The sequence below is a fragment of the Paraburkholderia ginsengiterrae genome, assembly GCF_001645125.1.
Taxonomy (GTDB): domain Bacteria; phylum Pseudomonadota; class Gammaproteobacteria; order Burkholderiales; family Burkholderiaceae; genus Paraburkholderia; species Paraburkholderia ginsengiterrae.
Window position 1 is genome coordinate 1 of the sequence record NZ_LXKA01000044.1, and the last position, 57,671, is coordinate 57,671.

The window sequence follows — 57,671 nt, forward strand, 5'->3', positions numbered from 1 at the left end:
GCGCACGTCACCCGCAGCCTGCCTCATCGCCGGTTCGACCCCGACACCACGTCGATCCACACAGCCAGCACGAGGATGCTGCCCTTCACGATCATCTGCCAATAAGCGTCGACATCGAGCATCGACATGCCGTTATCGAGGCTCGCCATCACCAGCGCGCCGATCAGCGCGCCGTACACCGTGCCGGAGCCGCCGCGCATCGACGTCCCGCCAATGAAGCACGCGGCGATCGCGTCAAGCTCGCCCATCGAGCCTGCCGACGGCGACCCCGCGGCCAGCCGCGCCGTGTTCACGATCCCGCCGAACGCGCACATCAACCCCATCAGCGCGAAGATCGCCAGCTTCACGCGGTTCGTGTTGACGCCCGAGAGCCGCGTCGCTTCGAGATTGGAGCCCACCGCATAGATGCGCCGCCCGAACACCGTCTGCGTCGCGATCCACGTGAAGATGCCGAGCAGCGCGAGCAGCAACAGAACCGGCACCGGAATACCACCATAACGATCGAGTGTGGCAACAAAACCGGCCAGTATCACACCGGCACCGACCACTTTCACGACATCCTGCCAGACTGGCACGACACGCAACTGATAGCGCTCACGGTTGCGCCGCTGCCGTATCGTCAGGAACGCCAGCAGCAGGAATATCACGACCGCCAGCGTATCACCCGCGACTCGCGGCAGATACCCCTGTCCGACGAACACAAAACCGTCAGACACCGGCGCAATCGTCGAGCCGCCGGTCACGCCGAGCAGAATGCCGCGATAGGCGAGCATGCCGCCCAGCCCGACAATGAACGACGGCACGCGCCGGTACGTCGACCACCATCCGTTGAACAGTCCGACGAGCACGCCAAGCAGCATCACGGCAGGCAGCGTGACGCCGATCGGCCAATGCCGGTTGACATCGAGTATTGCCGCGACGCCGCCGAGCAAACCAAGCAGCGACCCGACCGACAAATCGATCTCACCCGCGATGATCACGAACACCATGCCGCATGCAAGCATGCCGGTAATCGACATTTGCCGCAGCAGATTCGACAGATTGCGCGGCGTGACGAACGCGCCGTGCGTGAGGGCGGAAAAGAAAAACCAGATGGCGGCCACCGCAATCAGCAACGCCAGAATCTTGTAACGCGCGAATAGTTGCTGAATGCGCTGCGGGCCGCCGAATCCGCCTCGCGGCACCGCATCGTCAGCGCGTTGGGAAGTCACGTCGGGCGTCATGCGGCACTCGCTTCGGTTGGGTTCGGGGATCGCTGCACGGGACGAATCGCGGCGCTGAGAATGTCCTCCTGCGTGAGGCCGTCGTTGACGAAATCGCCCCGCAATTCACCCTCGCCGATCACCAGCACGCGATCGCTGATGCCGAGCACTTCGGGCAGTTCCGAGGACACCATCACGATCGACATGCCGCGCTGCGCCAACTGAAAAATCAACTTGTAGATTTCGCATTTCGCGCCCACATCGACACCTCGTGTGGGTTCGTCGAGGATCAACACCTTCGGATCGGTCAGCAGCATGCGTGTCAGCACCGCTTTCTGCTGATTGCCGCCCGACAGGCTGGCAATCGGCAACATAGGGTGCGCGGCGCGTACCGAGAGCCGCTTCATCTCGGTATGGATCGTGTCGAGTTCGGCTGCGGAGTCGATCCGCCCGGCCGACGCGAAGCGTTGCAGCACCGCCAGCGTGATGTTGTGACCGACGCTCAGGCCCGGCACAATGCCGTGGCGCTTGCGATCTTCCGGGACCATGCCGATGCCCGCACGAATCGCGTCGACCGGCTCGCGTATCCTAAGCGGCTTGCCTTCCATCACCACCGTTGCTTCGCTGACACCGGGATACGCACCGAAGATCGCCTGCATCAACTCCGTGCGGCCCGCGCCCACCAAGCCGGCCACCCCGAGAATCTCGCCGCGCCGCAGCGCGAACGACACGTCGTTGACCCGCTTGCGACGCGGATTGGTCACGTCGAAGCAGGTCACGTGGCGTGCCTCGAAGATCACGTCGCCGATCGGATGCGGCTCGCGCGGAAACAGGTTCTTAATCTCGCGGCCGACCATCAGCGCGATGATCCGGTCAGTGGTCAGCGCGTGCATCGGCTCCGTCGCCACATGACGGCCGTCTCGAATCACGCTGATCGTGTCGCACACCGCCGCGACTTCGTCGAGCTTGTGCGAGATGTACACGCAGGCCACGCCACGCCGCTTCAGATCGCGCACAATGTCCAGCAGAATCCGGATTTCCGCCGCCGTCAGCGACGATGACGGTTCATCCAGAATCAACAGCTTGGCGCGCTTGTTCAGCGCCTTCGCAATCTCGATCAACTGCTGATGGCCGCCGCCATAGTTCATCACCGGCTGCGCGGCATGGATTCCGCTAATGCCGAGTTCGCGCAGCAGTTCGTCGGCGCGCTGGTACATGGCGGCATAGTTCATACGGCCGCCGGGCAGCGTGATCTCATTGCCGAGAAAAATGTTCTCCGCCACTGACAGTTCCGGCACCAGCATCAGTTCCTGGTGAATGATGATGATGCCGGCACGTTCGGTATCGCGCACGCCGGCGGCCTTGAGCGGCTCGCCCTCCCAGATTATTTCGCCCTCCCAGGTGCCGTGCGGATACACACCCGAGAGCACTTTCATCAGCGTCGATTTGCCCGCGCCGTTCTCACCGCACAGGCCCACGCACTCGCCCGGCGCGACCGTCAGATCAATGCCGTCGAGCGCCTTCACACCGGAAAACGCCTTGACGATGCCGCGCATCGTCATGAGAGGTTGCGTCATTCGCTATGCCTCGCTGCAAGGCGCGCGACAGCGCCGGCTCGCGCGCTATGCACCACGCGAACCGGCGCCCGCCGCGCACTCGTTACGCTCATTGGCTCGCGAGCTGGGCCTGGGTATAGAAGCCGTCCTTGACGACCACATCGACATTGCTCTTGGTGAGCAGCGTGGGTTGCAGGAGCACCGTGTCGACCTTCTTCTTGCCGTTGTCGTATTGCGCGTTATAGGCGGGCTTCTCGCCCTTGGCAAGCGCCACGGAGAGCTTGGCCGCTTCGCCGGCAATCAGCTTCAGCGGTTTGTAGACGGTCATGGTCTGCGTACCGGCAATCACCCGCTTCACGGCCGCGAGGTCCGCGTCCTGGCCCGACACCGGCACCTTGCCCGCCATATGCTGCGCCGCGAGCGCCTGGATCGCGCCGCCTGCCGTGCCGTCGTTCGAGGCGACGATCGCGTCGATCTTGTTGTTGTTCGCCGTAAGCGCATCTTCGACAATGCGCAGCGCCGTGGAAGCGCTCCATTCCGGCACCCACTGCTGACCGACCACCTTGATGTCGCCCTTATCAATGGCGGGCTTCAGGACCTTGAGCTGGCCTTCTCGCAGCATCTTGGCGTTGTTGTCGGTCGGCGCGCCGCCAAGCAGGAAGTAGTTGCCCTTCGGCTGCGCGTTATAGACGCCCTGCGCCTGCAATTCGCCCACTTTCTCGTTATCGAACGAGATATAGGCGTCCACGTCGGCATCGAGAATCAGGCGGTCATACGAGACGACCTTGATGCCGGCTTTCTTCGCTTCGGCAACCACGTTGCCCAGCGTCTTCGAATTGAACGGCACGATCACGATGACATCGACGCCGCGCGAAATCAGGTTTTCGATCTGCGAAATCTGCCGCTCTTCGCTCGCGTCGGCGGATTGCACGGACACTTTCGCGCCGAGTTTCTCCGCGGCAGCGACGAAATAGTCGCGATCACGCGACCAGCGTTCGACACGCAGGTCGTCAATGCAGAACCCAATTTCCGGATGGTCCTTGCTGGCGTGCGCGAGCGGCGCGACGAGCGACAGGCTGGCGAGCACCGCTCCACACACGAGCGAACTCAATACGGTACGACGTGTAGCGAATTTCATGTCTCACTCCTTGTTCTGATAGCCGGAATACCGGATTGGACTTCTTGACGCAGCTCTTAACGACCGCTGTAAATCGCCTGATTTACGATGTTCTCCATCAACTCCTGATGCCCGCTTGCATGCTGCGGATTCAAGCCGCGCGCCATTGCATCTGTTGCCAGCGTTGCAAGCGAATAATCGCCGGACAGAATCTTGCGGCCGAACTCCGCCTGCCAGCCCGCATAGCGCTGGCGTTTGAATTGATCAAGCCGGTCATTTTCGATCAGCACCGCCGCACGCTCGACCGCGAGCGCGAGATTGTCGATCGCGCCGATATGGCCGTAGAACAGATCTTCCGGGTCGACACTTTGACGCCGCACTTTCGCGTCGAAGTTCATGCCGCCCGTCGTGAAGCCGCCGTGTTTGAGAATCTCGTAGAACGCGAGCGTCAGTTCTTCCACACTATTTGGGAACTGATCGGTATCCCAGCCGTTTTGCGGATCGCCCCGATTCGCGTCGACGCTGCCGAAAATCCCAAGCGCAAAAGCCGTGGCGATCTCGTGATGGAATGAATGCCCCGCGAGTGTCGCATGATTGGCCTCGATGTTCACGCGAATCGCCTTGTCGAGCCCGTATTGCAGCAAGAAGCCGTGCACCGTCGCGACATCGTAATCGTATTGATGTTTGGTCGGCTCCTGGGGTTTGGGTTCAATCAGCAACGAGCCTTTAAAGCCGATCTTGTGCGCATGGTCGACCACCATATGCAGGAAGCGCGCAAGTTGATCGCGTTCGCGCCCGAGATCGGTATTGAGCAGCGTGTCGTAACCTTCGCGACCGCCCCACAGCACGTAGTTTTCGCCGCCGAGCCGCTGCGTCGCATCGAGCGCATGGCGCACCTGGGTGGCCGCGAACGCGAAAACCTCGGGGTCGGGACTGGTCGCCGCGCCGGCCGCATAGCGCGGATGCGAGAACAGATTGGCCGTGCCCCACAGCAGCTTGATGCCGGTATCCGACTGCTTGCGCGCCAAATAGTCGGCCATGCGCGAGAAGTTCTCGCTGTACTCCTTCAGGTTCGAACCTTCGGGCGCTACGTCGGTATCGTGGAACGTGTAGTACGGGGTGCCGAGCTTCGAGAAGAACTCGAATGCGGCGTCCGCTTTCTGCTGCGCGCGTTCCATTGCGTCGCCGGCTTGCTGCCATGGCCGCCGGAATGTGCCCTGGCCGAAGATATCCACGCCGGGCCAGACGAACGTATGCCAGTAGCACACGGCGATCCGCAGATGTTCTTCGAGCGTCTTGCCGAGCACCGTTTTGCTTCTATCGTAGTGACGGTACGCAAGCGGGTTATCCGACTGCGGGCCTTCGTAACGGATTTCGGGAATGTGTTCGAAGTAAGACATCAGCGTCTCCAGTTTATGTTGCACCGCAACTCGCGCGACTTCGCCACGCAAGCCGACAAGGTGACGCCATGCTGCCGCTTGCCAGTGGCATCGGCAATTGCGAAATTGCGCAGCGTGCTTGATGTTTCTTACCGCCCGCGAATTTGTTTCGCACCGGCGCGCGATTCGCGGCCTAGAATAACCAGACACTTAATACCGGTGCCCCTTGAATTGCGCACTCAACCGGAGACGAAGGCCTGGCGGGTCCGATGACCCGCGTGCCGCTCACCGCCATGACCCGCCCGCAAACACCACAAACGACCCATCGGATCGCGCTGCTGTTCAACGCGAACAAGGTCTATGACCGCGAGATCATTACCGGCATCGGCAATTACCTGCTGTCGACGCGCGTGGCATGGGACCTGTTTCTCGAAGAAGATTTTCGTTGCCGCCTGACGGGCATTGAACGCTTCGACGGCGACGGCATCATCGCGGATTTCGACGACCCTGCCGTGGGCGAAGCACTGAGCGATTGCCCGTTGCCGGTGGTGGCGGTGGGTTCGTCGTTTGAAGATCCGGCCCACTACCCCCCGGATTTACCCTATATCGCGACCGACAACAGCAAACTCGTTTCGCTCGCCTATACGCACCTGATTGGCGCGGGCCTCGAGCATTTCGCGTTGTATAGCTTGCCGCAGGCGCAGGTCAACCGCTGGGCGCAACAGCGTGAACTTGCATTCGCCCATCTGCGCCGCGCGGACGGCCACAGCACCGGGCAGATCGACAGTGAAATCTATCGCGGCTTGTCGACCAGCGCGCCCGCGTGGAACCAGGCTATCGAGCAACTCACAGCCTGGCTGCGGGATTTGCCGAAACCGGTCGGCATCATTGCCGTGACCGACGCGCGTGCGCGGCACCTGCTGCAAGCCTGTCTGATTGCCGGCATTCCTGTGCCGGAAGAAGTGGCGATCATCGGTATCGACAACGATCCGCTCACGCGAACGCTAACACGTATCCCGCTTTCTTCCGTGATTCAGGGTACTGAGGAAATGGGCCGCACCGCCGCGCACCTGTTGCATCAGATGCTGCACGGCGCGCGTTTTCCTGGACGGCGCATTCTCGTGCCGCCGGTCGGCATCAACGTGCTCGAATCGACCCGGCATCAACCGCTTGCCAGTCCGTATGTGATGCGCGCGCGCCACTTCATCCGCCAGTACGCCTGCCAGGGTATTCGCACCGAGCAGGTGGCCGATTATGTCGGCGTGTCGCGCTCGTCGCTCGAAGAATACTTCCGGCGCGAACGGCAGTGCACCGTGCATCAGGAGATCCTGCGCCACAAACTCGACGTCGCCAAATCACTGCTGGCGAAGCGCGATGCGTCGAGTGCGGAAGTGGCGATCCGCTGCGGTTTCACGTCGCTGCAATACATGTACGCGGTGTTTCGCCGTGAACTTGGTTGTACGCCGCGCGAATACCAGGAGCGGGCGAACTCGACATCAATGCCTGGCTGATCGAGCCTCTTCTCTTCTATTCCCACCGACCACATGATCAGCATCGCACAACTTTCTTCCGAGCCGTGGGGCACCTTGCGCAGCGGCGATCCCGTTCGGCTCTTCACGCTGCGCAACGCGCACGGCATGAAAGTCGTCATCAGCGATCTGGGTGCGACGCTTATCTCGTGGCTCGCGCCGGATCGTGCCGGGGTACTCGGCGACATTCTGCTCGGTCACGACACGCCCGCCGAGTATGTCGCGGCCACGACTTACATGGGCGGACTAATCGGCCGCTGGGCGAACCGAATCGCCGATGCGCGCTTCACGCTCGACGGTATCGAGTACACGCTCGACCGTAACGAAGGGGCGAACCTTCTGCATGGCGGCACAGCGGGCTTTCATCGCGCGTTGTGGGACGTGAGCGAGGACAATGGCACGCTGCTCATGCGGATGGAATCGCCCGAAGGCGACGCCGGTTTTCCGGGCAACGTGACCACGCAAGTGCGCTATTCGCTCGATGACGACGGCACGCTCACCATCGCGTATGAAGCCATCACCGATGCCGCGACGCCACTCAATCTGACGAGTCATCCGTACTTCAACCTCACGGGCCGGCCCGGTGCGGACGTTCGCGGCCATGTGCTGTCGATCGACGCCGACCTGTTCTTCGAAGTTGACGCCGCCCTGATTCCCTGCAAGCTGTCCAACGTGGCCGGCAATGCGTTCGACTTCAGGCAGAGCGCGCCAATCGGCGCGCGGCTGGACTGGCCGCACGCGCAATTGGCAAGAGCAGGCGGATTCGATCATTGCTACGTGCTGCGCAATGCGCCCGATGCCGGCATGAACGGAGTCACGCAGCCGTTGCGTCAGGTGGCTTGCGCTTACGACCCCGGCAGCGGGCGCGAATTGACCGTGTTCACCGACCAGCGAGGCTTGCAGTTCTATAGCGGTAACGCATTGAACGGCGACACCGGCCGCGGCGGCATCGCCTATCAGGCGCACGCCGGTTTGTGCCTGGAAGCCGGTGGCTTTCCGAATCAGGTCAATATGCCCGAGCAGGAAGAGGTCATCGTGCGAACCGGCAACACATACCGGCAAGTGACGGCCTATCGGGTCGGCGTACGCACGGGCGTATGACGAGATTGTTCATTTCTTGCGAACGACATTACATCGCCCCGACTGGTTGTTTGCTGCAAGACTGAATTACTGGATCAGTGGTTACCCCAACAACATTCCCTTCCTAGAATCCGTGCATTGGCGCTGAAGATCGCTGCGCCCAATACAACTATTTCCGGAGGGAAGCATCATGAAATCGCTCGTTCAAGCCGTGGCGCTTGTCGTTGTGCTGGCCGGCCCGGTGGCATCGTTCGCGCAAACCGAGCAACCGCTCACGCGCGCGGAGGTCAAGGCGCAGTTGAAGCAAATCGAACAGGCCGGCTACAACCCGGCGGCATCAAGCGACTCCACCTATCCCGCGGACATCCAGGCCGCGGAAGCCCGGGTCGCCGCGCAGAACTCCACGACTGGCTATGGTCCCGCCACTGCCGGCACGTCGGAAACCGGCTCCAACGTGCCGGCCGGGAACCCCTACCTGCAACCTCCGACGGGTGGTCAATAGCACGCGAACATCCTGCAGTTCGAGGCGAGCCACATGTCGCGCATGTGGCTCGCCATCGCGTATTCGACGATACGTCACGCATATTCGGCACACGCCTATGACAGCGCAGTGTCAGAAAGTCCTTTGACGAAAATAATGTCTCAGCTATCCTAGTGCGGCAATTCGGTGGTTCTCGCAGCGTTCAACTTAATCAGCGAGGACTTCTACTCAACGTCGCTTCGGGTTCAATCGTGAAAGTCCGTGGTCCATTGGTGAGATACCAGCGCGGTCGGGAAAGAACGATCCTGTTCGGCTGTCCGATCGCTCATCAGGGGAGCAATACCACTTCGCCATCCCGTCCCCTGTCCGTCGATACCGTGCTGTCGCGGCGCTCCGTCCGCCGGCATAACGTCATTGCAGCGCCCTCCGCCATTCCGGTGCGCACTGACGAAATCGCGTCGCTTCTGCCTTAGCCCCCCTCTCTATTCGCGAGCCCGCACTGCAGGCGCGAGACCGTTTATTTAGCGGTCGCGTGCCGGTATGCATTCGCCTGATCGTGCTTTGCAAGTCCGCCTGCTAGCGCGGGACGGCCTATAGCCCTCGCGTATCTACCTTCGTTATTGCTCTGCTGTGCGCTTGCGCCACCGCAGGCGGCGTCACGTCTCTCTCTGCTCTCGGCTTTCTCTTTGAATCGCACGAGACGAAGGAGACGGTATGTACGCACGCCTGTGCCGTGCAAAAAATGAGGATCGAAATCAAGGAGATTGCAGAATGAAGACTCGTCACGCCACGCTTCTTTCACTCGCCGGCACGATGCTGTGCTCGCTGAGCGCATTGACCGCGATGAATGCCGCGCGCGCCGCGGACACATCGCTTAATGTCTATAACTGGTCCGACTACATCGCCAAAGACACGATTGCCAACTTCGAAAAACAATCCGGCATAACCGTGAAGTACGACAGTTACGACAGCGACGACACCTTGCAGGCCAAACTACTCGCGGGCAGTTCCGGCTACGACATCGTGGTGCCGACTTCGAGCTACATGGCGCGGCAGATCGAAGCCGGCGTCTATCAGAAGATCGACAAATCGAAGATGCCGAACCTCGCGAATCTCGATCCCGGCTTGATGAAACTGATTGCCGACGCGGACCCCGGCAATCAATACGGCGTGCCCTGGGCGTGGGGCACGGATGGCATCGGCTACAACGTGCAAGCGGTCAAAAAAGCACTCGGCGGCGACGCGCCCGTGGATAGCTGGGCGCTGGTGTTCGACCCGGCCAATCTCTCGAAGATGAAAAGCTGCGGCGTGTCGTTTCTCGACTCGGCTGCCGATGTTTTCCCCGCCGTGCTGCAGTACATGCATAAGGATCCCAACAGTGCCAATCCAGGTGATTACCAGGCCGCATACGAAGTGCTGAAGAAAGTCCGGCCATATATCACGCAGTTCAACTCGTCCGGCTATATCAACGATCTGGCAAACAACGACATATGCGTGGCAGTAGGCTATTCGGGCGACGTGGGGATTGCACGGCGTCGCGCTTCGGAAGCCAAGCGTTCGTACGAGGTGCGATTCTCGAATATCAAGGACGCGGGCCTGCTCTGGATGGACATGATGGTGATTCCGAAAGACGCGCCGCATCCGGAAGCGGCGATGAAGTGGATGAACTACATCGAAGACCCGAAGGTAAGCGCCGAGATCACGAATGAGGTGTTTTATCCCACGGCGAATCGCGCAGCGCGGCAGTACGTGACACCAGCAATCGAACAGGATGCCAATGTGTATCCGCCTGAAGCAGTGCTCAGCAAGATGACGTTGATGCGGCCGCAACCGACGCCGATCATGCGGCTCGAGAACCGGCTTTGGGCACAGTTGAAGTCGGGGAGTTGAGGTTTTAGCGTTTGAGTTGTTCCTCGTTGTGGTGGTATCAGGTGAGCTTCCGGGCGTGGTGCGGGCAGTGGGTGCAAGTGCCACGCTCCTTTTTGTTTTGCCGTTTTTCTAATCTTTGAGTCGAGACGTTATGAGCATTGTGAACATTGTGGATTTTGCGGCGCCTGCGAAGGAAAGTGTCGGGTACATGCCCAAAGCGGAAGCGGTACTGTCCGGCAATCCGGTACAGACCGTTCATACGCACTTCACCAGTCCTTGTGGCCAGCTTGCGGCCGGCGTGTGGGAAGGTGCTTGCGGTCAGTGGTCCGTCAACTTTACCGAGAGTGAGTACTGCGAAATTCTGGATGGCGTGTCGGTGATTCGCGGCACGGACGGCACGGCGAAAACCGTGCGCGCTGGAGACCGGTTTCTAATTCCGGCGGGGTTCAAGGGAACCTGGGAGGTCGTCGAGCCCTGCAAGAAGATCTTTGTTTCGGTGGAATTCAAAGGGTAAGTTTTCCCGGTGACCCGCGGTAAGCCGTTCCTTTCAGCCAACACTGAAAGGTCCTCGTTAGCCGCGTCACATGAATCACGCGACGTGGACATTTTTCTAACCCGTATTGGACACACGGCAAGCCTAACTTTCTCTCCGTTGTAACGCGAGGTAATACAACGAAACGCCCGATCAGCAAAGCATCGCGAGTGCCAACGACCGGCGTCCCTGTGTCAAACCCGTTTGGAGAGATCCATGAAGCGTGTCGATAACGTCCCACGGAAACCCCTCTTGCAAGCCTTGCTGGCTTGCGGCGCAGCCGCGCTGGCCACCGGCATGGCGCTGTACCCCTCCATATCCGCCAGCCAGCAGGCCGATGCAGCCTCGTCCGCGACGACCTCGCCGATCAAGCATGTCATCGTGATCGTGGGCGAGAACCGTACTTTCGACCATGTGTTCGGCGCCTATACGCCGCGCCACGGGCAATCGGTTTCGAATCTGCTCTCCAAAGGCATCATCACGCAGGACGGCCAGCCTGGTCCCAACTTCTCGGTAGCCGCGCAGTACACCGCCGACGCGGACAACCCCAAGCGCTTCGAGATGAGCCCATCGGGCAAGAAGCGCTATACGGTATTGCCGGCACCCAACACGGGCTTTGTAGCGACTGCCCCGAGCGACACCAGCCCCCCGCCCTTCGCGACCCTTGCGGCTGCCCAAACCGCTGAAAGCGCGGCCCTGTTCCCCCAGGACATCGTGCATTTGACGACCGGCGCGTCGGGCTTGCCGCAGCAGGTGCCCGATACACGCTTCGGCGCGAACACGTTCAATCTGCCAAATGGCCCCTACCAGATCTCGCGCGTGGGGCCGGATTACGATCAGTACATGAATAGCCCTGTGCACCGCTTCTATCAGAACTGGCAGCAGTCTGACTGTAACGTCTCACAAGCGACGTACGACAATCCTAGCGGCTGCAGAATGGATCTGTTCGCGTGGGTCGAGACGTCAGTCGGCGCCGGCACGAACGGCAAGACGAAACCCGCAAACTTCACCGATCAGACGACCGGAGAAGGATCGACAGCGCTCGGCTATTACAACGTGAATAGCGGCGACATGCCCTATTTCACCGAGCTCGCACGTAAGTACACGATCAGCGACAACTATCACCAGCCGGTGATGGGCGGTACCGGTGCGAACAGCATCATGATCGGTACAGCCGACGCGCTCTACTACACCGACGGCAACGGTAACGCCACGACGCCGCCTAGCGATCAGATCGAAAATCCGCGTCCACAGGCGGGCACCAATAACTGGTACACCCAGGACGGTTACTCGGGCGGAACCTACAGTAACTGCTCGGACCCGAAGCAACCCGGCGTAGGCGCGATCCGCCATTACCTCGGCACGTTGCCGTATCACCCGGACCCGAACTGCGCGGCCAATACCTACTATCTGCTCAACAACTACAACCCTGGCTATAACGGCGACGGCACGGTGAATACGAGCAGCGCCTTCACGATTCCGCCTTCGCCGGTGCGCACCATCGCGGATTCGCTGCTGGCGAAAAACATTTCGTGGAAGTACTACGGCGAGGGCTGGAAGACCTTCGTCAGCACGCCGTCTACCAGCGTGTACTGCAATATCTGCAACCCGTTCCTCTACGAAACGGCGATCATGACCAACCCTGCGATCGTATCCGCGCACTTGCAGGACACAACCGACCTCTATTCGGATATCGCCGCAGGTACCTTGCCGGCTGTGTCGTTCGTGAAGCCGGGCGGTCTGCTGGACGGGCATCCGGAATCGTCGAAGTTCGGCTTGTATGAGGCGTTCGTGCACAAGATCATCAGTGCGGTCCAATCCAAGCCGGCGCTGTGGGCGTCGACGGCGATCCTGATCACCACCGACGAAGGCGGCGGCTACTACGATTCGGGATACATCCAGCCGGTGGACTTCTTCGGTGACGGCCCGCGGATTCCGATGATCGTGGTGTCGCAGTACTCGCGCGGTGGCCGCGTGGTGCATCAATATTCGGATCACGCGTCGATCGTCAAGTTCATCGATCGCAACTGGTCGCTGTCGCCGATCACATCGCGCAGCCGCGACAATCTGCCGAATCCGGTACAACTCGCGGGCAACCCGTACGTACCGGTCAATTCGCCGGCAATCGGCGATCTCTTCGACTCGTTCCAGTTCGACCGGGATCGTGACGATCATCGCAAAGACGATGACCACGGCAAGGACGGCGGGTTCGGCTGGTCGCCATTCTGAGGGATCTTGAATCAGGCGGTCAGGCAACACATTCCGCGGCATGGTGAGCAGCCATGTCGCGGAAGCAGGTGGGTTCACGTATGAGTCTCTCCGCAATTCGCGGTTTGCACCTTAGCCACTGCAATGATTCCTTCATGAAGCGTTGCTACGGTTAGCTGTTTTTTGCGTGCTGTGCCGTCTGCGATGAAATCCCCCGTCTGTCCGGAGACTAACGATGAAAACGACTTCCGTTCCCACGATGATTCACCGCCCTGCATTTGTTCCGCGAGCTATGACAGTCGCGCTGGCGCTCTGCGCCGCAAGCTTGAACACGTATGCCGATGAGCCCGAATTTCACGGCGGTGGCCGCTTCGAACCAGGTTTGCTGGTCATCAGCCGAAGCGTGTATGACAATCTGTCGAGCAACGTTCAGCCTGGCACCGTGTTACCGCCGAATTGCGCCAATACGAAGGCGGGTTGCAGCACGGGCAATGGCGCGCCGAACGATGGTACCTACCCCTATGTATGGAACAACGACGGCTACGACGGCAGCTTCGGTATCACTGCGAGAATTTTTCTGGACCAGATTACCCCGTCTGGCGAGCGCGTGAATTCGCTCGAGGTGCCCAATAACTTGCAGAAGCAGTTTGCACGTGATCAGCTCGTTACGAGCTTCAGCTCCAAGTCGGAACTCGGCCTGCATCTCTCGCTGGACGGCCAGTACCTGACCTTCATGGGCTACGTTGCACCTGTCAACACGTTAGACGTCTCCAACTCGAACACGTTCGGCGCCGTCGACCAGACCAATCCGGTAGGACAGAATTTTTATCGCGCGGTGGCTCGCGTCGATCGCGATGGACACTTCCGCTTTACCGAAACCAACGCGTACAGCGGCAACAATGGGCGCTCCGCAATCCTGAACAACCTCAACGGCCAGGACATCTACTACACGGCAGGCAATGCGGGTAACGGCTCCAATCCGCAGCCCGACGGTGTCATCCTCGGCGCCGGCGCGCAACTCATCGCCGCGACGAAACAGCATGAAGCAGAGCAGAGTCCGGGAACGCCGACACCCGTCGCCAGCTTTTCCGTGACGGAACTCAAGGCGCCGGCCGACAAGATTGGCAAGGACGACAATTTCCGCGGCATGGCCGTGTACAACAACGTTCTGTATTTTACGAAGGGCAGCGGCGGCAACGGTGTGAACACGGTGTATTTCGTGGATACAACGGGCAACGCCTGTCCGACTGGCGTGGGCGTGCCGGCAGCTAACGCGGCGCTGCCTACCCAACCGCTTGCTTACGATCCGTCTACACTGCAAACCACCGGCTTGCCGAGCAATATGTGTGTGCTGGCCGGTTTCCCGTCGACGCCGAACAAGACAGCCACCACTCTCTCTTATCCTTTTGGTCTCTGGTTCGCCGACGCCAACACGCTTTATGTCGCTGACGAGGGTGACGGCTATACCGGCGGTGCCGACCTGTTCACGCATGCCGCGGCGCAGACCGGCGCAGGGCTGCAGAAGTGGGTGTACAACGCCAGTGCCAAGAAGTGGACGCTCGCGTACACGCTGCAAGCGGGTCTGAACCTCGGCCAGCAATACGTCGTGAAGGGATATCCGACTGGCTCCAACTCCGCGACCGGACTGCCGTGGGCACCCGCGACCGATGGACTGCGTAACCTGACTGGCCGCGTCGAAAGAGACGGCACGGTCACGATCTGGGCAATTACCTCCACCGTCAGCGGTAACGGCGACGTGGGTGCGGATCCGAACCAGCTGGTCGTCGTGCGCGATATCCTCAAGAATACGACCGCTTCGGGCGCTGCCCGCGAGAAGTTCGTGACGTTGCGCAGCGCGCGGTTCGCAGAGGTCTTGCGCGGCGTTTCGTTCGCGCCGGGTACGGATCGGGACCACGACCGTTTCTGATTAGCCGACGCGCCTGAGATTCCACGGCGCGAACACTCGCCCGGCCATCGATGCGCTCGCAACGATGGCCGGGCGCGGTCTTTCTCCCCTACCCGCCGTGCGACAGACTGAACTCAATCCGCTTGCTTCAGCTCGCCAGCGGATAAGACGGTGCGTCGTGCCGCCGCAAGGTCCGGTAGAGCATCCACGTAGCGGCCGAACCCATGCCGACTGTGATCGACCACGCGATACCCGTAACGCCCCAATAGTGTGTAGCGGGCGGCACGATCCCGACGAGGATGACCATCTGTATCAGCGAGGCGTGCGTCGTCGCCTTGGCATCGCCGACCGCGCGCAGGTAAGCGACGAGCACCGCGATCAACGCGCCGATCGCCATGTTGATGACAAAGATTTTGAACAAGGGGACGGCCGACATCCACGCGGGACCGAGAATCAGCGCGAAGAGCGGTTCCGCGGTCATCCGCAGCAGCACGACGAACATTGCGAGACCGGCAGCGACGATCGCGAGGTAGAGCTTGACGCGCCGCGCCGCCACGCGCGCATCGTGCCGGTGTTGTGCGGAGAACGTCGGAAAAAGGTATTGCCCCATGGCGAACGCCGCGTCCGTCAGCAGCATTTGCGCGAGTTTCGACGACATCTGGTAGGCGCCCAGTTGGGCCGGCCCGAGCAGTTTTCCGACCACCACCTTGTCGAACTGGTTGAGCAGTAGATTCACCACGCTGCCCGCCCAGATCCAGCGGCTAAAGCCAATGTAATGACCGATTCCCGTCCATGCGAGCCGGATCGGCGGCCGCGGCTTCATCGTCGTCCACGTAAGCGTGCTCTTCAGCATATCGCCGACGACCATGCCGATCAGCAGTGAGTAGGCTCCCGCTCCGCTGAGCGCAAACGCGAGCCCAATGCAGCAATCGACAAACGCCGCCGCCATTTCGATTCCGGCGATATGCTGGAAGCCGCGATTGCGTTGCACAACGAAGTAAGCGGGTGACGCGAGGCCACGAATCAGCGGCAGTGCGGCCGCGAGTTGCAGCAGTGCAAGCGCATTGCCGAGGTGAAACTGGCTGTTCATCACCGGCGCGAGTGCAATCAGCACCAGCGCGACCAAAGTGCCGCGCGCGGTGAGCGTCGTCCATACGGCGGAGAGTTCCGAACGCGTCGGCGCTTCACGCCCCTGGATGACCGCCTGGGGGAGACCTGTGTCGGACAGAGATTCCGCGATGGCGACCGCGAGTAGCGCAATACTGACGCTGCCGATCGCCGACGGCCCGAGAATGCGCCCGAGCGCGAGAAACTTGACTGCCACGAGACCGCGCACGACGACCTGCTGCAGCAGCACCCAAGTGGGCGCACTCGGCCCGAGGCCCACTCGCATCGAGAATGATGCCCCCCTGATCGATCTCACTCTGTCCCCTCCGCGACCGCTTACGCCCCTGAATGGATTATCTTCTTGGTGACCAGGGCGACACGGCGTCGAACGAATGTGACTGTTCTGCGAAAGACATTATGTGCGGCACCGAACGCCGCGTGGCAGATTTGTTTCGCAATGCAGCGAGGGGATTTCTTCTGAGGAAATGAAGGGAAGAATATCCGTTTGAAATCAAGACGGTGGCGACCATAGACACGCGCGGCAAGCGCATCAGGCCGCCACCAGCAGCACAGCCCACAACCTTAATCAGCAATCTTGATCACAACCTTCCCGAACGCACCACGTGCCAGATGCTCATACGCTTGCACGGCTTGCGCGAAGGAATACACATGATCGATGACCGGCTCGATCCGATGTTTGTCGAGGAACGGATTCATGCGTTCAAACGAGGCGCGCGGGGCCACGGCAATTCCCCGGACTGTTGTCTGACGGAAGATTAGCGGCATGAGGTTGAGCGCCGACGTCTGCCCCGTCAGGAAACCCACCTGAGCGACGAGGCCGGCCACCTTGGTGGCGGCGATCGATTGGTTCAGACCTTGGCCGCCGGCGACATCGATCGTAATGTCCACACCCTTGCCCTCGGTCAACTCGAGAACCTTCTGCTCCCAGTTCGGGCAGGCCTTGTAGTTGATGCCGTCGCTCACGCCAAGCGCCTTGATCTTCGCCAGGTTCGCGTCGCTGCTCGAAGTCGCGATGACACGCGCGCCATGCGCGGTTGCAATCTGCGCGGCAAAAATCGAAACGCCGCCGGTGCCTTGCACCAACACGGTCTGACCCGGCTCCAGATGCCCCAGATCCATCAATGAATGCCAGGCGGTCAGCGCCGCGATTGGCAGCGTCGCGGCCTGCTCATCGCTCATCATGTCGGGCGCTTTCACCGCGCTTTCTTCATGGATGATCATGTATTGGGCCAGACCGCCAGGCAGCGGCATACCGAGGCAATGAGCGGGTTCGTCGGGTCCCGGCGGCCCGTCGATCCAACGCGAGTACAGCGTCGAGTTCACTCGATCGCCCACCTTGAAGCGGCTGACACCTTCGCCGACTGCCACCACGGTCCCCGCTGCGTCCGACACGGGAATCAGCGGCTTCGGCACACGGTGCGGCTCGTAAATGCCATCGACGATAGCCTTGTCGCGAAAGTTCAGCGACACAGCGCCGACCTTCACCAACAGTTCGCCCGGCCGTGGCACGGGCGTAGGCACCTCTTCAAGATGCAAATTGCTCAGACCAAAGTCTTTCAACAACCATGCTTTCATCGCGCTCTCCAGTGTGCGAATACGTTGATCGTCGTCGGCAGCTAGTGCCGTCAACCCGCCGTCAACCTGGAGGCAGTCTAATTAGATACCCTGCGTCAAGTTAGCACCTATAATTCCAGAGATTCATTCCTCACATTCCAGAATCACACCATGGAAGACCGTTTCGCCGGTATCCGGGAATTTGTGGCGGCCATAGACGGAGGCAGCTTTACGGCTGCGGCGGAGACGCTCGCCGTGACCGGTTCTGCTGTGGGCAAGAGCATTTCAAGGCTGGAAGCGCGCCTTGGCGTCCAGCTTCTGCACCGGACCACGCGTCGCATCAGCCTGACTACCGAGGGTGAGGCGTACCTTGGCAGCTGCAGGCGCATCCTTGAAGAACTCGATCAGACGGAAGCGTTTCTTTCTACCGGACATCAGCTGCCCATAGGCAGAGTCCGCGTCGAGCTGCCCACCACATTCGGCCGCCGCCATATCATGCCGACGCTGCTGAACCTTAGCCTGCGTTATGAGCAACTGGATCTGTCCATCACGCTGCAAGACCGCGCTGTCGACATGGTTGGTGAAGGAATTGATTTAGCTATCCGAATCGGTGCGCTGGGAGATTACCCGGATCTCGTCGCGCGCCAACTGGGAGAGCAGCGTCTCGTGATTTGCGCGTCGCCGGCGTACATCAAGCGTCGAGGCGTCCCCAAAGATCGCGCAGAGCTTGCGAAGCACGATTGTCTGATTGGCTGGCGTCGAAGCGCGCGGCCCAACTGGCTCATCAATAACGGCAAGGGTCACGGCGAATGGTTCGAGGTTCCGGTCCGTCATGAGCTCACCGACGGCGACGCGTTACTGGAAGCATGCCTGTCAGGCTGCGGCCTGGCACAGTTGCCCAATTGGCTGGCTAGCAAAGGCCTCGCCACGGGCCGCCTGCTGCCTGTACTGCCCGAGCTTTCAGGTGTGGTCATGCCCATTCATGTTGTCTGGCAAAAGACCCGCCATCTGCAACCGAAAGTGAAAATCATCGTCGACGAACTGGTCCGGATGGCATCAGAAAACCCAGCTGCGTTCAATGCTACGTGACTAAGGAAGGCGTCAGTGGACCCGTCAGTTTCATTACACGTATAGCGTCCACTCAATGCAGACCATAAATAAGTTTTACTTTCCGATTTTCCTGCGCGCCGCCATTGTGTGAACCTTATAGCCGGTCTATAGCCACCGCATCCCCGAGAAACACGGCTATCGCCTCCAATCACAATTTCTTAAGATTCCTTAAGAAATTGATTGATGAATGTCGTCGATCGAGAGCGGAGGTTTGTTGTACTCAGGCCGATCCATGGACCGACGGTCAGGCCAATAACGGAAAGGAAAGGAGACAAATCGATGGAAAAGCGCGTGATGATCCTGATGTTGCTCGCCGCGGCCGCATTGACCGCCTGCGGAGGCGGAGATAACGTCAGCGGACCGACGCCACCCACGCTACTGACGAACATTGCCGTTCCGAATGCTTCGAGCCCGCCATTCAGTTTCGACATTGGCTACGTCGAGGCGGGAAAGTACTATCTGACCGACCGCAACAACAAAGCGGTTGATGTCGTGGATACCCAATCGAACACCTTGCTCGCACAGATTCCAGGGCCATTCATCGGCGCCGGCGCCACGACGAACGAGTCCGGTCCCGACGGAATCGTCGGTATCACCGGCACCAACACAATCTACGTAGGCGACGTGGACTCGGTCAAGGTCATCGATACGGTTGCGAAGAAAACAGTCAACACGATCGCCATCAGCAACTCCGGATCGCGCGTGGATGAAGGCTGCTACGATCCTGACGATCATCTCGTGATGTATGCGAGCCCGGGAGATTCGCCGCCGTTCGTCACGTTCATTTCCACGCTGACGCAAACGGCCGTGGTGAAGCTTCCTTTTAACGGCTCGTCCGGGCTCGAAGCGTGTACTTATGATCATGCCTCGAAGAGCTTCCTGATCAACAACGACGGGACCGCTGCCAACCCCGATGGCGAACTCGACGTCATCACCGCCAGCTCCGCGGTAGCGGGAACTCCTTCGGTAAGCAAATCATTTCCCCTAGGGAAATGCGGACCGGCGGGAATCGTGCTTGGACCCAATAACGACGTGCTAGTTGGATGCGATCCGCCCGCCGGCGACCCGCTCATCACGCTAATCCTCGATCGGACCACCGGCGCAATTCAAGCCAGCTTGCCATTTGGCGGAGTGGACCAGGTCAACTACGACCCGGTTTCCAACCGCTATTTCCTGCCGGCCCGGCACTACGTCACAACGGGTATTGCCGCGGCGTCAGGATTCAGCCCGCAGATGGGCGTAGTCGACGGCGCGTCACGTCAGTTGCTCTTCAAGATTCCGGTGGGCACAGGCGCGCATTCCGTCGCCATCGACAGCTCGCTTGGGCAAGTGTATGTGCCGTTCCAGCCCGGCGCGTCGGGATTCCCCAACGGCGGCATCTCCGTGTTCTCGACTCACTAATAGCGCGCGTCAGCAGGCCTGCCGCCTTTGGGCCAATCTTTGACTTTGGCTGCATAGTCGGGCCGGGGCTGCTGTGTCACGTAGGCGGCGACGTCAACGGCGTCCTGGTCACTTAGCGTGGCATTGCCAAGCGGCATATTGTTCTTGATGAAGCCCGCCGCCGGCCCGAGCCGCGCCATGCTCGCGCCGATGTTGTACGACGCGTCGCCCCACAGCGGCGGTATGGCATAACTGCCGCCGCTGTGCACCCCTTCGCCGTTCGCGCCATGACACGACGCGCATTTGTCTGCGTAGATCGCACGGCCATGGACGGGATCGGGCACGAGTGCCGCGTCGGCGATCTTGCCCATGCCGCGCCCCGGGCCGAACTGCCCGCCCGGAATGCCGCGCGAGAGGTACGTCATGTAGGCCAGCAAGGCATTCATCTCACGCGAATCGAACGCAAGCGGTATGCCGTTTTCCGAGCGCTGAAAACAGTTGTTGATGCGCTGGGCAAGCGACTCCACCGTCGCGCTGCGCGCGCTATAGGCAGGCGACACGCCGGTCATGCCGATCCACGGCGAGCTGAGCGGCGTGGTGCCGCCACCAATATGGCAGCTCGCACATGACATGGCGCCGCCCGGCACGTGGCCGGCGGCAAATTGCGGCGTTTCCATCGTGATCTTGCGGCCGAGTTTGATCGCTTCCGTATCCGGCCCTGGCGGGAGCGCTGCAATGCGCGCATCCACGTCATCGGCGGCGGGTGCCGCGGTTCCCTGAGCGGCACATGTCCCGAGCCCGCTCATTGACAGCGCGAACGCCAGCGCGCAAGCGGAAAAACCGGTTCTTTGCATGATCGATTCCCGTCCTGAAAGTGTGGTCCCAACGCCGTCGGCCCCCGCGATTCCAGAGCATTGTCGGCGATTCGGACGGTGGCGTCGAACGGTATAGCGCGCTCGGTGACAACCCGGGTTCACCGGCCGTTTCAATGACTCCCCGCTTGTGTGCGCTCGCCGCTGTAAACTCTGCCCAATCGCGCGCTCAACCCTAACCCAGACCACAGGCAACATGGATCGAATCGACGCAATGAAGGTGTTCGTCGCCACCCTGGACGAAGGGAGCCTCGCCGGCGCGAGCCGCCGGCTGGGCCGCTCCCCTGCCGCGGTGAGCCGGGCCATTGCGTTTCTCGAGGAACATGTCGGCACGGCCCTGCTGCACCGCACGACGCGGACCATCAAACTGAGCGAAGCCGGCGAGCGATATGCCGCCGCCTGCCGGCGCATTCTCACCGACCTCGAGGAAGCCGATTTGCTGATCGCCGGCGAGCGCTCCGCGCCGCGTGGGCTGCTCACGATTACGGCGCCCGTCGCGGCTGGCCAGGACATGCTGCGGCCGATCATCGACGATTTCGTCGACCAGTATCCGGCCGTCTCGGTGCGCCTCAATATGCTCGACCGCCCTGTCAGCCTTATCGACGAAGGGATGGACGTCGCGCTGCGCATCGCTCATTTGCCTGACTCGACGCTCGTGGCGATCCCTGTCGGTGAAGTGCGGCGGGTCGTGGCCGCGTCGCCGCGCTACCTGGCCGAGCATCCCCATATCAGCGACCCGGCCGATCTGGGCCAGCACCAGATCATCTCCATGACCCACTTTGGTCTGGATTCGTGGAGCTTTCCGCCCGCCAACGGCGCGACGATTCCGCAAGTCGTGCAGTTCTCCCCGCGCTTCATCGTCAACAGCATTCAGGCCGCGGTCGCTTCGGCCGTCGCGGGGCATGGCGTCACCCGCATGTTCTCTTATCACATCGCCGAACAGGTCAAGGACGGCTCGCTCAAGATCGTCCTGAGCGATCACGAACCGGCTCCGCTGCCGGTCCATCTGCTGACGCCTCACGGGCGTCTCGCGGTGCCCAAGGTGCGCGCGTTCGTCGACTTTGCCGCGCCACGCCTGCGCCGGTATTTCACGCAATCCCAGCGGGTCACGAAAAACAATTGAATCGCCTGGCGGAAGAATGTCTGCCGTACAGCGTGGATTCTCTCTGCAAATGGTTCAATCTAGACTTGCTCCATCGAGATCGGGCGCACATCGCAGCCCGTCGATCCTCAGGAGCAGACCATGGGTGCAGAACAGAAAGTCGTTATCGTCACGGGCGCGTCGCAGGGCATTGGCGCAGGCGTGGTTAAAGCCTACCGGGACCGCAATTACCGCGTCGTAGCCACCTCGCGCACGATCGGCGCAAGCACGGATCCCGACGTGCTGACGGTGCAAGGCGACATTGCCGATCCCGCTACCGCGCAACGCGTGATCGACACGGCGCTCGAGCGTTTCGGCCGCATCGACACGCTGGTCAACAATGCCGGTATTTTCGTTGCCAAGCCCTTCACCGAATACTCGCCAGCTGATTACACCGCCGTTATGGCGACCAACGTGACCGGCTTCTTCCATATCACGCAGCGTGCGCTCGAAGTCATGAGCAATCAGCGCAGCGGCCATATCGTCAACATCACCGCCAGCATCGTCGATCGGCCGCTGGCAGCCTTGCCGGCCGCCATGGCGGCGCTGACCAAGGGCGGCCTGAACTCGGTCACGCGTTCACTCGCCATCGAATACGCGTCGCGCGGCATCCGCGTCAATGCAGTCGCACCGGGCGTCGTGCGGACACCGATGCATGCTCCCGAGACGCACGCGGCACTCGCGAAGATGCACCCGGTGGGCCGCATCGGCGAAATCGACGACATTGCCGACGCCGTGCTGTACCTCGAATCGGCAACCTTCGTCACGGGCGAAATTCTGCGCGTCGACGGCGGCAGCAACGTCGGCGCTTAAGTGTTCGCGTCCGGCACGGAAAACCCTTTGATATTTAATTTGCAATCCGTAGGAGAAGCATTGTGATCTACGAACTTCGCACCTATCGCGCCGTGCCTGGACGCTTGCCGGATGTCACCGCGCGTTTGCGCGAGCGGATCTTGCCGATCTGGGCGCGCCTCGGCATCAGACAAAGCGGTTTCTGGACGACGCTGATCGGCGAATCCGACGCCCACCTGATTTTCATGCTGGCGTGGGATTCGCTCGCGGAACGGGAAGTGAAGTGGCAAGCGTTTCTCGACGACCCCGAATGGCATCAGGTGCGCATCGACACGGAAAGCAACGGACCGATCATCGCGAACATCACCAACGAGTTGCTCGTTCCAACCGACTTTTCTGCGTTGAAGTAAGCGTGGCGCGGCTCGCGCCGCGCGCTCGCCACCTGAATCGTTCAACCACTTGAGCTGGGAGAACAGCATGATCCGCAAGACACACCTTCTGCATGCGCTCGGCGTGCAGCACCCCATCATTCAGGCACCGATGGCCGGCGTCTCCACGCCCGCACTCGCTGCCGCGGTGTCCAACGCCGGCGCGCTGGGCTCCATCGCCGTGGGCGCAAGCACCGCGCAGCAGGCGCGCGAACTGATCGCCGCAACGCGTGCGCTCACCAGCAAGCCGTTCAACGTGAACGTGTTCTGCCATCTCCCGGCCCATAGTGATCCGCTTCGCGAAGCCACATGGCTCGCGCATCTGCAGCCGTTGTTTGCCGAGTTCGGTGCCAAGCCGCCCGCGGCGCTCAGCGAGATTTACCAGAGCTTCATGGTCGATGAGGCGCTGCTGCAAGTCCTGATCGACGAACGCCCGGCTGTCGTCAGCTTCCATTTCGGACTGCCTCCTCGCGAATGGATCGAAGCGCTGCATGACGCCGGCATCCTGCTGCTCGGCTGCGCAACCACGCCGCGTGAAGCGATGCTGATCGAACAGGCCGGGCTCGACGCCATCGTCGCGCAAGGCGCGGAAGCCGGCGGCCACCGGGGCGTGTTCGACCCGGAGGATGACTTGATGATCGGCACCCTGGCGCTGGTCCGGCTGATCGCGAAACAAACGACGCTGCCGGTCATCGCGGCGGGCGGCATCATGGACGGCGAGGGTATTGCCGCTGCCATGCTGCTCGGTGCGAGTGCGGTGCAGATGGGCACCGCGTTCGTGGTCGCTCCGGAATCCGGTGCCGATCCCGCTTACCGGAGCGCCTTGACCAGCCAACGCACGTACCGCACGGCCGTGACCGCCGCGATCTCGGGCCGGCCGGCGCGTGGACTCATCAACCGGATGCATACCGACGTCGGCTCGACGGACGCGCCGCGCCTGCCCGACTATCCGATTGCGTACGACGCCGCCAAGGCACTGAACGCCGCGGCCAGGGCGCGCGGCAACACCGACTTCGCCGTGCAGTGGGCCGGCCAAGGCGCGCCGATGGCAAGAGCATTGCCCGCGGCCGAGCTGGTTGCCACGCTGGTGAGCGAGCTTGCGGAAGCACAGGCTCAGATGCGCTCACCGGCGTTCGCGGAGCAGACAGCATGAACGCGCGCGCCAAGCTTGCTTTGCGAGCCAATCTGGTCACGGACAATCTCGATTACGCGGCGCGACATGAACACTACTGGCGCCGCAATCTGGCAGTGTGCGTGTTCGGCTCGTTCACCACGCTCGTCAGCCTGAGCATGCTGCTGCCGTTTTTACCCCTGTACGTCCAGCAACTCGGCGTGCAGTCGCAATCGGCCGTGATCCAGTGGTCCGGGATCGCGTTCGGTGCAACGTTTCTTGGAACGGCCGTCACCGCGCCGCTGTGGGGGCGTCTCGCCGATCGCTACGGCCGCAAGCCGATGCTGGTCCGCGCGGCGGTCGGCATGGCGGTGGTGATGTCGTTGATCGGCATGGCTCACAACGTGCATCAACTTGTCGGGCTGCGTCTGCTGGCGGGGCTGGTGGGCGGCTATGCATCGGCTTCGACCGTGATGGTCGGCACGCAGGTACCGCGGGAGCGCGCGGGCTGGGCGTTGGGCGTGCTGTCGACCGGCGCGCTGGCAGGCAATCTGATCGGACCGCTCGTAGGTGGATTTCTGCCGGGATGGTTCGGCATTCGCGGCACCTTCTTTGCCGGCGGCGCCATGATCGCGGCAGCCGCGTTGCTCACCATCTTCGTCGTCAAGGAAGACTTCGATCCGGCCACCCATGCCACTCGCCGCCCCGCACGCCAGACGCCGACGGCTGGGCCGCGCAACAACTATCCGGTCATCGGCGCGCTGCTGGTCACGGCGATGATGGTACTGCTCGCCAATATGTCGATCGAGCCGGTCATCACGGTTTATGTCGGCAGCCTCGGCGTGCCCTCGGCTCATCTCGCCCGCATTGCGGGCGTCGTGATGGCCTGCTCCGCTTTCGGCAGCATGCTGACGGCCGCGCGTCTTGGTGCGCTGGCCGACCGGATCGGGAGCTGGAATGTGATCGTCGGCTGCCTGGTGCTGACCGGACTCGTGATGGTCCCGCAGGCGTTCGTTCACGCGTGGTGGCAACTGGCCGCCTTGCGCGCACTGATGGGTATGACGCTGGCCGGCCTCCTGCCTTCGATTGCGAAGCTCGCGCGCAATGCCGTGGAAGAACACAGGACCGGCCAGATGCTCGGTTATCTGCAGTCGGCGCAATTCAGCGGGCAGGTGGCCGGTCCGGTTATCGGCGGTGTGATCGCCGTCCATCTCGGCCTGCATTCGGTATTTTTCGTCACCGGATCATTGCTGGTGGCGTGCGCCGCGCTCGCCCAATGGGCACGGACGAGCGTCAAGTCGCAACCTTCGACATAACCGCGGTGGCCGGATCATACCGGTAGCCTTTTTGCGCAAGCTGGTGGGCCATTGTCGTGCCAATCAGCTTTTGCTGGGTTTCCCGGGATATCAGCTCGTGATCCGGTTTCAGCCGCTCCAGTTCGGATGCGAGCCTGCGCACCAGCGCCACTTCTCCAGTGCTACGCGCGTCGATGAACAATATCCGCTCGCTCGCCACACCGAGCCGCTGCTTCAGGTCTTTGGCATGCGCCACCCACTGTTCGGCGGTGGAGCGAAGCTCGTCCAGCGCCTTCGTATGGGCTTTGGTCTGCGCCAATATCTGGCGTTGCAACGCGGCGATTTCTTCCGCGCTATCAGTCTCCGCGGCGCGAGCGCCTGGTTTCTGGGCGGCTTGACGTTCTTTGGCAAGAGCATCAGTTTGCGCGGCGAGGCGCTGCGTCAACTGGGCTGCATGCTGGTCGGCGGCATCTGCTTGCGCCTTCGCGGTGGCTACGTCTTGCGCAAGCCGGGCCAGATCGGCGCTCGCGGCGGCTTTCGCTTCGGTCAGCGTCCCGACATGCCGCCGGGTCTCGTCGAGTTCACGGGTCACGCGCTGCAGCTCTTCACGCTGAGCGGCCGCTTCTTCAGTCCGTGCCGCGACGGCCCGGCGCTCGCTTGTCAGCACGGCGCGAGCGTCGCTGAGTTCAGACTCGAGCGCGGCGAGGCGCGCGAGGCTCTCGTTCGTTTGCGTGCCGGCGCCTTCCAGGCGTAATGACGCTGCGTTGAGCTGCTCCGACAAACGAGCCACTTCCTGCGACTTCGCCTGACTCACGTCGCCCAGCGCGACGAGATCTTGCCGTGTCTGGTCGAGTTCTTGAGTGACCCGCGCTATTTCATCCTGCTTGCTTGCGACAGCCGCATCCGCGGTTTCGCGCGCACGGCGTTCCTCGTAGAGCGACGCCTTCGCGGCTTCCAGCGCTGCGTCATGGGTCGACGCTTGCTGCACGAGTTCTTGTATCCGCGACTCGGCTGACTCAGCGCGCAACGAAGCCGCGCTTAAGTCTTCCATCAGCCGCACCGCCTCTTGCGACTTCGCCTGGCTGGCATCGCCCAGCGCGGCGAGGTCCAGGCGTGTCTGACCGAGTTCCTGAGTGACTCGCGCTATTTCATCCTGCTTGCTTGCGACAGCCGCATCCGCGGCTTCGCGCTCACGGCGTTCCTCGTCGAGCAACGCCTTCGCGGCTTCCAGCGCAGCGTCATGGGCCGACGCTTGCTGCACGAGTTCTTGGATCCGCGACTCGGCCGACTCAGCGCGCAACGAAGCCGCGCTTAGGTCATCCATCAGCCGCGCCACCTCTTGCGACTTCGCCTGGCTGGCATCACCCAACGCAACGAGGTCGTGACGCGTCTGATCGAGCTCCCGGGTGACTCGCGCAATTTCGTCGCTCTTGCTGGCGACAGCCGCGTCCGACGCTTCGCGCGCCCGGCGCTCCGCGTCGAGCGACGCCTTCGCGGCTTCCAGCGCAGCGTCATGTGCCGATGCTTGCCGCACGAGTTCTTGTATCCGCGACTCGGCCGACTCAGCCCGCAACGAAGCCGCGCTCAAGTCCTCCGACAGTCGTGCCACTTCCTGAGACTTCGCCTGGCTGATATCGCCCAACGCAACGAGGTCCTGACGTGTCTGATCAAGCTCCTGAGTGACTCGCGCAATTTCGTCGCTCTTGCTGGCGACAGCCGCGTCCGACGCTTCACGCGCCCGGCGTTCCTCGTCGAGCGACGCTTTCGTGGTTTCCAGTTTGCTGTTTTCTTCCGACGCGCGTTGCACGAGTTCGTCGATACGCGACTCGGCGGCCCCCGCGCGCAACGAAGCCGCGCTTAGCTCGTCCGACAATCGCGCCACTTCCTGCGACTTCGCCTGGCTGACATCGCCCAACGCCACCAGGTCCTGCCGCGTCTGTTCGAGCTCCTGTGTGACTCGCGCGATTTCATCGTTCCTGCTTGCAACTGCCGCGTCCGACGCTTCGCGGGCCCGGCGTTCCTCATCAAGCGACGCCTTCGTGGCTTCCAGTCTGGCGTCTTCTTCCGCCGCGCGTTGCACGAGTTCCTCGATACGTGCGCCAGCGGCATCCACGCGCGACGACGCCGCGCTCAACTCTTCGGACAATCGCGCCACTTCCTGCGACTTCACCTGAAGGTCGTCGCCCAACGTGGTGGCCTCATGCCGCGCCTGATCGAGTTCCTGCGCGACCCGTGCGATCTCATCATTCCTGCTCGCGACAGCCGCAGCCAGCAAATCGCGAGCCTTGCGCTCCTCCTCGAGCGACGCCTTCGTGGCCTCCAGAACCGCATCCTGCTCCGCGGCACAATGCACGAGCTCGCCGATGCGAGTTTCGGCCACTTCGGCCCGGCCCGCCGCCGCCGCGAGCTCCTCGCCAAGCTGGGTGGCGCCGCTTTCCGCGGCGCTCAGCGCGTTCGTCAGGCTCTGGATACGCTCGCGGCCCGATTCGACTTCTTCCACCGTCTTCTGGTACTCGGCAAGCGCCTCGTCCCGTTCCGCGAACGCCGCATCAAGATTCTGGTTCACCGCGGCCATGCGATGATTGAAGGCCCGCTCCGCGTCGTCCTGGGAGGCCGCCCAGATTCGCCCCGCCGCGCTCATCACGGTGTCGGCGAGGGTCTCCGGCAACGCGGCCTGGACCTTCATTTCCGGCATCTCAGCCTGGCGCGCTTCGCGCCAGCGTTGCAAGGCCGCGACGACCTCGACCAGCGAGCCGCCCCGAACCTCCTTCCAGATTGTTACTGGCGAAACCCGTATGCCTTCCTCGACCATGCGATCTGCGATTGCAGCGATCCGTTCGTCGGTGATGATGTCTGTGTCCGTGGACATAAGCGCCTCAAAAATCGATGTAACCCGGCGAAAGCTAAAACTTCCAATACGTTACTACGTCTTGCGATGCCCGCACTATACGGTAACCGGCCGCGCATTTCGCACGCCGGCTAGTTCACTGAGCGGTGGGTTGCGGCAAGCGCGTCAAGCCCGGCGAACACAAAGCGGACGTAGTCGTCCACCAGCGCGGTCTTGTCTTTTGCCAGGGCGGGCAGCATGGCGGTTTGGACCTGTTTTGGCGCGATCATCATCAGGATGCAAGGCAGCACGGAGAACATCAGCGCGCGCTGCACGGCCGGCTCCTGTGGATCCAGCCGTAGCACCTCGCCGATCAGATGCAGCAGCACGGCGGCTTTCGGCCGGATTGCCTGCTCGATCAGCGCCGGAATCGCGGGGGACGGCGACAGTACCTCGCGCAACATCAGCATGAATCCCCAAGGCGCGCGGGAGCCGGTCGAGACACCGATGAAACGGGACAGCACCGCCCGCAATCGCTCCCTAGGGTCACCCGGCACTGCGGTGAGCGCCGTTAGTTCGTCCAGACCGACCACCTGCCGGTGCGCCTCGACGAGCACCGCTTCGTAAAGTGCCTCGCGGCTGCCGAAGTGATAATTCACCGAGGCCATAGGCGTACCGGCCCGCTCGCAAATTTCCTTGCTGGTTGCGTCCGCGAAACCGCGCTCGGCGAACACCTGCACTGCGGTATCGAGCAAATGCTGACGGGTCGCCGCGCCGTCAGGCCGGCTCGCCCGTTTTGGCTGCGCTGGCTGTTTCACCGCGGTCTTGGCTGGTTTGGTCGGCATGGGCGAACTTGCGGCCTCACAAATAGTTTGAATTCAAATTCAAATTCACATATCATCAATTTTACTTCATCTGCGTGAGCGCTGTGGAACGCGGCATGATGTAAACAAGTATGGATTGCTTACTGAGTATGTGCCCATCATCAGGCATGTTCGAGTGGGACGAAACCGATGCTGACTTCAACCATGAGCCGAGTCGCCGTCGCCTTGCTGCTGGTCGCCGCCAGCCTCGGCGCGGGCTGCTCCCGTCACGACGACAATGCCTATCAGGGCTACGTTGAAGGCGAGTACGTCTATCTCGGTTCATCGCAGGCGGGCAAGCTGACGCAGTTGCCGGTCATGCGCGGACAAACGGTGAAGGCGGATACGCCCCTTTTCGCGCTCGACGCGGTCGACGAAACCGCCGCACTGCAGCAGGCGCAACAACAACTTGCCGCGGCCCGGTCGCAACTCGCCGACATCGAAACGGGCAAGCGCGCGCCCGAGGTCGCCGTCAATCGTGCGCAGCTCGCCCAAGCCGTCGCCAACGCGCACAAGGCTTCGCTGCAATTGACGCGCGACGAGGCGCAGTTCAGCGCGGGCGGCATTTCCAAGGGGCAACTCGACGATTCGCGCGCGAACGCGGACGCCACCGCGGCACAAGTGCGCGAACTCACCAGCCAGGTCGACGTGGCGCACCTGCCCGGCCGTTCGCAGCAGATTGCCGCCCAACAGGCCCAGGTCGCGGCCGCCGAAGCCGTCGTCACCCAGGCGCAGTGGAAAGTGGACCAGAAGCGCGTGAATGCGCCTGCCGACGGACTCGTCTACGACACGCTCTACCGCATCGGCGAATGGGTGTCGGCAGGCAGTCCGGTTGTGCAGATGCTGCCGCCGCAGAACATCAAGGTGCGCTTCTTCGCGCCGGAGGCGATTGTCGGCGGGCTCGCGCCGGGGCGCGACGTCACGATCCACTGCGACGGCTGCGCCGCCGACGTGCTGGCGAAAATCACGTACGTGTCGAAAGAGGCCGAATACACTCCGCCCGTTATTTACAGCAACGAAAACCGGGCCAAGCTGGTTTTCATGATTGAAGCGCACCCGGCCGTGGCGGATGCAACGAAGCTTCACCCCGGACAGCCGGTTGCCGTGGTGCTGAAATGAGCAACGGCGCGCTCGAATACGCCATCGACGTGCGTAACCTGAACAAGCATTTTGGCGACAAGCATGTCGTCAACGACGTATCGCTGCAGGTCGCGCCCGGCGAGATCTTTGGTTTTCTCGGGCCGAACGGCAGCGGCAAAACCACCTCGATCCGCCTGATGTGCGGACTGCTTACGCCGGATTCCGGCACCGGCACTTGCCTCGGTTACGACATCCTGCGCGAGAGCGGCCAGATCAAGCGCCACGTCGGCTATATGACGCAGCGGTTCTCGTATTGGGACGACCTGACCATCCGCGAAAATCTCGACTTCGTCGCGCGCGTCTATCAGATGCGCAACCGGCGCGAAGCCGTGGACCGGTCGCTCGAATCGCTAGGCCTGCAAAGCCGCGCGAATCAGTTGACCGGCTCGCTGTCCGGCGGCTGGAAGCAACGCCTCGCGCTCGCCGCGTGCATGCTGCACGAACCCCAACTGCTGCTACTCGACGAACCCACGGCGGGCGTCGATCCCACCGCGCGGCGTGACTTCTGGGAGGAACTCCACCGGCTCGCCGCGCGCGGCATCTCTGTGCTCGTCAGCACGCATTACATGGATGAAGCCGAGCGCTGCCACAAGCTCGCCTATATCGCGTACGGCAAGCTGCTGGCGAAAGGCACGGCCGCCGACGTGATTGCGTCGCAGGACCTCGCTACATGGTCGATCTACGGCGACCGTCTGAGCGATCTGTCCGAACGGCTCCGCGCGATGCCCGGCGTCGACCAGACGGTCGTTTTCGGCTCCGCGCTGCATGCGAGCGGGCGCGATCACGCCGCGCTGGAGCAGGCGATCAGGCAGGCGACCGCGGGCACCGCGCTACGAACCGAGCGGATTGGCACCGGACTGGAAGATGTGTTCATCTATCTGATGAACCAGTCGAAAGACAATTTCGGGGCGCCGTCGTGAGCACGCGCACGGTCTTTTCGCTGACGCGCTGGTGGAGCATCGTGCTCAAGGAGTTCCTTCAGCTACGGCGCGATCGCGTGACGTTCGCGATGATCGTCGGCATACCGATCATCCAGCTTGCGCTGTTCGGCTTTGCGATCAACACCGACCCCAAGCATCTTCCGACCGCCGTTATCGTGCACGACCAGAGCGAGTTCTCGCGCAGCTTCATTGCGGCGATGACCAATTCGGCGTACTTCGACATTGTCGAAACCCTGCCCGACGAGGAAGCGGGACGCCGGGCACTGGCGCAGGGCCGCGTGCAATTCGTGCTGAGCGTGCCGGTGGATTTCTCGCGCAAGCTGCTGCGCGGCGAACATCCATCATTACTGGTTGAAGCCGACGCAACCGACCCGACCGCGACGAACATCGCCGTTGCGGCACTGCCGAATCTGGTTCAGCCAGTAGCGGACAAAGACATCACCGGGCCGCTCGCGCATCTGAACGGCACGCCAGGCGCGTTCGGCGTGCAGGTCCACAATCTGTACAACCCGGAAGGCATCACGCAATACAACGTCGTGCCCGGTCTGATGGGTGTGATCCTGACCATGACGCTGGTCATGATGACGGGTCTCGCCATGACACGCGAACGTGAACGCGGCACCATGGAGAACCTGCTTTCGACGCCGGCCTTACCTGTGGAAGTCGTGACCGGCAAGATCGTGCCTTATGTCGCGATTGGCCTGATTCAGGCAACCATCATTCTGGCCGCGACGCGTTTTGTGTTTCATGTGCCTTTCGTCGGCAGTCCGGTGGCGATCTATTTCGCGGCGCTGCTCTTCATTGCCGCGAACCTGACGGTGGGCATCACCTTGTCCTCACTCGCGCAAAACCAGTTGCAGGCCGTGCAGCTCACCATGTTCTACTTCCTGCCGAATATCCTGCTCTCCGGTTTCATGTTTCCATTCGCGGGCATGCCGCAATGGGCGCAGTTCATCGGCAACCTGTTGCCGCTGACCTATTTCAACCGGCTGATACGCGGCATCTTGCTAAAAGGCGATGGCTGGGCGGATCTGTGGCCGTCGGTGTGGCCCATGGTGCTCTTCACTGCCGTGGTAATGGCGATTGCACTGCGCTTCTACCGGCGCACGCTCGATTAGGAGATCACGTCAATGAGAGTCCTCCTCACTTCGTGCGCTTTGGTACTGTGTGGCTGCGCAGTCGGCCCGGATTTTCAATCGCCCGCCGCGCCCGACACGCAAACGTATACGCATGACGCATTGCCTGAACGTACCGCTTCGGCCGGCGGCGTGGCCGGGTCGGCGCAGGCATTCAGCGTTGCGCCCAACGCGGTCCCCGCGTGGTGGCGGCAGTTCCAGTCCGATGCGCTCGATCGTCTGGTGGATCAGGCGTTGCGTCAAAGCCCGACACTCGACGAAGCACGGGCGAAGCTGCTCGAAGCGCGCGAGAACACCACCGCGCTGGCAGGCTCGACGCAATTTCCCCGCGTCGATGCCACCCTTTCCGGCACGCGAGAGAAGGTCGATCCCGCTGCATTCGGCGTTCCGCTCGTCCAGAATCCGGGGCCGTTTTCGTTGTTCAACGCGTCGGTGAGCGTGTCGTATGTGTTCGACATCTTCGGCGGCAACCGTCGCGCGATTGAAGCGAGCCTGGCGCAGGTCGATTACGCATCGTACGAACTCGATGCGGCGCGCCTGTCCATCGCGGGCAATGTGGTGTCCACGGCTGTGCGGCGCGCGTCGTTGCAACAGCAGATCACGTTGACGCAACGCCTTGCCGATGCGCAGGCACGTCAGCTCTCCATCACCGAAGCCCGCTTCACCGCCGGTGGCGTATCGCAACTCGACGTGCGCAGCCAGCGCACGCTGCTGGCGCAGACGCGCGCCGCGTTGCCGCCGCTCGCGCAGCAACTGGCCGCAGCCGATCATCAACTTGCGATTCTGCTCGGTATCGCGCCATCGAAAGCGGACTTCAGCGATCTCACGTTCGACGCCCTCCATTTGCCCGAAGACCTTCCCGTCACACTGCCCTCCACGCTCGCCCACGCGCGCCCGGACATCCGTGCCTCGGAAGCCTTGCTGCATCAGGCCAGCGCGAACGTCGGCGTAGCGACGGCGAACCTGTATCCGCAGTTCACCTTGTCGGCGGGGATCGGCTCCGAGCGCACCAATGTCAATGACATCGTGAACGGGTTGAACATCTGGAACATTGGTCTCAACCTGACGCAACCCATATTTCACGGCGGAGAATTGCACGCGAAAAAGCGCGCGGCTCAAGCGGCCTACGACGCGGCGTTCGCGAGTTACCGGCAAACGGTGCTTCAGGCATTGCAACAGGTCGCCGATTCGCTGACTGCCCTGCAGAGCGACGCGCTGGCACTCCAGGCTCGTGATGTGGCCGCGCAGGAGGCGCAAGCCAGCCTCGATATCGCCCGCCGGCAATATACGGCGGGTGGCATCAGCCAGATCAACCTCATTGATGCCGAACGCCAGGCGTTGCAGACCTCACTTGACCGGACGCGTGCGCAAGCTGATCGCTTCACCGATACGGCCGCGTTGTTCCAGGCGCTGGGCGGCGAGATGACGGATACGACGCTGGGCGGCACGCCGTGATCGTGCCGTTCGGGTTGTGCAGGTCGGGGCGCTGCATTGAGCCCCTACTCGCGTAAATATGAGGGCTGCGTTTTATCCCCTCACCAAGGCGAGCGTTTGTCGCTCCGTCCGAAATGCACCACTCGCGATTCAGCTTCGTCGACCGCGAATACCGGGGCGCTTTGCAACTGCTGTTCGTGCAGATCGAGTAAGCGGGTAATCGCCGCGCAATCGGCGGGCGCGATATGCCAGATATTCTGGCTTGCGCCCCGGGCGGCGGCGTCCAGAATACGCTCGGCATCGAGATAATGCTCACGCTCGAGCGCGCCGAAACCCGCATCCTGAAGATACCAGGCGAGATAGAGCGCTTTCACCAGTTTGGCCAGCAAATCGCCGTTGCCCTTGCCCGCCTGAAACGCCGCCAAGGAAAGATGCCAGCGCAACGACTGTTCCCGTACATAAGCCGCCGAATGCGGTAAAAGCCGGGTTTTGCCAAGCGGTTTTCTGCGCGACTGATTCCCCGTTGGCCTTTTCTTGCGATTCTGCGGCATGGATCGTTTATCTGCTTGATGCTATTTTTAATTCCAGCATCGTAATGCATATAACAGACAAAAATCCATCGTCGAGCCGATTTGACATGATTTATTAATATGCCTTACGCATATCAATACTGCATCGAAAATATTTTAATTAATCAGACTCAATTAACTTGTTGTGTTAATTAGATTTTCACAATACACGAGAATACTCGTCGACCGACGAGTTCGGCGCCCCTCCTTTCTGATTTCGACCGCTACCCGAATATGTCGCGATATGCGCCGTACCTCGACAGTACAATCAGCGAGCTGACCAGCGGCATCGCCACCAATCCACGCACGAGCAACGCTGCCGGATCGGCCAGCAAGGCATTACCCACAACGACCGCTGCAATCACAATCCCATACAAAGACGCAATTCGCCAGTTGCGTACGACAGCACGCAAACTTGCTGCCACCGCGGCCAGCGGCGAAACGTTGTTCAGTACAACCAGCGTCGGCGCAAACCAGACAAGCGACGCCGCGAGCGCATAGCCGGCAACATCGAATAGCGGCTCCAGCGCATTGCCCCCGCCATTGTGCGCGCCGTAAACGATTGTCAGATCGTGCATGCCATTGGGCATAACGGATGTCTTCATCGACACATGGAACACCGCGAATGCGATCAGTTGTCCCAAGCAAGCCGCGCAAGCGCCGCACACCCCAACTGCGACTAATGCATTGCGATGCACGTTGACGGCCTCGAGCGTCTCGAGAATCGTCCATGGCCGCGCATTGTTCGACCGTTCCTGCATCAGCACAAGAGCCGCCGCAAAAAACGGCCCGACGAGCACGGCGAGCATGCGTAACGGCGGCACCAGTTCGAACAACGTCGCCATATCGGCGCAGGCCAGAATCGCCGCCAGCCACATCACCGGATTCATGCGCGCGATATGGAACCCTTGCGCGAGCCAGCCTGCCACACTCAGTATGCCGACCACGCGGCTGTCCGGACAGTGCGATCCGGACACGCGTTGCGGGTGCATCGGGACTGCCGTACCGCCTGAATAGTGCATATTCATGACCGCTTCCCTGTTGTCGAATTGAGCGCAAGACGTCAATACATCGGCGCCGTGATTCAGGCGGCGTGCCCTTCGTCGAGCCGGGCAGTAATCAGATCGAGTTGACGCTGAACGTAACGGACCAGGCCGCGCCAGGTGATGCGCGTCAGCCACAAACACAGCCACAAACCGACGATACCGGCGACCAGCATTGCGAATCCATAGATCATCGCGCCGATACCCGAACCATGCGACCCGACGATCACGGCACTATCCGAACCGTCCCGGATCGCCACGTGGTCGCGATCGATCACGACCGATTCCGACCCGCTCCGGACCGTCAGACTCTTGCCGCTGCCATCCGGACCTTGTACGAAGGACACATGGTAGCCGTGGTGCCTGATATCCCACGCCATCGACTTCGCACCGGTTCCAATGCGCGCGACCGACACTTTGTCCCCTTCGTCATCCTTAAGATCGAGCGCAATAACGTCGGCGGATGCGATAGACCATGTACCATCCGGATCGACTTTGAACAGATCGCGCGCACCGCCGACGGAACTGATCTTCAGTTTGCCATCGTCATTCCTGATGTCGATCGGACCGGCAAGCGTCACGATGGAAATCCGCGTGGCTGCATCCGGCCGCAGCACGAAGCGCTCGCCGTCCACCCGGAATGCCTTCATGTCGGCGGTTGCCTGGCGTGCGTCGCCCTGTGCGGGAGCGTGATCCGTGTCGATATCGTCTTTCGACGCGTTGTCGTTGCCGCTCGCCTTCTGATCCGTTCTCGCGCTGCTGTGCTCGAAGGAGAACGGCACCGCCTTGAACGGCGGCCATCCAAACACGTGGTGACTCCCGAGTGCGACCACCGTTACGAGCCCCGCCACCGTCAGCGCACCCGAAACCGCATAGCCGATCGTCAGCATCAGCAGATAGAACATGAACGGGATCAACAGCAGCAATTGCAACAAGCCAAGCCCCGCGATCGACACGATCACTCGCATCAGGTTGCCGAACGAGCGCCGCGTCTCCCACTGGCGGAAGGTCGCCTGCGCCTTCAGTTCGCGTGCGAGCTTGACCGGGTCGCCAAGGGCTGCGACCACTTCCGCCTCACTGCGCCCCGCTGCAAGCGCGTCGCCGAAGTACTCCCGATAGTCGGCGACAATCTCGTCGACCACCTGCTTCGGCAAACTCCGCAGTTCGTGGCGCAATTGCTGGATAAATGCGTCCTGCGTCATCACTGTTCCCCTGTTCCTGAGGGCGCACGGGACAAGGCCAGCACGCCATTGACTTCATCGACAAAACTGCGCCATTCGCTTTGCATTTCCACCAGACTGTCGCGGCCTGCCGCCGTCAGCGAGTAATACTTGCGCGGCGGCCCCGAGCTGGATTCCACGAAATATGTCGACACCCAAGCCTCGGCCTGCAAGCGGCGCATCAACGGGTAGATCGTGCCCTCGCTGATCTCCATGGTTTCCGACAGCGTGGAGACGAGCTCATACGCATAGCTGTCGCCGCCGGCGAGGACAGCTAACACGCACATGTCGAGGGTTCCCTTCTTGAGCTGCGTTTTCATTCAGTTCCATTACATTAGCGTGCATAACACAGTACCTTGCTATGCACTGGTGTCGAACGTACCTATCCCTGTGACGATGGACGAACTCTAGCATTCAGTATTGTTTAATGCAAGGTACTGTTTTATGCACAGGACAGATTCGTGATGTCATCACCGCCCGGTGATACGCCGACGCTGTGTCCTCTCGACAAGCCCCGTTTCCGATCCGAAAAAGGCACCCGGGTACCCCACTTGCCCCGATCGCGCCTTCCCATGATAGCGCTTAAGCCTCGCACGACCGAGCAACGCGCCGCCCGTCGTTTCCGCTTCTACCCGCGATCAGCCATTGCCAGACTTGCGCGCCGCCCCAAATGTTATTATCGGAAACACAACCACCGCCCAAAAAGCGAGCATTCGAAGCATCAAGCCCCATGGACACTCACCTGACCAAGCCCGCCGACCCGTCCATCACCGATCTCGGCCGGCGCGTACGCGCCGCCCGCCAGGCGCAGGACCTTACGCTGGAAACCGCTAGCCGCCTGTGCGGCGTGTCCCGCTCGACGCTCTCTAAAGTCGAAAACGGCCTGATGTCCCCCACGTTCGACGTCCTGCAGAAGATTGTCCTCGGCCTGAAGATTGAAATCGGCGAGTTGTTCGGCTCCACGCCGAAAGTGAGCGCCAGCGGCCGCCGCGCGCTGACCCGCAAAAATGAAGGGCAGCGCCACGCGTATCGCGGCTACCAGATGGAGCTGCTCGCCACCGATCTCGCGCACAAAGCGATGCTGCCGTTTCGCATCCGCATTTCCGCGCACACGCTCGACGCGTTCGACGACTGGGGCCGCCACGAAGGCGAGGAATTCCTGTACGTGATCAGCGGCAGCGTGTGCCTCTACTCGGAGCTGTACGCGCCCACTCATCTGAACGCCGGCGACAGTCTCTACTTCGACAGCCGCACCGGCCACGCCGCCGTCTCCACCAGCGAAGAAGACGCCGAAGTATTGTGGATGGCCACCAGCGCCGACATTCCGCAAGCGCCGGTCACCGTCGATTCGAACAAGAAATAACGCAGGCCCTAAAGCGCGCGCTGGTGTACCTTGGCGCGACCTAGCGCGCCGCCAGCGCCCGCTGCGCGAGTTGCGCGATATGCATGGCGTGACGCCCCGTGCCTTGCTCGATCTGTTCACGGCAACTGAAGCCGTTGGTCAATACGATCGTCTCGGCATTCGCGGCACACGCCGCCCGCACCGCGGGAAACAGCGTGTCCTCGCCAATCTTCTCGGACAATTCGTGGTGCGCCGAGTTAAAGCCGAACGATCCCGCCATCCCGCAGCACCCCGTATCGAGCATCTTCCACTGCACGCCGAGCTTGCTCAACAGCGCGGTGTCGCCCTGCATGCCGAATAGCGCTTTCTGATGGCAATGTCCGTGCACGATCACGTTAGCGTCAAGCCTCGGCCAGTCGAACGGCTGACGCGCGACGAAATCGGAGAACAGGAACGTCTGCGCCGACAGCTTCTTCGCCAATGCGTGATCGGGTAGCTGCTTCAGCAGTTCGTCCTTGAACACGGACAAACAGCCGGGTTCGAGACCGACCAGCGGCACGCCGGCGGCGATATCGTCCGCGAGGTCGTCGAGAATATGCGTCAGCAGTTCGCGCGCCCGTTCGAGCAGGCCGAAGTCATACAGCGGGCGCCCGCAGCACAAACGGTTCTTCGGCAGCACGACGTGCCAGCCCAGTTGCTTCAACACGTCGGCAGCGGCCTCGGCGATCTCGGGCGTGAAGTGATCGTTGAAGGTATCGACCCACAGAATGACTTTCTTCACGTCGCCGCGCGCATCGCGCGCCGTGTGCGGCGAGCGCCGCGCAATCTGGCGGTATGTGGCGCCCGCGAACCGGGGTAATTCACGCGCTTGCGCGACACCAGCCACCCATTTTCCGAACGACGAAAGGCCCGGCGCGGACATCATGAAGTTCGTCAAACGCGGAAAGCGCGCCGCCCACGGCGCCCATTCGCCGATTCGCCCCATGAACATGGCCTGGCGCGGGCGGCGATTCGTTTCATAGTAGTGCGACAGAAACTCCGCCTTGTATGAAGCCATATCGGTGTGCGTCGGGCAATCGGATTTGCAGCCCTTGCACGCGAGACAGGTATCGAGCGCTTCCTTGACCTCCCGGCTTTGCCAGCCATCGGCGATCACGTCGCCTTGCAGCATCTCCCAGAACAGATGCGCGCGGCCACGCGTTGAATATTTCTCTTCACGTGTGGCGCGATAGCTCGGGCACATCGTGCCGCCTTCGAGCGAGCGGCACTTGCCCATGCCGATGCATCGCTCGACCTCGCGCTGGAAACCCTCGCCTTCCTGGCTGGCGAACGTGAGCCGCGTTTGCAGCGTGACCGGCTTGTAGGCCGGTCCCATGCGCAGGTTTTCATCGGCGCGATACGCGTGGACGACCTTGCCCGGATTCAGCCGGTTCGCCGGATCCCAGATCGCCTTGAACTGCTCCATGGCCTGCATCAATTCCGGGCCGTACATGATCGGCAGAAACTCGGCTTTCGCCTGGCCGTCGCCGTGCTCCCCCGAGAGCGAACCGCCGAATTCGACCACCAGTTCCGCCGCTTCGCGCAGAAACCGGCGCCACGTGGCGACACCTTCCGCACTGCGCAGATCGAAGGTGATGCGCGCATGCACGCTGCCGTCGCCGAAATGGCCGTACAGGCTCGTCTCGTAGCCGTAGCGGTCCACGAGCGCCTGAAACGCGCGCAGATAGTCGCCGAGGCGCATGGGATCGACCGCCGCGTCCTCCCATCCGACCACGGGATCAGGCACGCCGGAATCGACCGACAAGGCCACCGCCGACGCCCCCGTCTCGCGAATCGACCAGACTTTCGCCTGCAACGCGCGATCTTCGACGAGCATCGCCGTGACGTTCGGACCGCCTTCACCTGATGAAAAGTACGCCGCAGCCGCTTGCGCCTTCTGCATCACGGCATCTTGCGTATCCGCGCCGAATTCGAGCACGACCCAGGCGTCACCTGGCGGCAGCAGCGCGATCTCATCCTTTTTCAGACCTCGCGCCTGCAAACCGCGAATGATGGCGCGGTCCAGCCCTTCGACGGCAATCGGCCCGCAGCGCATGAAATGCGGCACGGCATCCGCCGCCGTGTAGATATCCGTGAATCCGACCACGACGATCACGCGCTTCGCCGGACTCTTCACGAGGCGCACCTTCGCCTGCAAGGTGAGCGCGCAGGTGCCCTCGGTGCCGACCAAAGCACGCGCGACGTTAAACCCGTTCTCGGGCAACAGCTGATCGAGATTGAAGCCCGACACACGGCGTTTGATCTGCGGGAATTTCGCGCGAATCTGCTCGGCGTAGGTGTCGCGCAACTGCCTGAGCGCGGCATAGATTTCGCCCTGGCGGCCACCCGCGGCGATGATGCGTTCGAGTTCTTCGTCTGAGGTCGGGCCGACCCAGAAACGCGCGCCGTCGAAGGTCGCGATTTCCAGTGCCTCGACGTTTTCGACCGTCTTGCCGGCCATCACCGAATGCGCGCCGCACGAGTTGTTGGCGATCATGCCGCCCAGCGTGCAGCGGCTATGCGTGGCCGGATCGGGCGCGAACGTGAGACCGTGCTGCTCGGCGGCATCGCGCAAGGTATCGCAGACCACGCCCGGCTCGACGATCGCCACGCGCGCAGCCGGATCGACCGACACCACGCGGTTCACATACTTGCTCGCGTCGGCCACGACCGCGACGTTGACGCATTGGCCGTTCTGCGACGTGCCGCCGCCGCGCGGCAGGAACGGCACGTCGTTGCGGCGGCAGACGGCGAGCGTAGCCAGCAGATCGTCGACATCCGACGGCACGACGACGGCGAGCGGCACCTGCCGATAGTTCGACGCATCCGCCGCATACAGCGCCTTCGAGCCCTGATCGAAACGCACTTCGCCGCGCACGTGGCGGCGCAAATCCGCTTCGAGCGCCTGCATCACCGCGGTGCTGGCCGCAAAAGGCACGGCCACGCGCGGGGCGTTCATCGGGCGAGGCCCGGCCTCGTCCCTCGCTTTCACGCCCACACCTTGCTGTTCATCCAGCGACGTTCCCACTATTGCGCCCTCATGTCGTACGCCCTGCAGTCGGGCGCTGTTGCTCGATACGCTCAGGCGGCCTGGCTCGCGGTCATCTTGAAGATGCCCTGTGCGTTGCCCGCGTCGAAACGCAGGTCCGTTTCCCAGCGGCGCGCGTCCTGATCGAACGTCCGCTTGCGCGTGATGAATTCATAGAACGAGCCCGGCACGTCGCGCGTCACGATGCCGCCATCGGCCGCGCGGAACTCGCGCCGCACGACGTCCGCGCGATACGCGGTCTGGAACACGCGGCCCGAGCGCGATCGCTCGACTTCCGGTTTCATCGGCCGGCCCTTGGCCTTTTCGTCATCGGACAGTTTGAAGACGTCCGCGACGCGGTCGGTGGCGTGATTGAAGGCGTTGCCTTCGGTGGCGATCCACGCCATTTCCGCCGACTCCTTCAACAATACTTCGTAATCGGCTTCGTGCGGCATTTCGTGCTGACGTGCAAACGCACCGACGATGACCGGCAGCAATTCATGCGCCACCTCGAGCGGCAGCACACCGTCGCGCTCGAGCTCCCACAACTGGCCGACAGCGCGCGGAGTCAGTGGATCGCGCGACGCGCCAATCACGTTCGTCACCGCGTGCTGAAACTCGGCCGAAAAACGCTCGGGGTGCAATTCGCTGACGAAGAACTGCGCGATTTCATCGGCCGCGTCCTCATGAGCCCACGCGCGGCCGGTCATGCCGAGCCGGTCGAGCGGATAGCGCCCGTTGATGCGAAAGCCCAGCGGACGCAGGATGCGCGCGAAAGCGGCTTCGCCCGTGGGCAGCGCGCCGCTGTGCGGCCAGCGCACCGCGCGCAAGGCCCCGTGGTCGAAGTACACGCTGCCGCCCGCCGCGACCGTCTCCTCCGTGTACTGGCGGCCATTCGGCGAGCGCGTCAGCAGGTCTTCGAACAGCGCCATATTCATGGCCTGAGCGAGTTCCGCGCGCGTGACGATGCCGTCTTCCCACTCGTTCAGAATCCGCGGATGGTTCAGCGTCGCGAAAAGCCGGGCGGTTTTGTCCGCGCCGAGCAGTTTCAGCAGCAGTTGTTCGAGATTCGCATTCTTGATGTTTCGCATATCGGTTCTCTACGAGGCGCCATGTCGTGCTTCAAGCGCTCGTTCGTGCGCTCAAGGGGCCCAGCCGGCAATGATGCGGGGCATGGCAAGGCAATGTTGAAAGCGTGATTATTCAAATTCGCCGGGTTGCCGTAAAGCGAGATAAAATCGCCACTTGATGCGTTTTTGGAATTAACGTGCGTAAATTCAAGATCCCCAACATGGGCGCGCTGCTCGCTTTCGAAGCTGCCGCGCGGCACGAGAGCTTCACGCATGCGGCGCGCGAGCTGTTTCTCACCGAAAGCGCGGTCTCGCGGCAGATCAACACGCTGGAGAGCAATCTCGGCGTGCGCCTGTTCGTGCGCGTCAAGCAACGCGTGGTGCTGACTAAAGCGGGCAAGGTGTACGGCGCGCAGGTGCGGCGCTCGCTGGAACAGCTCGACCGCGACACGCTGTCCATCATTGCGCATGGCAGCGGCGGCGGTTATCTGGAACTGGCTGTCCTGCCGACATTTGCATCGCAATGGCTGATTCCGCGGCTTGCGGCATTCAATGAACGGTATCCGGACGTGCGTGTGAACATGGGTGTGCGAACCGGCACGTTCCCGTTCGCGGAGACGCACTTCGAAGCGGCGATCCATTACGGCAAGCCCACGTGGCCGGGCACTTCAGCGGATTTTCTGTTCAGCGAGGAGGTCGTGCCGGTGTGCGCGGCGAGCCTGCTGAAGCAGCCCGTGCGAAGCGCCGCCGATCTTCTGGACTACCCGCTGCTGCACTCCACCACGCGGCCGGACGGCTGGGCAACGTGGTTCGCCAACCTGGGGATCGACGACAACCGGACCATGCAGGGCGTACGCTACGAACTGCACACCATGCTGATTAGCGCGGCGGCGGCCGGACTCGGCATCGCGCTGGTGCCGCGCTTTTTCGTCGATGCGCAACTGGAGCAGCTCGGACTCGCGATCCCGCTCGACGCCCCGGCTGTCGCTGACTCCGCGTATTACCTCGTCTATCCGACCGAATTGAGTCACGGCAAGCCGCTGACCTGTTTCCGCGAGTGGTTGTTGCAGGAGGCTGCGGCCTATAGCGCGGTCAATCCGGAACTGGCCGGCATTCCTGATCCCGATTGATTCCGATTGATCGCGAAGAGAGGCGAGCATCGAGCGCAGCCCCGGCGAGTCCCGGCTTCAGCCGCCGGATTGCTCCCGCGCCTGCGCCAGTGCGCTCAGATTGCCTTCGCCGAAACCGTGATGTCCCTTGCGTTGCACGATCTCGAAGAAAATCTCGCCGGTCCGGCGCCGCACGAAGGTCTGGAAAAACAGTTGCGGCACGCCGTCCGCGCCGATTTCGCCATCCACCAGTACGTGCGTGCGCTTGAGCCGCTCGACATCCAGCCCGTGGCCCGGCAAACGCGCGTCGAGTTGCTCGTAGTAACGCGGCGGCGGCTCGACGAACTCGACGCCATTGGCGAGCAGCTGTTCGACGCACGCGAAAATGTCGTCGGTCGCGAGGGCGATATGTTGCACGCCCTCGCCCGGATGGTCCGGCAAATACTCGTGCATCAGATTGGTCCGGCGCGTGCCCTCCTCGTATAACGGCACGCGGATCGCGCCGCACGGCGACACCATCACACGCGATTCGGCCGACACATGCCAGTTCGCGTGCAGCTCGTGAATCTCACGGAAGTTGAGCAGGTCGCGATAAAAGTCGAGCCATTCCTGCATCCGGCCTTCACCGACCGTTTGCGTCAAATGGTCGACGGCCACGAGGCCCGTGCCCGCGTGAGTCAGATCGGCATGGGCCGTGTCGATCTCGATCGGCCGGAAGTCGATGTCGAAGATCGAAATATCGCCGAGGCCGCCACGCTGGCCGCCGCGTCCGCGCCAACGGTCGACAAAATAGATGTGCGAGTCGCCAATGCCCTGGATCGCGGGAATCAACAGTTCACCCACGCCGATCTTCTCGCCTTCGAACGCCCAGGCGCCGAGTTCGATCGCGCGGTCGAAGGCGCGCTGTGCGTCCGCCACGCGAATGCCAATCGCGCAGATGCCCACGCCGTATTCCTCCGCATATCGCGCAGCGAACGAATCCGGCTCGGCGTTGACGAGGAACTGCATCTCGCCCTGGCGGTACAGCGTGACGTCTTTGCTGATATGGCGCGCAACTGCCTTGAAGCCGAGTTTGACGAAGGTCTCGCCGAGCGCCTGCGGATCGCGTGCGGCGAACTCCACGAATTCGAGGCCGGCGGTGCCGAGCGGATTGTGCTCCGGCGCCGACACGCCGCGCAGCGCGGCGTCTGGTGTGGGCAAGTCGCTGGGCATGGCAATCTCCTTTACCGTCTTTCGACGCGGTTTCCGGTAGTTCTGGTGTTCGGTCCAAGCCGCCGATCACCCGCAGGGCGGTATCGGATGCGTGATGTGCAGCAGCATGGCTGACCGCGACGGCTTTCGCTAGTTCTTCACAATAAAGTTGAAAACTGTGAGTTCCGCTGAGCACCGTTCGGGGACATTCCGGGTGTGGTTTCAAGTGTTCGTAACGTTGCGAATCAATGCCGTCGACTGCCATGTATTGCTGCATGCATGTCAATTAAGTGGAGAATCGGCCATCCTGCATGCAGCCGATCGGGCCATGTCGAGGCGACATGGCGGGAAAACATCCACGAGAATTCCGCGCTGATCCGACCGACCTGCATTTCAAGGAGGCTTAGTTCCCCAGCAAACTTGACGGTGCAGAGCGCGCTGAACCGGTCCCAATGGCCGTATCACCCAGCACTGACATGGCGCTGTCGTCGAGCGTTGATGTCTGAACATTATGCCTGGCTTTGTAGGCTGCGTCTGGTCCAGTATTTGCCGTCCACGAATCATGTCAGACATTCGGCACAGGAATGCCACATCTTCTGCCACCTCATCCATACATCTCACGGCTATTGCGAGAAGTAGACCTCCACCGATTGGAGGATAACCTGGAGAAATTCAATGCCATGGTGGCTAACGCTTCCGACATGAGTGACAAGGCACGATCCCTGGCGTCTGAACTCCCGCGCGTCGAAGCGCGTTACCGTCCGGTGGCCCAGGAAATTTACCGGCTTGCCCTGAATAATCAGCGTGACACAGCCATTGCAGAAATTGGCATCAAATGCAGGCCGTTGCTTTCGGCCTTGATTAAGGCGCCCAACGACTATGTGGACTTTACTCATGAACGTGCGGAGCAAATGCTCAAGCAGTCGGCGGATCAATTCCAGACCAATATCCTCGCGCTGAATGCGGCCGTCGAGGCGGCCCGGGCGGGTGAACAGGGACGCGGCTTCGCCGTCGTCGCGAGCGAGGTGCGTAGCCTCGCCCAGCGTTCGTCCAGCGCGGCGAAGGAAATCAAGGATCTGATTAACGCATCGGTGCAGATGATCCGGGACGGCTCGTCGCTCGCGAACGCGGTCATGGGGGGCCGTGGGTCAGAGACCCGGCAACGCCGGGCGCCATTACAGCCACGGAGTGTCGCAACGCGTTGTAATCGACTGCTAAGTCGCGGACCGCAGCCCGGTGGCGAAACATAACGTCCGTGTCTTCGATGAGCGTTCAGACCTCTCGACTGACGCTTCGACGACCTGTGCGCGTTAGAACGTATAGGCGACGTTCACAAAGACGGTAACCGGATTGAGACGGAGCGTCGATCTGGAAACGATCTGCGTTCCAGCCGCGGTCTGTCCGTATAGCGTCAGTTTGGTCTTCACCGGCATATAGTTGACAGAGGCTCCGACAGACCAGTGTTTTGCAATCGCGTAATTTACCCCGATCTCGAATACCGGATTCCACGATGAACTGAGTGTCGCGTGTGTCGAACCACCGGGACCCAAGCTATCGGTGACAAACTGGCTATTGGTCTCGCGAACCTGGGTGAACCACGTATAGTTCACGCCAAGTCCGACGAACGGACGGAATTTCGATTCGGCTGAAAACAGGTGGTATCGAAGTTCGATAGCGGGCGGCATCGGCCTTGTCGTGCCGAGCTTGCCATACTTCTGTAGCGTCCCGTCGCCAATCAGATTCACCTTCATTGGTAGACCAAAAAGCGTGGCGACACCAATGTTGTCTGTGACATAGTACTCCGTGGTAATTCCCGCCGTGTCCGTTGAACTGGCATGCGCCCCGGTACCGGCTAGCTGCTGATTCACCGCTACGCCGCCAATGCTTTCCACAGTTAGTGGCGTTGCGTTGCCCTGCGGCGCAATGTGAAGCCATCCTGTCGACAGCGTTATGCTGCCGGCCGACTGCGCATTGGCATTGTCGATAAGCCCAGCCGAGCAGATGCAAGCCGCCATACCGACCGAACCGAACGCGCGTTTGTAATTCCTCATGTCTCTTCTCCTGCCTCTTTGTTTGGAAATTTTTATGAATCAGTGGTGTTTCTTTTCGAACTGCTCAATTGGTTGTTGTCCACCTTTCGTATAGCTACGTCGCCTACTCCGACAGCCCCGGACTCGAGTAAGCGTGCATTGCCAGGCGTTCTGTCTCGGGCGGGAACACGCACCGGCGTCGAAGAAGTCGGTCCGAGCCGTTTTTCAACCTGCGAACGCAAAGACCTTTCTGATGCACTGCTCATCCTCTCGCCCTCCAAACCATTAGGTGTTCTAATCTATAGACACCGGCAGGCATTTGAATCACGGCATCCCTGCACGTATGTCTGATTAACCTTTAATGCGGGCGCATGACCGAACGCGTCACTTTGGTATCGTGGCTCCTCTCACGTTGGCCTGCTGGGCACACCAATTGCTGCCGGGTCCGTCCCCGTCGGTTGCTCCGCCCGTGCTGGCCTTGCGGCGGCCGAGATCGAAAATGCGAATGGAAAGCACCCGAGCGCGGAAGTCGCCAACGCTTCGAACGCGGGGTCGGCAAGTTTCACGTAGAGTGAAATCCCGCGCGAGGTGTCATCAATGAGGATAACGGTTGCATCCTCGACGCCAGCCTCTACAAGGGCCGACTTTAGGGCGTCTTCCGTTTCGCTCCGTTTGAGCGCCGGCTTGAAGATTTTGCCGACGCCCGTCAGCGGCATCGCGTCCACAATCCGTATCCCCTTTGGCAACGCTGCGCGTTCGTGGATCTCGTGACGCAGAAACTCGACCAATTCCGCTTCGGTGGTGGTTGTGCCTGGCTTTAGCTGGACATAGGCGACCGGCAACTCGCCCGCATGCATATCGGGGCGCCCTACAGCTGCGGCGATCTGGACTGCGGGATGGCGATGCAGTGCTTCCTCGATTGCCGCAGGGTCGATGTTGTGTCCGCCCCGGATAATCAGTTCCTTCTGCCGGCCGGTGAGCCAGAAGTAACCTTCGGGGTCGCAGCGTCCGAGATCGCCAGTATTGAGCCAGAGTTCGCCCTCACCACCTTCCATCCAGATGCCACTGTTCTGCTCCGGCCGGGTATAGCCAACGAACACGTTTGGACCGGAGATAATCAGTTGACCGACCTCATCCGCAACGCAATCCCGCACATACCGGCCGGTTTCATCGACCACCACTGCTTTCATCGCCTGACCGGGCAGACGAAGACCAATCGAACCGACCCTGCGCTCGCCAAGCGGAGGGTTCACGCTGCTAACGCAGGTACCTTCCGTGAGGCCGTAGCCCTCAAGGATTCTTATCCCTGTACGATCCTGGAAAGTGCGAAGTAATTCCACCGGCATCGGGGCGGCGCCGCACAGGCCATACTCGAGCGAGCTGATATCGTGCTCGCCGACAGGAATGTCCAGTAGCGATCCGTAGAGTGTCGGAACAGCGCTGAAGAAGTTGATGCGGTAATGCTCGACAATTTCCCAGAAGCGCTTTACAAGGCCCTCGCCCCGATACCCTTGCGGTGTGCCGAGCACGACGTGGGCACCACGCGAGAACGCCAGCAGACCTGTCACCATCACGGCGTTGACGTGGAAAAGCGGCAGTCCGCAAAAAATCGTTTTCCCCGGACCAATGCTTTCGCCGAAGAATTGACCCGCGTTCCACGCATTGGCCACTTCGTTGCCGTGCCGCCGAACCGCAATCTTCGGCAGTCCGGTGGTGCCCCCCGTGCAGAAGAAGGACGATACATCATCGGTGCTCGTTCGACGCGTGCTACTGAGCGCCACTCCGGACTCTTTCGCGATGGCTGTGCCGAAATCGTGGATGCCGATATGCGAAGGAACGGCACTGTGAACGCCGCCAGGCCCGTACAGTTTTGAACACTCGCCACGCTGAAGAGCCCGGGCCGCGAATCCCTTTTCGCCCGGCATGCGGTCGGCCGGATTCACGAGCACCAGATGCTGCAGGCAAGGGAGCCTGTGCAGCACCGCGTGCACCTTCTGCCAAAGGTCGGTTCCGGGAAACGGCGCCAGGGCTACGAGCACGCTCGCGCCTGAGGCGTTGAGCAGTTCGCCGATGGCTTCACTCTCAAGCAGCGGATTGATCGCGCAGACAATCCCGGCGGCCTCGCCGCCCCAGATCACAAAGTGCGTTTCGGGGAGGTTGGGCAGAACGTATGCGACCACCGAGTCGCGCTGTACTCCCAGACGCGCAAGCATATTCGCGGTGCGCGTGACATCGCGCACGAATTCACTGTAAGTCCAACACTCGGCGCTCCGGTGTTCGTCGGCTGTTGCAAAGAACGAAAGTGCGGGTGCCGATGGATTGATGGCGGCGCCCCGACAGATCATCTCGTAGGTACTCGACGGAAGATCCGCCGGGTGCCCCTGCGTTTCAATGGCAAGGACATCGTGTACGCTTGCGACGCTTTTCATGCCGCCTCTTCCATAACGACGTTGTGCTGCACCCCCAGATTAATCGAGCCGTCATAGCTGGCGATCTGTGCCTCCACGACGTCGCCCACGCGCAGGTACTGCGGCCTTTCCTCCTGCATTTTCAGGAACAGACGCCATTTTTCCGCTTCAGGCAGTTGAGCCGCGGCACGCATCTTTTCCGGTGACGGAATGCTCAGGGCACAACCGGAGGGTGTGCCGGTTGCGAGCAGGTCCCCGGCGTGAAGGTCTTGTACGCCTGAAAGCTCCGTCAAGGTCTCTGCCGGTCCGTAGACGAGGCCCGCTGTGGAGTCATTCTGGCGAACAGTTCCGTTGACCGTCAGCGTCAGCACAAGCTCCTTCAGCTTCGGAACATCCTGTTTCTCCAGCAGGCACAGGTACGGACCGACAGGGCCAAATGTGCGATAGCTCTTGCCCTTGTAGAACTGCATTTGCGGGATCTGGACATCGCGCGCGGAATAGTCGTTGACGATCACAGCACCGGCGATGTACTCGTGCAGATTCTCCTCGGTGACAGTTTCGCGTGACGTAATGTCGCGTTTGAGGACGAGACCGAGTTCGATCTCGTAGTCGAGGAAACGCACCTCACTCGGCTTCACCACGGGGGAGTCGGCCGGAACGATACAGCTCGTCGCCTTCGTGAAGATCATGTTGAATTTCTTCACATCCGGGTCCATGCCGGACTCGATCATATGCTGGCGATAATTCGCGCCCTGGCAGATGAACTGCTGGTTGGCAGTCACGGGCGACAACCATTGCACCTCCGACTCGGGAATCGTCGGACCGCCTAGGACCAGCAGCCGTTCAACCGAATTGGCCTCGATAAACTCGGCAGTCGACTTGAACTCGCCGGGAATCGGCGTGATAGCGCCATTAGCGACCACGCCCCATCGGGCGCGGCCTTGATGCAAATAGTGCAGAACGTGAAGTGTCATTTTTCGATCTCCGGATTCTATGGAAGGGATTGGTTCAGGCGAAAATCTTTGCCAGCGTGCGCAGCTTGCTCAGCGTCAGGTCGGGGCTGCGGCGCAGGTTCCTGAAGAGCGCCACGATGCTCGCAGGCGTGAATTTGGGCTTCGTGAAACTGCGCGGCATTGTCGGTCCCCATTGCGCCATCGCCTCACGGCTCACGGCATGGACGCCGGTTGGCGCATCGGCCGTAAAGAGATCGCCGTCGCAATAATGCTCGTGCTTGTCGCCCCACGAGTCCTGCCAGTAGTCGAAGATCTGGCTGCCCAGGATATGGCGGCCGATCCCCCACGCGTGCGTCCAGCCCTTCTCGCGCAGGACGCGCTGGCCCATGCCGACCGCGTCGGCATCGACGACTTCGTACGCGCTATGGCTGTAGGTGGGTAGAAAGCCTTGTGCAAGCGCCAGCGTATGGTGATCGGTCGGCTTGTCACCCAGATCGAGCCGCATGAACGCGACGACGGGCGAGCCATCGGGAAGCACCTGCACATCGCTCGGGATCAAACCGAAATGCTGCGTATACCATGCGCAGGTTTCCTGATAGTCGGCAAGTTCGAGCACGACGTGCCCGAGCCGGATAACTTCTGGCGCGCACTCGGGCGGTCGCTGCGTCCCGTTAATCCTGACGGCCCCATCCACGGAGTTGAACGACAATGGCGGCCGATGGGACAGCGTCGAAACTGGCGCCTGGCCCCATACTGCATCGACGCGAAACCCGGAAGGGTCGGTCAACCGTACGATATAGCCGCCGCCGGGCAAGGGCGACCGTTCGGCCTCAGACGCGCCAGGCAGCTTTGCAAGCGCATCAAGATCGGCCCTGCTGTCGACCTGCAGTCCAAAACCGACGAACCGGGATTTCGGCGCCTTCCGGACGACATAGCAGAAATGCGAAGCACCGGTTCCCCGCAGAAGCAATAGTGCTTCACCGCGCGATACGGTTTGTAGCCCGAAATCATTGAGAAATTGCTCGGCTTTCACAAGATCCGGCCGATCGAATATCAGGTAGGTCAATGCCGATGCTTTCGTCGTGGGGTTGGGATGACGAGCCGGCTGCGCAGTGGTCAGTTTCATAACGGATAAGAAATCAGGCGGTTCGAATAGCGGTTTCGGCTTCCGGTGTCCGCACGCTCAAGGGATTACCCAGCAAGGCAAGACTCTCGCGCACGATACGGTTTGCATCGGTGGCCGGGCCATCGTGGACAATCGTCTTGTCTGGCCGGATTACGGCAGCCCACCCGAGGGGCACCAGCCCGGGAAGAAATACGCCTTCGAGGTCTTCCCATCTGTCGCGCGGGGCAAGATGCAGCCGTTGCCCCCGATGGGCAATCTGGACAATGCGCCCTCCGGCACGTGCAAACGCTGCGGCCGTCGCGTGCTCGAGCACAGCCGCCGCATCCACGCCAAACCCGATCAGCGTGAGGCCCTGCCCGAACACGTCGTCGCTCAGACGCGTGGTGCCATCCGAACCTCTCACCCAGCCTTGCGCGATGACAGCACCACGAACAAGCTTCGTCGACGAGCGGCCCTGGACGAACAGTCCCCGAAGAAATGCATTCTTCGGCTTGATCTGCAGCTCCTCGAATTGCGCGCGCAAGCGCGGTACCAGTCTCGACAGACGCATCAACCCGTGAGTCAATAAGGCGACGCCCCTGCTCCGGGGCATGACGAGCTTGCCCATAAACTTCGCGAGGTTGATCATCGCCTTCGCGTGGGGGCGCCGCTCCTCGTCATAGGTATCCAGAATCGCTGGATTCGCACGTCCCTTCACCACCCATGCGAGCTTCCAGCAAAGGTTAGCGGCGTCCCGAAGACCTGCGACCAACCCCTGCCCGACGAATGGGGGCGTGATGTGGGCCGCGTCGCCCGCCAGGAACACCCGCCCCTTGCTGAACGCATCGACAGCGCGCGCATGGAAGCGATACACGGCCTTGCGCTCGATGATCATGTCTTCCAGATTGCCCCAGGGCGAAAGCAACTCGCGGATACGCGTCTCGGATTCCATATCCTCGCGACGCTCGCCAGGCCGGAGCATGAATTCCCAGCGTTCGCGGCCGCCAGGCGCGACCATATGTGGGATCGGCCGACGGTGATCGCAGATGAACTCGATGTGATCGATCGGACGCGGTACGTGGCGGGCATCGACGATCAGCCAGTCCTCAGCGAACGTCTTGCCCTTGAATTCCTGCCCGATGAGCTGGCGTACCAATGAACTCGCCCCGTCCGCGCCGACCAGATAGCGGGCCCGTACCGCGTGGGTGCGCCCCTGGCCAAGATCTAATGATGCGACGACAAGATCCCGTTCCTCCGTGAAGCTCTTGAGCTCGACCCCCAACGCGATATGCACACAGTCGTATGTCTCGAGCCGGGCGCGCAGGCACCGTTCCAGGTCTGGCTGGTAGAACGTGACGAGCTTCGGATGACCATCCAGGCTGCCAAGCGAATTCACCCTGCCGAACAGTCCCAGCATGGGCGACCTCATGCGAACGTGCGGTATGGCAATCGTCTCGAAATCACTCTCCGCAACGCCGGCAAGCTGAAGGATGCGCAGCGCTTCGTTATCGAGCGCGATCGCACGGGGCGCCATGAATATCTCAGTCGACCTGTCGACAACCATCACGTTCACTCCGTGTCGTGCCAACAGATTCGCAATCGTGGCCCCCACCGGTCCGCAACCCACCACTAAAACATCTACGGCCGACGGATATGCCCCGATCGGCGCACGACCCTCACCATGCCGACTGCACGGCGCGGATCCATCTTTTGCTGCTGTCTCCACAGTCACTCCGTCTGTTGTTTGTTAGACCGACGCTAGGTGCGCCGTTAGTGACATTAAAGTCATAGATGATTGTTTTGTCAACATAGACAATAGAATCTATACTTCGGTATGGCCAAAACTGGACCGATCATGCCGAACACCTCAAATCGCCCGACAGCAAAGCGTCCTACCCGTGCGGCGCCAGCCTCCCCGGTTGCCGCTCCCGAAGAACGCGAGCCGCGCGGTGCCCGTCGCAAGCGCGAGACGCGCGCTCGCCTGCTCGATGCTGCCCTCAGGCTGATGGCCGAAAAGGGCATGGAAGGTGTAGCCATCAACGAAATCACCGAGGCCGCCGACGTCGGCTTCGGATCGTTCTACAACCACTTCGAGTCGAAGGAAGCCATCTACGCGACGCTTGTGGACAACGTGTTCGAGGAGTTCGGCGACAGGCTCGATCGCCTCACCGGGGGCCTGTCCGACCCCGCTGAAGTGATCGCCGTCTCGGTGCGCCATACCCTGATGCGTGCGCGGCGCGATCCCGTCTGGGGACGCTTCCTGATACGCGAAGGCTTTTCAGCGGGCGTCCTGAGCCGCGGGCTGGGTCAGCGACTGCTGCGGGATATCGGCAATGGCATCGCCGCCAAGCGCTTTATGGTCGCCGACCCCTTCATCGGCTTTCTTTCGGTGGGCGGCACGGTGCTCGCGGCAGTTGCAGCCGAACTGAATTTCGTCGCGCCGGGAGCACCGGCGGCGCATTTGCTCGACGAACTTGGCTTCAGCGGAGAGCACTTCGCCGAGCGCACGGCAGCAACGCTTCTGCAAACACTCGGGCTCAAGCGCGCGGAGGCGGAGAAGATTGCAATGCGAGCGTTACCGCTCGTTGAGGTTGAAGTCGATGGGGATTGAGGCGGGCGACGATAAGGTAAGTGACGGAATTGGAGTCATCGCCTCAGCACGATGAGCAACGGTGCTTTCTGGCTGGCCTTGTCTATCAATCTGTTTCGGGGTCTGGACTCCATTCAACCGCCGACGCGATGCATGCCTTTCAGACCCGCTCCGCAGCGCGTGCAACGCGCAACCAACCCTCCCAGCCGTGGACGTTTGCGGAATAGCAGATCGCACTCCTCGCAGGCAATCAGATTCGGATGTTCCATACTGGCACGCGACAAGCGAAATTTCGATGCCATCCGATGCAGGCGGTAGCGCCGGCTCAATTCCGTTAGCCAACGGCGCACCCTCTTTCTTGCATAACGAACTGATCTGGCACTGGAGAGCGGCCTGGTTCATCGTGACGCTCTCCCCGACCTAACGGAATCAAGGTCATTCTCTTGACGTCACGTGCGGCGGATCGGCTGGCAATTCGCCCATCGCCTGGAACAGTGCGGCGGTATCGCTCATGCGGTGGCTCCCGGCGCGTACGGCGCCAAGCTGTGCATTGAGAAATCGCTGCTCGCTTGCGTGCTGTGCCGATGACGGCAGGGAACCCAAGCGGGCGCGCGACGTCGTTTCGTCGAATGCCGCATGGGATGCCTGTGCCGCTCCTTCGGTAGATGCCAGCGCCTGCGCGTCGTTGTCCAGCGCGGCAAGCGAATCCGCGACATCCTGGAATGCCGACAGGACTGTCGATTTGTAATGCAGAACCGCCGCATCGTAGGTATCGATCGAGGCTCTGCGCTGCGCGAACAACGCCCCTCCATGGAAGAGCGGCTGCGACAGGCCCGCACCGATCGCCCAGAGCCCGCCCGCACCTGAGAGCATGGCGGGCCAGCTAAAGCCGCCGCGCCCCATCGAGGCCGTCAGCGACAGACTCGGAAAGAGTTGCGCGGTCGCAGCGCCAACGTCGGCCGCGGCGGCCTTCACGGCGGCGTCGGCTGCCTGAATGTCCGGACGCGAACGCAGGAGGTCCGACGGCACCACGACGGGCACATGGTCTGGCAACGCCAGGCTATCGAGGTCGGGAACGGTCGGTGCATTATCCGGCGTCCGGCCCATCAGTACCGCCAGCGCGTGGACCGCTGAGGTGCGCCGTTGGCGCAAGGCCGGAAGACTCGCCGCAATCGATTCTGCATCCTCCGTCGAGTTGAGCGCCTGCACGTGCGAAATGGATCCGAGCGCGTACCGTTGCTGATCCTCGTTTGCGGTTTCGCTCGCCACGGCGACGAGCCGTTCGGTGAGCGCGATCTGTCGATCGAGCGCCGCCACATTGATCGCAGTGGCGACGATGTTGGCGGCAAGCGCGCGTCGGGCGGCTTCCAGTTCATACCCCTGCACATTCACGCGAGCGGTAGCCGCCGCGTTGGCGTAGCGCGTCTGGCCAAATAAGTCGAATGTGTAGTGCGCCTGAAGCTGCCCGGCGAAAAAGTTGTACTGCACCTGCTCAGGGCCGAGCCCCGGCACGACGGGTGAACGCGCACGTTCAACCTGGGCGACACCGTCGACTGACGGCAGCGTGGATGAGCCGACCTGAGCGCGCAGTCCCTCTTGCGCGGCCGCGAGCGTTCGCTGCGCACCTGCAAGCGTCGGGCTGTTGCGCAGGCCTTCGTCGACGAGTGCATCGAGCGCGTCGGACCGGTAAAGCCGCCACCACTGCGGAACGGCCGTCGAGCCGATATCGAACTGCTGCGCAATACCGCCTGCGGCAACCGTCTTCGAGGGCTGCGCCTGCGCCCCGTAGTGCTCGGGTGAAGGCATCGCCGGCGGCTCGCCGCTAGGGCCGAACGAGCAGGCCGTCAGCGCGAGCGCCGTCGCCACTGCGAGAACGGATGTCTTATAGGCAAGCTTCATGATCAGATCTCCGTATGCTCGACGACAACCGGCTGCATCCCGCACTCGTCGCGCCGGACCTTGAAGCACGTCGCATAGAGTGCCGGCAGGAAGAAAATGGTCAGTCCCGTGGCGATCGTGATACCCCCCATCAGCGCGGTCGCCATGGGCCCGAAGAAAGCTGAACGCAAGAGCGGAATCAAGGCGAGCACCGCGGCTGCGGCCGTCAGCATGATCGGCCTGAAACGCCGCACGGTTGCACCGATAATCGCGTCGAAGCGCCCCTGCCCCGCCGCGATGTCCTGGTCGATCTGGTCGACCAGGATCACGGAGTTGCGCATGATGATGCCGAACATGGCAATCACGCCGAGCAACGCGACGAAACCAAAGGGCTTGCCGAACAGGAGCAGCGCGGCCACGACGCCGATCAGTCCGAGCGGAGCTGTCAGCACGACGATAAACGTCCGCAGGAAGCTCTTGAGCTGGATCATGAGGAGCGTCAGCACGGCGATGATCATGAGCGGCATCTCGGCGTTGATCGAGGTCTGGCCTTTCGCGCTTTCTTCGACCGCACCGCCTACTTCGATGCGATAACCCACCGGCAGTCTCGCGTGTTCCCCGGCGAGCGCGTGCTCGATATCGCGGGTCACGTCGATGCCCTGCACGTCACCCCGAATGTCAGCCTGCACGGTGATCGTCGGCTGGCGGTCGCGCTCCCAGATCACCCCATACTCGAGCGCGTCCCGAACGCGTCCGAGGGAACCGAGCGGAACCGGGCCGTTCGGCGTCGGAATCGAGAGGCTCGTGAGTTGCGCGGGATCAACACGCTCGCTCTTCGGCGCACGCAGATCGACGTTGATCAGCTTGTCCCGCTCACGGTACTGGGTGACTGTGTATCCCGAGAGCGTCATGGCCAGGAAGTTCGATACGTCCTCCGACGTGACGCCAAGCTGACGCGCCCTGCTCTGATCGATCTCGAACGAGATCGACCGTTCCGCCGGCTCGTCCCAGTCGAACTGGACATTGCGTGTGCGGGAGTCGGCACGGACCTTCCCGGCGACCGTTTCGGCAATCGAGCGCACGGTTGCAATATCGTTGCCGCTCACCCGAAACTTGATCGGAAAACCCACGGGCGGACCGTTCTCGAGTCGCGCCACACGCGTGCGCACGCCGGAGAACTCTCGCCCGAGTTTGGCATCGAACCAGCGCATCAACTCTTCGCGGTTTTCGACGCTTTTTGCCGTGATTACGAACTGCGCAAAGTTAGGCTGCTGAAGCTGCTGGTCGAGCGGCAGGTAAAAGCGCGGTGCTCCGGTGCCCACAAAGTCGACGAAGTGGTCGATCCCGGGATTGCCGTCGAGCGCCTTTTCCAGGTGCTTCGCTTCACGCAGCGTCGCCTCGAACGAAGCGCCTTCCGGCAAGCGCAGGTCCACGAGCAGCTCTGGCCGTTCAGAGTTGGGGAAGAACTGTTGCGGCACGCGCGTGAAGACCACCATCGCAATCGCAAAAAGCACGGCAGTGACACCGAGCACTGCCCAGCGACGCTCGATACACCACGAGACCCACCCTGACAGGCGCCGGTAGAAGCCGGTGTTGTAAACATCGTGCTCGTGATGGTGCCCGCCACTCTCGTGGCTCTTGTGCTCGGGCAGCATGTGGAAGCCCAGCAAGGGGACCAGCACGACGGCCGCGAACCACGATACGATCAGCGCAATGGCCGACACTTCGAAGATCGAGCGCGTGTATTCGCCCGTGCTCGACTTCGCGAGTGCGATCGGCAGGAAGCCCGATACGGTCACGAGCGTGCCGGTCAGCATAGGGAATGCCGTGCTCGTGTAGGCAAAGGCCGCGGCGCGCGTGCGAGTCCACCCCTGCTCGAGTTTCACCGCCATCGTTTCGACAGCGATAATCGCGTCGTCGACGAGCAGCCCCAGCGCGAGCACGAGCGTGCCAAGGGAGACCTGGTCCAGCCCGATATTGAACACATGCATGCACAGCGCCGTCACGGCGAGCACGATCGGAATCGAGATCACGACGACCATGCCGGTGCGCAGGCCGAGCGAAACGAGGCTCACGACCAGCACG

The 57,671-nt window shown here is 61.7% G+C and carries 44 protein-coding genes and 1 pseudogene (1 of these 45 running past the window's edge); 22 read left to right on the forward strand and 23 right to left on the reverse strand.

The annotated features are described in order from the left end of the window. Positions 1 to 23: 23 nt before the first annotated feature. The 4 genes from A6V37_RS02890 to xylA form a co-directional block, all read right to left on the reverse strand. Positions 24 to 1,223, reverse strand: a complete 1,200-nt coding sequence (locus A6V37_RS02890) for a sugar ABC transporter permease (protein WP_064266097.1) — start codon at positions 1,221 to 1,223, stop codon at positions 24 to 26. Continuing rightward, positions 1,220 to 2,779, reverse strand: coding sequence for a D-xylose ABC transporter ATP-binding protein (gene xylG, locus A6V37_RS02895; protein ID WP_064266098.1), 1,560 nt, complete (start codon positions 2,777 to 2,779; stop codon positions 1,220 to 1,222). Before xylG ends, A6V37_RS02890 begins: the two co-directional genes overlap by 4 nt. An 88-nt stretch (positions 2,780 to 2,867) precedes the next feature. Further along, positions 2,868 to 3,896 (reverse strand): D-xylose ABC transporter substrate-binding protein, encoded by a 1,029-nt coding sequence (gene xylF, locus A6V37_RS02900; RefSeq protein ID WP_064266099.1) that lies wholly within the window; start codon positions 3,894 to 3,896, stop codon positions 2,868 to 2,870. A gap of 56 nt (positions 3,897 to 3,952) precedes the next feature. Then, positions 3,953 to 5,275 carry a xylose isomerase gene (gene xylA, locus A6V37_RS02905; RefSeq protein WP_064266100.1) on the reverse strand — a complete coding sequence of 441 codons (1,323 nt, stop codon included), beginning with the start codon at positions 5,273 to 5,275 and terminating at the stop codon, positions 3,953 to 3,955. Between the two features lie 272 nt (positions 5,276 to 5,547). Between xylA and A6V37_RS02910 the strand changes: the two genes are divergently transcribed. From A6V37_RS02910 to A6V37_RS02940, 7 genes are all read left to right on the forward strand, one after another. Beyond that, complete coding sequence (locus tag A6V37_RS02910) at positions 5,548 to 6,765, forward strand: XylR family transcriptional regulator (RefSeq protein WP_064266223.1); 1,218 nt, start codon at positions 5,548 to 5,550, stop codon at positions 6,763 to 6,765. 33 nt (positions 6,766 to 6,798) lie between these two features. Then, positions 6,799 to 7,884, forward strand: coding sequence for an aldose epimerase family protein (locus A6V37_RS02915; RefSeq protein WP_064266101.1), 1,086 nt, complete (start codon positions 6,799 to 6,801; stop codon positions 7,882 to 7,884). Positions 7,885 to 8,053: 169 nt separating this feature from the next. Beyond that, complete coding sequence (locus tag A6V37_RS02920; RefSeq protein ID WP_064266102.1) at positions 8,054 to 8,365, forward strand: DUF4148 domain-containing protein; 312 nt, start codon at positions 8,054 to 8,056, stop codon at positions 8,363 to 8,365. Between the two features lie 792 nt (positions 8,366 to 9,157). Continuing rightward, positions 9,158 to 10,234, forward strand: a complete 1,077-nt coding sequence (locus A6V37_RS02925) for a polyamine ABC transporter substrate-binding protein (RefSeq protein ID WP_242665745.1) — start codon at positions 9,158 to 9,160, stop codon at positions 10,232 to 10,234. A gap of 130 nt (positions 10,235 to 10,364) precedes the next feature. Continuing rightward, positions 10,365 to 10,727 carry a cupin domain-containing protein gene (locus A6V37_RS02930; RefSeq protein WP_064266104.1) on the forward strand — a complete coding sequence of 121 codons (363 nt, stop codon included), beginning with the start codon at positions 10,365 to 10,367 and terminating at the stop codon, positions 10,725 to 10,727. 234 nt (positions 10,728 to 10,961) lie between these two features. Beyond that, positions 10,962 to 12,974: an alkaline phosphatase family protein gene (locus tag A6V37_RS02935; protein ID WP_082902605.1), complete on the forward strand. Its 2,013-nt coding sequence runs from the start codon at positions 10,962 to 10,964 to the stop codon at positions 12,972 to 12,974. A 214-nt stretch (positions 12,975 to 13,188) separates the two neighbouring features. Then, positions 13,189 to 14,880: a hypothetical protein gene (locus tag A6V37_RS02940; protein ID WP_064266105.1), complete on the forward strand. Its 1,692-nt coding sequence runs from the start codon at positions 13,189 to 13,191 to the stop codon at positions 14,878 to 14,880. A gap of 127 nt (positions 14,881 to 15,007) precedes the next feature. On the opposite strand, the gene A6V37_RS02945 is transcribed toward A6V37_RS02940, so the two are convergent. After that, the gene (locus A6V37_RS02945) at positions 15,008 to 16,252 is read right to left on the reverse strand and encodes an oligosaccharide flippase family protein (protein WP_423213097.1); all 1,245 of its coding nucleotides are present in this window, start codon (positions 16,250 to 16,252) and stop codon (positions 15,008 to 15,010) included. A 296-nt stretch (positions 16,253 to 16,548) separates the two neighbouring features. Further along, complete coding sequence (locus A6V37_RS02950) at positions 16,549 to 17,562, reverse strand: zinc-dependent alcohol dehydrogenase family protein (protein ID WP_064266107.1); 1,014 nt, start codon at positions 17,560 to 17,562, stop codon at positions 16,549 to 16,551. Positions 17,563 to 17,712: 150 nt separating this feature from the next. Here A6V37_RS02950 and A6V37_RS02955 point away from each other — a divergent pair, with 150 nt between their 5' ends. Together A6V37_RS02955 and A6V37_RS02960 are read left to right on the forward strand one after the other, a co-directional pair. Further along, positions 17,713 to 18,630 (forward strand): LysR family transcriptional regulator, encoded by a 918-nt coding sequence (locus tag A6V37_RS02955; protein ID WP_064266108.1) that lies wholly within the window; start codon positions 17,713 to 17,715, stop codon positions 18,628 to 18,630. A 300-nt stretch (positions 18,631 to 18,930) separates the two neighbouring features. Continuing rightward, entirely contained in the window at positions 18,931 to 20,052 is a 1,122-nt protein-coding gene (locus tag A6V37_RS02960) for a YncE family protein (RefSeq protein WP_064266109.1), read from the forward strand. Here the strand turns inward: A6V37_RS02960 and A6V37_RS02965 are convergent. Continuing rightward, positions 20,049 to 20,885: a c-type cytochrome gene (locus A6V37_RS02965; protein WP_064266110.1), complete on the reverse strand. Its 837-nt coding sequence runs from the start codon at positions 20,883 to 20,885 to the stop codon at positions 20,049 to 20,051. The genes A6V37_RS02960 and A6V37_RS02965 overlap by 4 nt on opposite strands. Before the next feature lie 214 nt (positions 20,886 to 21,099). Here A6V37_RS02965 and A6V37_RS02970 point away from each other — a divergent pair, with 214 nt between their 5' ends. From A6V37_RS02970 to A6V37_RS02990, 5 genes are all read left to right on the forward strand, one after another. Next, positions 21,100 to 22,026, forward strand: a complete 927-nt coding sequence (locus A6V37_RS02970) for a LysR family transcriptional regulator (protein WP_064266111.1) — start codon at positions 21,100 to 21,102, stop codon at positions 22,024 to 22,026. Positions 22,027 to 22,146: 120 nt separating this feature from the next. Further along, complete coding sequence (locus tag A6V37_RS02975) at positions 22,147 to 22,857, forward strand: SDR family NAD(P)-dependent oxidoreductase (protein ID WP_064266112.1); 711 nt, start codon at positions 22,147 to 22,149, stop codon at positions 22,855 to 22,857. A 62-nt stretch (positions 22,858 to 22,919) separates the two neighbouring features. Continuing rightward, a complete protein-coding gene (locus A6V37_RS02980) occupies positions 22,920 to 23,246 on the forward strand; it encodes an NIPSNAP family protein (protein WP_064266113.1) in 327 nt (108 codons plus the stop codon). A 67-nt stretch (positions 23,247 to 23,313) separates the two neighbouring features. After that, entirely contained in the window at positions 23,314 to 24,417 is a 1,104-nt protein-coding gene (locus A6V37_RS02985; RefSeq protein ID WP_064266114.1) for an NAD(P)H-dependent flavin oxidoreductase, read from the forward strand. Continuing rightward, positions 24,414 to 25,691 (forward strand): MFS transporter, encoded by a 1,278-nt coding sequence (locus tag A6V37_RS02990; protein WP_064266115.1) that lies wholly within the window; start codon positions 24,414 to 24,416, stop codon positions 25,689 to 25,691. Before A6V37_RS02985 ends, A6V37_RS02990 begins: the two co-directional genes overlap by 4 nt. Here A6V37_RS02990 and A6V37_RS02995 read toward each other — a convergent pair. Then, a complete protein-coding gene (locus A6V37_RS02995) occupies positions 25,669 to 28,539 on the reverse strand; it encodes a DNA-binding protein (RefSeq protein ID WP_064285770.1) in 2,871 nt (956 codons plus the stop codon). The genes A6V37_RS02990 and A6V37_RS02995 overlap by 23 nt on opposite strands. A gap of 110 nt (positions 28,540 to 28,649) precedes the next feature. Continuing rightward, positions 28,650 to 29,342, reverse strand: coding sequence for a TetR/AcrR family transcriptional regulator (locus A6V37_RS03000; protein WP_064266117.1), 693 nt, complete (start codon positions 29,340 to 29,342; stop codon positions 28,650 to 28,652). A gap of 183 nt (positions 29,343 to 29,525) precedes the next feature. Here A6V37_RS03000 and A6V37_RS03005 point away from each other — a divergent pair, with 183 nt between their 5' ends. From A6V37_RS03005 to A6V37_RS03020, 4 genes are read left to right on the forward strand one after another with little or no spacing between them, the layout of a single operon-like run. After that, positions 29,526 to 30,479 (forward strand): HlyD family secretion protein, encoded by a 954-nt coding sequence (locus A6V37_RS03005; RefSeq protein WP_064285776.1) that lies wholly within the window; start codon positions 29,526 to 29,528, stop codon positions 30,477 to 30,479. Continuing rightward, on the forward strand, positions 30,476 to 31,420 hold the full coding sequence (locus A6V37_RS03010) for an ABC transporter ATP-binding protein (RefSeq protein ID WP_064266118.1): 945 nt from the start codon (positions 30,476 to 30,478) through the stop codon (positions 31,418 to 31,420). Before A6V37_RS03005 ends, A6V37_RS03010 begins: the two co-directional genes overlap by 4 nt. Continuing rightward, positions 31,417 to 32,559, forward strand: coding sequence for an ABC transporter permease (locus tag A6V37_RS03015; protein WP_064266119.1), 1,143 nt, complete (start codon positions 31,417 to 31,419; stop codon positions 32,557 to 32,559). The genes A6V37_RS03010 and A6V37_RS03015 overlap by 4 nt, the downstream gene beginning before the upstream one ends. 12 nt (positions 32,560 to 32,571) lie before the next feature. Beyond that, positions 32,572 to 34,032 (forward strand): efflux transporter outer membrane subunit, encoded by a 1,461-nt coding sequence (locus tag A6V37_RS03020; RefSeq protein ID WP_064266120.1) that lies wholly within the window; start codon positions 32,572 to 32,574, stop codon positions 34,030 to 34,032. Positions 34,033 to 34,112: 80 nt separating this feature from the next. Here the strand turns inward: A6V37_RS03020 and A6V37_RS03025 are convergent, their stop codons facing one another. The 4 genes from A6V37_RS03025 to A6V37_RS03040 all read right to left on the reverse strand — a co-directional run bounded on the left by A6V37_RS03025 (position 34,113) and on the right by A6V37_RS03040 (position 37,163). Beyond that, on the reverse strand, positions 34,113 to 34,454 hold the full coding sequence (locus A6V37_RS03025) for a hypothetical protein (RefSeq protein ID WP_242665738.1): 342 nt from the start codon (positions 34,452 to 34,454) through the stop codon (positions 34,113 to 34,115). A 350-nt stretch (positions 34,455 to 34,804) separates the two neighbouring features. Then, positions 34,805 to 35,608: a BPSS1780 family membrane protein gene (locus A6V37_RS03030; RefSeq protein WP_064285771.1), complete on the reverse strand. Its 804-nt coding sequence runs from the start codon at positions 35,606 to 35,608 to the stop codon at positions 34,805 to 34,807. Between the two features lie 56 nt (positions 35,609 to 35,664). Continuing rightward, positions 35,665 to 36,825 carry a DUF1700 domain-containing protein gene (locus A6V37_RS03035; RefSeq protein WP_064266123.1) on the reverse strand — a complete coding sequence of 387 codons (1,161 nt, stop codon included), beginning with the start codon at positions 36,823 to 36,825 and terminating at the stop codon, positions 35,665 to 35,667. After that, positions 36,825 to 37,163, reverse strand: coding sequence for a PadR family transcriptional regulator (locus A6V37_RS03040; protein WP_064266124.1), 339 nt, complete (start codon positions 37,161 to 37,163; stop codon positions 36,825 to 36,827). The genes A6V37_RS03035 and A6V37_RS03040 overlap by 1 nt, the downstream gene beginning before the upstream one ends. Positions 37,164 to 37,573: 410 nt before the next feature. On the opposite strand from A6V37_RS03040, the gene A6V37_RS03045 reads away from it, so the two are divergent. Next, positions 37,574 to 38,206, forward strand: a complete 633-nt coding sequence (locus A6V37_RS03045) for a helix-turn-helix domain-containing protein (RefSeq protein WP_064266125.1) — start codon at positions 37,574 to 37,576, stop codon at positions 38,204 to 38,206. A 40-nt stretch (positions 38,207 to 38,246) separates the two neighbouring features. Here the strand turns inward: A6V37_RS03045 and A6V37_RS03050 are convergent, their stop codons facing one another. Further along, a complete protein-coding gene (locus A6V37_RS03050; RefSeq protein WP_064285772.1) occupies positions 38,247 to 41,252 on the reverse strand; it encodes an FAD-binding and (Fe-S)-binding domain-containing protein in 3,006 nt (1,001 codons plus the stop codon). Between the two features lie 53 nt (positions 41,253 to 41,305). Further along, positions 41,306 to 42,343, reverse strand: a complete 1,038-nt coding sequence (locus tag A6V37_RS03055) for a DUF1338 domain-containing protein (protein WP_064285773.1) — start codon at positions 42,341 to 42,343, stop codon at positions 41,306 to 41,308. 176 nt (positions 42,344 to 42,519) lie between these two features. On the opposite strand from A6V37_RS03055, the gene A6V37_RS03060 reads away from it, so the two are divergent. Next, the gene (locus tag A6V37_RS03060; protein WP_207547582.1) at positions 42,520 to 43,452 is read left to right on the forward strand and encodes a LysR substrate-binding domain-containing protein; all 933 of its coding nucleotides are present in this window, start codon (positions 42,520 to 42,522) and stop codon (positions 43,450 to 43,452) included. 57 nt (positions 43,453 to 43,509) lie between these two features. Here A6V37_RS03060 and A6V37_RS03065 read toward each other — a convergent pair whose 3' ends face one another. Then, entirely contained in the window at positions 43,510 to 44,643 is a 1,134-nt protein-coding gene (locus A6V37_RS03065) for a 4-hydroxyphenylpyruvate dioxygenase family protein (protein WP_064266129.1), read from the reverse strand. 911 nt (positions 44,644 to 45,554) lie between these two features. Here A6V37_RS03065 and A6V37_RS40410 point away from each other — a divergent pair. Continuing rightward, a pseudogene (locus tag A6V37_RS40410) lies at positions 45,555 to 45,746 on the forward strand (methyl-accepting chemotaxis protein); the annotation flags it as partial. 186 nt (positions 45,747 to 45,932) lie between these two features. On the opposite strand, the gene A6V37_RS03075 reads toward A6V37_RS40410, so the two are convergent. The 5 genes from A6V37_RS03075 to A6V37_RS03095 all read right to left on the reverse strand — a co-directional run bounded on the left by A6V37_RS03075 (position 45,933) and on the right by A6V37_RS03095 (position 52,781). After that, the gene (locus A6V37_RS03075; protein ID WP_064266131.1) at positions 45,933 to 46,673 is read right to left on the reverse strand and encodes an OmpW/AlkL family protein; all 741 of its coding nucleotides are present in this window, start codon (positions 46,671 to 46,673) and stop codon (positions 45,933 to 45,935) included. 386 nt (positions 46,674 to 47,059) lie between these two features. Continuing rightward, entirely contained in the window at positions 47,060 to 49,081 is a 2,022-nt protein-coding gene (locus A6V37_RS03080; RefSeq protein ID WP_064266132.1) for an acyl-CoA synthetase, read from the reverse strand. After that, positions 49,078 to 50,034, reverse strand: coding sequence for a fumarylacetoacetate hydrolase family protein (locus tag A6V37_RS03085; protein WP_064266133.1), 957 nt, complete (start codon positions 50,032 to 50,034; stop codon positions 49,078 to 49,080). Before A6V37_RS03085 ends, A6V37_RS03080 begins: the two co-directional genes overlap by 4 nt. A 34-nt stretch (positions 50,035 to 50,068) precedes the next feature. After that, a complete protein-coding gene (locus A6V37_RS03090; RefSeq protein WP_064266134.1) occupies positions 50,069 to 51,139 on the reverse strand; it encodes a VOC family protein in 1,071 nt (356 codons plus the stop codon). Positions 51,140 to 51,152: 13 nt separating this feature from the next. Next, positions 51,153 to 52,781, reverse strand: a complete 1,629-nt coding sequence (locus A6V37_RS03095; protein WP_064266226.1) for a bifunctional 3-(3-hydroxy-phenyl)propionate/3-hydroxycinnamic acid hydroxylase — start codon at positions 52,779 to 52,781, stop codon at positions 51,153 to 51,155. 192 nt (positions 52,782 to 52,973) lie between these two features. Between A6V37_RS03095 and A6V37_RS03100 the strand changes: the two genes are divergently transcribed. Continuing rightward, positions 52,974 to 53,729, forward strand: a complete 756-nt coding sequence (locus A6V37_RS03100) for a TetR/AcrR family transcriptional regulator (protein ID WP_064266135.1) — start codon at positions 52,974 to 52,976, stop codon at positions 53,727 to 53,729. Between the two features lie 414 nt (positions 53,730 to 54,143). On the opposite strand, the gene A6V37_RS03105 is transcribed toward A6V37_RS03100, so the two are convergent. Beyond that, on the reverse strand, positions 54,144 to 55,607 hold the full coding sequence (locus A6V37_RS03105) for an efflux transporter outer membrane subunit (RefSeq protein ID WP_064266136.1): 1,464 nt from the start codon (positions 55,605 to 55,607) through the stop codon (positions 54,144 to 54,146). 2 nt (positions 55,608 to 55,609) lie between these two features. After that, on the reverse strand, positions 55,610 to 57,671 hold the 3' portion of the coding sequence (locus tag A6V37_RS03110) for an efflux RND transporter permease subunit (protein ID WP_064266137.1). It continues 1,112 nt past the right edge of the window; only the last 2,062 of its 3,174 coding nucleotides appear in the window; its start codon lies beyond the right edge, outside the window; it ends in the stop codon at positions 55,610 to 55,612.

Bases quoted from the DNA above. Each gene is read 5' to 3' on its own strand.
- A6V37_RS02890 (WP_064266097.1), bottom strand. From the start codon at position 1,223: ATGACGCCCGACGTGACTTCCCAACGCGCTGACGATGCGGTGCCGCGA.
- xylG (WP_064266098.1), bottom strand. From the start codon at position 2,779: ATGACGCAACCTCTCATGACGATGCGCGGCATCGTCAAGGCGTTTTCC.
- xylF (WP_064266099.1), bottom strand. From the start codon at position 3,896: ATGAAATTCGCTACACGTCGTACCGTATTGAGTTCGCTCGTGTGTGGA.
- xylA (WP_064266100.1), bottom strand. From the start codon at position 5,275: ATGTCTTACTTCGAACACATTCCCGAAATCCGTTACGAAGGCCCGCAG.
- A6V37_RS02910 (WP_064266223.1), top strand. From the start codon at position 5,548: ATGACCCGCCCGCAAACACCACAAACGACCCATCGGATCGCGCTGCTG.
- A6V37_RS02915 (WP_064266101.1), top strand. From the start codon at position 6,799: ATGATCAGCATCGCACAACTTTCTTCCGAGCCGTGGGGCACCTTGCGC.
- A6V37_RS02920 (WP_064266102.1), top strand. From the start codon at position 8,054: ATGAAATCGCTCGTTCAAGCCGTGGCGCTTGTCGTTGTGCTGGCCGGC.
- A6V37_RS02925 (WP_242665745.1), top strand. From the start codon at position 9,158: ATGCTGTGCTCGCTGAGCGCATTGACCGCGATGAATGCCGCGCGCGCC.
- A6V37_RS02930 (WP_064266104.1), top strand. From the start codon at position 10,365: ATGAGCATTGTGAACATTGTGGATTTTGCGGCGCCTGCGAAGGAAAGT.
- A6V37_RS02935 (WP_082902605.1), top strand. From the start codon at position 10,962: ATGAAGCGTGTCGATAACGTCCCACGGAAACCCCTCTTGCAAGCCTTG.
- A6V37_RS02940 (WP_064266105.1), top strand. From the start codon at position 13,189: ATGAAAACGACTTCCGTTCCCACGATGATTCACCGCCCTGCATTTGTT.
- A6V37_RS02945 (WP_423213097.1), bottom strand. From the start codon at position 16,252: ATGCGAGTGGGCCTCGGGCCGAGTGCGCCCACTTGGGTGCTGCTGCAG.
- A6V37_RS02950 (WP_064266107.1), bottom strand. From the start codon at position 17,562: ATGAAAGCATGGTTGTTGAAAGACTTTGGTCTGAGCAATTTGCATCTT.
- A6V37_RS02955 (WP_064266108.1), top strand. From the start codon at position 17,713: ATGGAAGACCGTTTCGCCGGTATCCGGGAATTTGTGGCGGCCATAGAC.
- A6V37_RS02960 (WP_064266109.1), top strand. From the start codon at position 18,931: ATGGAAAAGCGCGTGATGATCCTGATGTTGCTCGCCGCGGCCGCATTG.
- A6V37_RS02965 (WP_064266110.1), bottom strand. From the start codon at position 20,885: ATGCAAAGAACCGGTTTTTCCGCTTGCGCGCTGGCGTTCGCGCTGTCA.
- A6V37_RS02970 (WP_064266111.1), top strand. From the start codon at position 21,100: ATGGATCGAATCGACGCAATGAAGGTGTTCGTCGCCACCCTGGACGAA.
- A6V37_RS02975 (WP_064266112.1), top strand. From the start codon at position 22,147: ATGGGTGCAGAACAGAAAGTCGTTATCGTCACGGGCGCGTCGCAGGGC.
- A6V37_RS02985 (WP_064266114.1), top strand. From the start codon at position 23,314: ATGATCCGCAAGACACACCTTCTGCATGCGCTCGGCGTGCAGCACCCC.
- A6V37_RS02990 (WP_064266115.1), top strand. From the start codon at position 24,414: ATGAACGCGCGCGCCAAGCTTGCTTTGCGAGCCAATCTGGTCACGGAC.
- A6V37_RS02995 (WP_064285770.1), bottom strand. From the start codon at position 28,539: ATGTCCACGGACACAGACATCATCACCGACGAACGGATCGCTGCAATC.
- A6V37_RS03000 (WP_064266117.1), bottom strand. From the start codon at position 29,342: ATGCCGACCAAACCAGCCAAGACCGCGGTGAAACAGCCAGCGCAGCCA.
- A6V37_RS03005 (WP_064285776.1), top strand. From the start codon at position 29,526: ATGAGCCGAGTCGCCGTCGCCTTGCTGCTGGTCGCCGCCAGCCTCGGC.
- A6V37_RS03010 (WP_064266118.1), top strand. From the start codon at position 30,476: ATGAGCAACGGCGCGCTCGAATACGCCATCGACGTGCGTAACCTGAAC.
- A6V37_RS03020 (WP_064266120.1), top strand. From the start codon at position 32,572: ATGAGAGTCCTCCTCACTTCGTGCGCTTTGGTACTGTGTGGCTGCGCA.
- A6V37_RS03030 (WP_064285771.1), bottom strand. From the start codon at position 35,608: ATGAATATGCACTATTCAGGCGGTACGGCAGTCCCGATGCACCCGCAA.
- A6V37_RS03035 (WP_064266123.1), bottom strand. From the start codon at position 36,825: ATGACGCAGGACGCATTTATCCAGCAATTGCGCCACGAACTGCGGAGT.
- A6V37_RS03040 (WP_064266124.1), bottom strand. From the start codon at position 37,163: ATGAAAACGCAGCTCAAGAAGGGAACCCTCGACATGTGCGTGTTAGCT.
- A6V37_RS03045 (WP_064266125.1), top strand. From the start codon at position 37,574: ATGGACACTCACCTGACCAAGCCCGCCGACCCGTCCATCACCGATCTC.
- A6V37_RS03055 (WP_064285773.1), bottom strand. From the start codon at position 42,343: ATGCGAAACATCAAGAATGCGAATCTCGAACAACTGCTGCTGAAACTG.
- A6V37_RS03065 (WP_064266129.1), bottom strand. From the start codon at position 44,643: ATGCCCAGCGACTTGCCCACACCAGACGCCGCGCTGCGCGGCGTGTCG.
- A6V37_RS03075 (WP_064266131.1), bottom strand. From the start codon at position 46,673: ATGAGGAATTACAAACGCGCGTTCGGTTCGGTCGGTATGGCGGCTTGC.
- A6V37_RS03080 (WP_064266132.1), bottom strand. From the start codon at position 49,081: ATGAAAAGCGTCGCAAGCGTACACGATGTCCTTGCCATTGAAACGCAG.
- A6V37_RS03085 (WP_064266133.1), bottom strand. From the start codon at position 50,034: ATGACACTTCACGTTCTGCACTATTTGCATCAAGGCCGCGCCCGATGG.
- A6V37_RS03090 (WP_064266134.1), bottom strand. From the start codon at position 51,139: ATGAAACTGACCACTGCGCAGCCGGCTCGTCATCCCAACCCCACGACG.
- A6V37_RS03100 (WP_064266135.1), top strand. From the start codon at position 52,974: ATGCCGAACACCTCAAATCGCCCGACAGCAAAGCGTCCTACCCGTGCG.
- A6V37_RS03105 (WP_064266136.1), bottom strand. From the start codon at position 55,607: ATGAAGCTTGCCTATAAGACATCCGTTCTCGCAGTGGCGACGGCGCTC.